This is a genomic window from Streptococcus himalayensis, assembly GCF_001708305.1.
GTDB lineage: Bacteria > Bacillota > Bacilli > Lactobacillales > Streptococcaceae > Streptococcus > Streptococcus himalayensis.
The window spans coordinates 577,501-635,171 of sequence record NZ_CP016953.1; the positions used below are offsets into that span (position 1 = coordinate 577,501).

Sequence of the window (57,671 nt, forward strand, 5' to 3'; positions counted from 1 at the left end):
ACTGTCTCCAGTTGTATGGAGCCTAGCGGGATCGAACCGCTGACCTCCTGCGTGCAAAGCAGGCGCTCTCCCAGCTGAGCTAAGGCCCCACAAGACCTCTCAAAACTAAACATGACGACCAATATGCAGTTCCTTTTCCTTAGAAAGGAGGTGATCCAGCCGCACCTTCCGATACGGCTACCTTGTTACGACTTCACCCCAATCATCTATCCCACCTTAGGCGGCTGGCTCCTTACGGTTACCTCACCGACTTCGGGTGTTACAAACTCTCGTGGTGTGACGGGCGGTGTGTACAAGGCCCGGGAACGTATTCACCGCGGCGTGCTGATCCGCGATTACTAGCGATTCCGACTTCATGTAGGCGAGTTGCAGCCTACAATCCGAACTGAGACTGGCTTTAAGAGATTAGCTTGCCGTCACCGACTTGCGACTCGTTGTACCAGCCATTGTAGCACGTGTGTAGCCCAGGTCATAAGGGGCATGATGATTTGACGTCATCCCCACCTTCCTCCGGTTTATTACCGGCAGTCTCGCTAGAGTGCCCAACTAAATGATGGCAACTAACAATAAGGGTTGCGCTCGTTGCGGGACTTAACCCAACATCTCACGACACGAGCTGACGACAACCATGCACCACCTGTCACCTCTGTCCCGAAGGAAAACTCTATCTCTAGAGCGGTCAGAGGGATGTCAAGACCTGGTAAGGTTCTTCGCGTTGCTTCGAATTAAACCACATGCTCCACCGCTTGTGCGGGCCCCCGTCAATTCCTTTGAGTTTCAACCTTGCGGTCGTACTCCCCAGGCGGAGTGCTTAATGCGTTAGCTGCGGCACTGAGTCCCGGAAAGGACCCAACACCTAGCACTCATCGTTTACGGCGTGGACTACCAGGGTATCTAATCCTGTTCGCTCCCCACGCTTTCGAGCCTCAGCGTCAGTTACAGACCAGAGAGCCGCTTTCGCCACCGGTGTTCCTCCATATATCTACGCATTTCACCGCTACACATGGAATTCCACTCTCCCCTTCTGCACTCAAGTTAAACAGTTTCCAAAGCGTACTATGGTTAAGCCACAGCCTTTAACTTCAGACTTATCTAACCGCCTGCGCTCGCTTTACGCCCAATAAATCCGGACAACGCTCGGGACCTACGTATTACCGCGGCTGCTGGCACGTAGTTAGCCGTCCCTTTCTGGTAAGATACCGTCATACAATGGATTTTCCACTCCCATCGCTGTTCTTCTCTTACAACAGAGCTTTACGATCCGAAAACCTTCTTCACTCACGCGGCGTTGCTCGGTCAGGGTTGCCCCCATTGCCGAAGATTCCCTACTGCTGCCTCCCGTAGGAGTCTGGGCCGTGTCTCAGTCCCAGTGTGGCCGATCACCCTCTCAGGTCGGCTATGTATCGTCGCCTTGGTGAGCCTTTACCTCACCAACTAGCTAATACAACGCAGGTCCATCTGGTAGTGATGCAATTGCATCTTTCAAATGCTTACCATGCAGTAAGCACTATTATGCGGTATTAGCTATCGTTTCCAATAGTTATCCCCCGCTACCAGGCAGGTTACCTACGCGTTACTCACCCGTTCGCAACTCCTCCGCTCGGTGCAAGCACCAAGCTTCAGCGTTCTACTTGCATGTATTAGGCACGCCGCCAGCGTTCGTCCTGAGCCAGGATCAAACTCTCATTTAAAAGTTTGAGCTCTTCACTCATTCTGTCCACCGACAGATTTATTGTTTCTTGTGTTTGACTGACTAAGCTTTCGCTCAGTCGCCCTGCACATTGGTTCGTCTTGTTCAGTTTTCAAAGGTCTTTGTCGCTCTCTCGCGACAACTATCTTAGTATATCACCTATCCATTCCTTTGTCAACACTTTTTTTCTTTTTTTTTGTTTTTTTTTGAACTTTTTTCATTCTTTTCTTCCATTAATTCTAATTCCCCCTCTAAAACAACTTCCCTATCACCCCCTTACCTTTCTTCTTCTTGGAGACTGATTTCAATAATCTTTTCAATATAGGATCGATAACTTCTATAATCCATCCGTAAATGTAAGCCGCTTTTGTAATAATAGCCTAAATAGCTCCCTGCGTGTTTGTCGTATCTTTTCATTTCTTCTCCTTTCATCTCTACTACCTACTCCCAATCCGATAGGTACTCCCGTAACTCTCGTAGGAGTTCCCGGCGCCCCTTGAAGCGTTCATCGGCTATGAGGCGATCGTATCTTTCTTGAGAGGCTTGACTGAGGCTGGAGCGATACCGAGTCAACTCTGCCTGTAATAGATACTGATCATCTGGTAGTAATCCTCCTTGGGTTAACTTATGTCCTATCTCGCTTACTTCTTCATAGGCCATTCTGTTTAATTTTCGTTTTTGGCTTTCTTGTTTGCGGATAACATCTAGCACATGGTTGCGAAACTTTGTTTTATAGTAAACATACAATTTCTCTTCCCCTAACTCAGGGTATTGCTTGAGTAATTGATACAACACGAGCATCCCTTCTTGTTCCCAATCTTCTTGTTCCCACAACTGGACATAGTAGTCTTTTCGGCATCGTAGGACTATTCCTCTGACTTTGGCATACATAGCTTCAAACTGTTCCATCATTTTCTGTCTCACTTTCTTATTCTGTGAAATCAGTATAGCATCCTATGGAGCGCTTTAGGGGGTTTGCCCTCTTCTGTTTCTTAAACTCCCCCTAATGACAAGCACGTAGACAAAGTTAGACACTTCAGGCACAGTTTGGAGCAGTTCAGAGAAATGGTCTAATACTCATGTAAGTTCAAAAATAGCCACCACCTTATATAAAAATTTATTTTTTACTATGAAATGGGCTAAGTCAATCAAATAGGATGCTTGTTCAGTAAATGAAAAGGACAATGATAAAAAGAAGTAGGAAACATCTAAGAAAGTCGCAAAATCGCTAATTTTGATTTTCATTGGGGATAAGGTCTGAAGGGGGAGTGTTGTCGAAGTCATAATATAATTAGAATTTTTATTTAAAAAACGCATAAAATCGGAGTTGTCAGAAATTCCGATTTTATGCGTTCTATTATGGCTCTATAATATCTGTAGTGGGTAAATCCACTGTAGAGATTATGGAGCCTTTTTCAGTGTAGAAAAAAAGTCCCATATGACCTATAATGAAAAGCGATAAAACCATCATTTAGAAAGACTCATATGGAACAACTAAATCTTATCACAAATTTTCTCAAAATGAAAGACAAAAATATCACGATCACTAATGAATGCGACATGAGAACACACTTAGAACTCCACGGTCACTTGGATTACACAGCCCCTAAATGGCCCTTCCTGCAAAGGACAAATGGCTAAGTACGACTTCCAGAAAGCCTCTAAAATCCCCTACTTAGAAACTGCTGGCTACCCGCTACTTATCCGCCTTCGAAAGCGTCGTTTCAAGTGCAAGGAATGTGGGAAAATAGCGGTCGCTGAAACTCCTATTGTTAAGAAGAACCATCAAATCTCTGTCGCTGTCAACCAGAAAATCGCACAATTACTCATCGAAAAGCAAGCAATGACACATATCGCACACAGACTTTCCATTTCAACATCTACAGTTATTCGAAAACTCAATGAGTTTAAGTTTGAAACGGATTGGGCTAAGCTTCCAGAAGTCATGTCCTGGGATGAGTATGCCTTCAAGAAAGGGAAAATGAGCTTTATCGCTCAAGATTTTGACACAAATAACATCATCGCTATCCTTGATGGAAGAACGCAGGCGGTCATCCGAAATCACTTCCTACGATACCCTAGACAGGTCAGAAACCGCGTTAAAATCATCACTATGGACATGTTTAGCCCCTATTATGCCCTCGCTAAGAAGCTTTTTCCTTACGCTAAAATTGTTCTTGATCGCTTCCACATTGTGCAACATCTCAGCCGTGCTATGAACCGTGTCCGCATACAAATCATGAATCAATTCGATAGAAAATCTCTTGAGTATCGAGCCTTGAAACGCTACTGGAAATTGATACAACAGGACAGTCGAAAACTCAGTGACAAGCGGTTTTACCGCCCTACATTTCGCATGCATTTGACCAATAAGGAAATCTTAGACAAGCTCCTATCCTACTCAGATGAGTTACGACAACATTATGAACTCTATCAACTTCTTTTATTCCATTTCCAAGAGAGGAACTCAGAGCATTTCTTTGACCTAATTGAGCAAGAAAGAGCCACTGTTAACCCTATTTTCCAGACGGTATTTAAGACCTTTCTAAAGGATAAGGACAAGGTTTTAAACGCTTTGGAATTGCCTTATTCCAACGCTAAATTGGAAGCTACCAATAATCTTATCAAAGTCATTAAACGAAATGCCTTTGGTTTCAGGAACTTTGAAAACTTCAAAAAGCGGATTTTGATTGCCTTAAACATCAAAAAAGAGAAGACCAAGTTGGTCCTCTCTAGGTGTTAGCTGACATCTACCCACTACAGTTGACAAAGAGCCCTAATTTGAAGAAATTGCCTCCAATTTCTTTTGTTATTTCGTCTCCATTTGTGTTTTGATTTCATCGTAAGATAGAGCTGAAGGGATATCTGATTCATCATTTGAATCAGGCATTTCACCTCGCTCATATAAAGATTTGATTTGGTGGCTATCCAATGTCTCATATTTGAGGAGAGCCTCTGCAATCAATTTATGGGTTTCACGATTTGATTGAATAATTTCCGCAGCTTTATTGCGAGCTTCATTCAATAGGTTTCGAACTTCTTCATCAATTTCATAAGCCGTTCGTTCTGAAATGGTTTTTTGCGGGCTAGCTGCACCAAACATGGCATGATTTCCTTCGTACTGAACTGGACCAAGTTTTTCGCTCATGCCATATTCTGTAATCATGGCACGCGCCATTTGGGTAGCTTGTTCAAAGTCATTCGAAGCTCCAGTGGTCTGAACATTGAAGATGATTTCTTCAGCAACACGTCCACCCATCAATCCTGCCAATTGCTCTTTCATATCTTCCTTTGAAAGGAGCATTTGATCTTCTTTTGGAAGAGCAATCATATACCCGCCTGCACGGCCACGAGGAACAATGGTTACTTTATGGACAACACGTGCATTTGACAAGACAAGTCCTACAATTGTATGTCCAGCTTCGTGATAAGCTACAATTTGACGCTCTCTCTCTGAAACAGTTTTATCTTTCTTAGATGGACCAGCAATGACACGATCTTCTGCTTCATCAATATCATCAGCATCAATGACTTTTTTATTTCGACGAGCAGCTACAAGAGCAGCTTCGTTCAAGACATTTTCCAAATCAGCTCCCACAAATCCTGGAGTTTGTTGAGCTACCAATTTCAAATCAACATCGTCCGCCAATGGTTTATTTTTCGCATGAACACGAAGAATTGCTTCACGCCCTTTGACATCCGGGCGACCAACTAAAACTTTGCGGTCAAAACGACCTGGACGAAGAAGAGCAGGATCAAGTACATCACTACGGTTAGTCGCCGCAACAACGATAATGCCTTCATTTCCTTCAAACCCATCCATTTCAATCAATAATTGATTGAGGGTTTGCTCACGCTCATCATTTCCACCACCGAGTCCAACTCCACGTTGACGTCCTACGGCATCAATTTCATCAATAAAGATGATTGCTGGAGCAGCTTTTTTGGCATCTTCAAAGAGCGAACGGACACGGCTAGCACCAACTCCGACGAACATCTCTACAAAATCAGAACCTGAAATGCTAAAGAATGGAACACCGGCCTCACCAGCCACTGCTTTTGCAAGAAGGGTTTTACCTGTTCCCGGAGGGCCCTCAAGTAGAACACCAGCTGGGATACGTGCACCTAGCTTGGTAAAGCGTTTCGGATCTTTTAAAAATTCAACTACTTCAACCAGTTCTTGTTTTTCTTCTTCTGCACCAGCAACATCTGAAAATCGAACTTTGATGTCTTCTTTATTGGTTGCACGTGCCTTATTGCGTCCAAAATTCATGGCACCACGTGCACCACCGCCGCCTTGATTCATCATTGAAAACAAGAAGAAAGTGAAAATGGCAAATGGAACAAGGGTCGTTAAGATTTGAATCCACAAACCGCTAGAACTTTCACGTTTCGTACTCACTGCCGTCCCTTTTTCGGAAGCTAATTTTTGTAATTCTGCAACTGTTAAATCAGACGGTAAAATAATGCTCGTAAAACGATTGACTGTCGTTGCAGCAGGAGTGAAAAACTGAATTCCCGTAGTATCTTCAACCTTCTTTTCCTTGTTATAGGTTCCCGAAATTTCAATGACACTACCATTGGGTTGATAAGTTAATTCTTTTACATTTCCATTTTGAATTTCCTTAACCAACTCGGTATAGTTGATTTGTTGGCTGCGACCAGCAGAAGAACCAGCTGTCAGATACTGAAATCCTGTCACCAAAATGACAACGATTAAAATATAGAGAAAGGGATTTTTAACAAATCCACTTGGTTTATTTTTATTCATATATACTCTTACTACCTATTTTCTAATTGGAATATACTTCTTCTTTTAGAACACCGACGTAAGGAAGATTTCGGTAATTTTCATCAAAATCAAGGCCATAGCCTACCACAAATTCATTTGGAATGGTAAAACAAGTATAGTCTGCTTCGATTTCTACCGTACGACCTTCTGGTTTATCTAACAAAGTAGCAATCTTAACAGAAGCTGCTTTACGTTCGATAAACATATCACGAAGGGTTTTTAGCGTTTGACCTGTGTCAATGATGTCTTCTACAAATAAAATATGACGACCTTCGACGTCCTTATCCAAGTCTTTGATAATATTGATAACTCCACTGCTAGCAGTGCCACCGTGGTAGCTAGATACCAGCATAAAATCTAGTTCAATATGCGTGTCAATGTGCTTAATCAACTCTGCCATAAAAGGAATCGAACCTTTTAAGATTCCGACCAAGATGGGATTTTTCCCTTCGTACTCTGCTGTCAATTGAGCTCCTAGCTGTTGAGCAGCTACAACAATCTCATCGTGTGATACTAACACTTTTTTGATATTTTGTTCTAACATGTTTCTACCTATTCTATTTTTTGGATATAAAGTTTCCCGTTTATTATATCACTTTTTCCCCTTTGACTCAAATCGCTGACTGCTATTCCCACAATAGTTCGGATTTCCTTGGCTTGTTCGACAATAATGGCTTCTTCTCTTTCTTTTAACGATAGTTTTTTATCAATAAAAAGACGGCGCACTTTTTTTCGATGCCCACGATACAGCAAGTAATCCCCTGCTTTTCGATGACGAAGTAAAAGAGGTGTTTCACGCGAAACCAGTATTTCCCAAGAAGCTCTAGTAGCTAACGGTTTCCCAAATGAAAAGAGGTATCCTCCATATTCCAAAGTATTTCCATATTCTAACAAAAAGGAACCTGCGTTTTCATCCGCCCTTAGACTGATTTTCTCTAATCGAAATGTCGCATAATCTTTGATGAGAACATAATCATTCTTTACATGATGACGATAATTTCCCGATTTTTGCAAAATATGAAGAATTTCTTTAAATTGTGCTTTTGAAATTGCTACATCTGGAAAATTAGCCAGATACTCCTGTAATAAAATGGTTTGGATAAAATCTGGGTAGGATTGAAATGTGGGTACACTAGTGAGGTCAATCTCTCGTATAAAGTAGCTAAGTGATTGATAAATGTTAGATACTTCGTCTGAGAGATCCACCAAATGTTGACTTACTTGCAGATTTTCCCTTTCCAAAGCAGGCAAATAAAGATTACGGATCCGATTTCTTAAATAGTGATTTTCGGCATTCGTTTTATCTACGAAATGCTCTATTTCAGGAAAATCTGATTTCCTAAAGGAAAGAAGGGGACGAATCAACTCCCCTTGACCAAAAACTTGTCGTTCTGGAATGCCCATCAAGTGTCGTAAACGACTGCCACGTAATAAACGCATAAAGATGGTCTCAGCTTGATCATCCTGATGATGAGCCGTAACTAAGGCTGTACAATGTTTTTCTTCCATGACTGTTTTGAAAAAATCGTAACGAAATTTTCGTGCTCTTTCCTCGGAAAAGACTCCTGAAAAACTTGATGTAGCCATTTCTACACCAAGTTTTTCCATTTTCGCTTTTAGCAAACGTTCTTCTGTATCTGACTCTGGTCGCTGTTTATGATTTACATGAGCTACCAGAACTTCAATATCTAGTTCTCTTTGATGACGGTAGAGTATTTCAAATAGGGTCATTGAATCTAACCCTCCCGATAAAGCTACTAACACACGTCTGTGGTCTTTAAAATACCCCTTTTTTTGGATACTTGCTAGGATTTTTTTTTCCATTATTTGAGAACTCCATAAACATCATTGGCAATTTTCGTGATGGTTTCATAGTCCGAATGCTCTGTAAAAATCGCCAAGATAAATGGAGAGTCTGCATAGACAATCGCTACATCATGACGAAAATCGTCTGCATCCCCAATTTTATGACTGACTTTGACTGGAATATCTTTTGAAATTCTCTGGTCATCAAAATTCGTCTGCGACAAGATGTCGATAATTCTTCCATTTTGATGGTAAATAGCCTCCATCATATTTCCAGCCATTTTCGATGAAGCCTCCCGTTCTTCCACATCCCAGACATTTCCAGAAATCTGATTGATTTTCTCACGATAAGATTTTTCAGACTGATTGGTAACGTAATAACCCAAAATATTGGTTGCTGCATTATCAGATTCTTTGGCAATTCGGTTGATTAAATCCTCGATGCTGTATTCTTGATTATCTGCAGTTTTGGAAATACTACCACTTCCTGCAGTATCATAAGCTCCTTTATAATCATTGACCGCTTCGATATATTTCAAGGGCGTTGCTAATTGATACTCTCCTTGATTAAGTTTTTCCTGCGTATAGTATAAAAGGGGCAACTTCATGACACTGGCCGAGTACATTTGCTTATCTGGATGAATGCCGGCTGTTTTCCCCGTCTCCAACTGCTTGACATAAATACTATACTGTTCTTGGTTATGATGTTTTGAAAGAATTTCTTGGACCTTATCCATCCGATTATCTGTTTCCGATAAAAATTCTTGGGAAATCCAGCCTTTATTGGCAACATACGCATACGTGCCACTTGGGGTCTCTGCAAATTTTGACACTAAAACAGGTCGATAGGCTTCCAAATCCGTCTTGACTTCTTTTACACCATTGATTCGAGCCTGTTCATAGACGGTAAAACCTGGTTGTAACCACAGAGTAGTCTGCTTTGTATCAACCATGGACAAGACCAAATCCTCATAAACCACCTGTTTATCAGCAGGGAGGTACTGACCATTTGCCAAGCGAAATAGCGGCACTCCTGCTTGATTCACCGTTAATTCCTTAATAGCAAGAGGAAGATTTGGTTTGACAGAACCTGCAACCTTCTCCAAATCCTCAGTCTCAAAGGTCATCGTTTCCTTGTAAACATTCGGATTCTGCGGAATAGCTGTAAAATAGGAGCCGTAAGGTGTCTGAGTTATTTCATATTTTTCCTCTTCGGTCAATTCAACGTCATTTTCCGTACTATCAACAATCGCATTGGTTAAAAGGGCAGGTAAAAGAAGTAAAAACAAGACCTTACGCATCCTTTTCCCCTTCCTTATGACCAAACTGCTCTTTCAGAGCTTGATTTTTTTGGGATAATTCTTCTAATTTTTCATCTGAGTAGGATAAAAATGTTTCAACTGTTTTTAAAATATCTTCCATAATCATTGTGGTAATAAGCCAGGAATCGTATAAAGTGTTTCTCCCTCTTTGGAGTAATAATACTTGGCTCTGGCATACTTGGCTGCGTAATCATCATCTTTCAACCGATCAGCCAACTCTCTCACCTCATCCTTTTGTTTACTTAATTCTTCAAACTCATCTTGCAACTGAACTAGCTGTTCTCTTCTATCTAAAAGAGTCTGGTAGCTCTCCACCAAATTATACATCGGCAGAATAAATAGCAGCATCACCAAAATCAGAATCCAGCCCATAAAACGATTTTTTCTCTTCCGCTCCTCAGCCAAGTATCTTCGATGCTGGTGTTCATCTTTGATATATTGGTTATTGAGCTGCACAATATTCTTAGGCATCGATTTCTATCCTTGTTTCGCTGATGATTTCATACATGTTTGCTGCATCTTCTTTTTTGGTGCTATCTTTCATCTCCAAGACGCGCACCGTCAAGAGTTTATTTCCAAAACGTACTTCTACTTCATCATTGATTTTCAAATCTGTCGAAGATTTGGCCAACACGCCGTTGACCTTAATCCGGCCTTTATCGGCCACCTCTTTAGCAACTGGACGACGTTTAATAATGCGGGATACTTTTAAATATTTATCTAATCTCATATTCTATACCTCAATCTACTATTCTATCATATCTGAGGGAACTTGTACGAAAAATAAGGAAACTTTACCAAATTGTAACCTTAGTCAAACTTACTTTCCTTGATAGCGACTAAACGCTCACCAAATTGCTGCAAACTCTCAAGGATTTCATATTCCTTTTTACCACGCACATCAAATATAATTTCCAACAGCCCCTTTTCTTCTGCCATGCGTGCCTTTAAATTCGTCTGAGATAAGGCTTCAAAATAATCCTGAGTCAAAAAGAATTGCTGGGCCATTTTTTCAAAGCGAATACGAATCGTATGATCCTTACGATCTGCCAAGAGGACAAAGGATTTATCAAAATATGACTTGAGTAAGCCAATTTCTAATAGGTAAGCTACAACATCTGGGTAGTCTCCGAAGCGGTCTATCAACTCATCCTGGAGTTGCTCATAGTTTACACGATTGTCAATCTCTCGAATACGTTTGTAAATTTCGATTTTTTGACGCTCATCAGAGATATACTCACTCGGCAAATAAGCATCGATTTGAAGAGAGAGCTCAGCATTACTTTTCTGACGCTTCTCTTCCTTCCCTTGCTTCCGCAAAATAGCCTCTTCCAGTAATTGGGAATACATTTCAAATCCGACTGAATCAATAAATCCTGATTGAGATTTTCCAAGGATATTTCCAGCTCCGCGAATTGACAAATCCCTCATGGCAATCTTAAAGCCAGAACCTAATTCTGTAAACCCTTTGATTGCTTCGAGACGTTTTTCAGAAACCTCGGTCAGAGATTTATCAGGACGATACATGAGATAGGCATAAGCGATACGATTGCTGCGTCCAACTCGACCACGTAGTTGATACAAGGTTGACAAGCCCATGTGATCTGCATTTTCGATAAACAGAGTATTAGCATTGGGAATATCCACCCCTGTTTCAATAATTGTAGTCGTTACTAAAATATCATATTCGCCATTGATAAAGTCAAGGAGGGTATTCTCCAAACGAATTTCCGTCATCTGCCCATGCACATAACCAATGGAGGCTTCTGGAATCAATTCTTTTAACTCAGAAACCTTTTGCTCAATTGTGTCAACCTTGTTGTAAAGATAGTAAACTTGTCCACCACGATCCATTTCACGAAGAACAGCATCCCGAATAACCGTTGGATTGGTTTCTAACACATAAGTCTGAACTGGGTATCGATTAGTAGGAGGGGTTTCAATCACCGATAAATCACGAATTCCCAACATGGACATATGCAGTGTACGCGGAATAGGAGTGGCCGTTAGCGTCAAAACATCAATTTTGGTTTTTAACTCTTTCAATTTCTCCTTATGTTTTACCCCAAATCGCTGCTCTTCATCAATAATCATAAGTCCTAAATCTGCAAATTCAACATCTTTTGATAACAGACGATGGGTTCCTATCAAAATATCGACCTGGCCTTTTTTTAATTTTTCAAGTGTTTCTTTCTGCTCGGACTTACTTCGAAAGCGACTCAAGACATCCACATTTACCGCAAAATTTTCAAATCGTTCCTTAAAATTTGAATAATGCTGCTGAGCCAAAACTGTCGTAGGAACCAAGATTGCCACCTGTTTATGATCATTGACAGCTTTGAAAGCTGCTCTCATTGCCACCTCGGTCTTCCCAAATCCTACATCTCCGACCAACAACCGATCCATGGGACTGCTACTTTCCATGTCCTTTTTGATCTCTTGAACACTACGAAGCTGATCCTCCGTTTCAACGTATGGAAAATCGTTGTCAAATGCTAATTGAGCATCGTCATCTTTTGAAAATTGGAATCCCTCTAATTGACTGCGCTCTGCATACAACTTAATCAAATCATCGGCAATATCCTCAACCTGCATCCGAACTTTTTGCTTAGTTTTTTGGAAACGCCCATCATTTAATTTATTGATTTTGGGAACTTTCCCATCGCTTGCTACATATTTGGATAAGGTATTAATCTGCTCAACAGGAATCGAAATCCGATCTGCATTTTGGTACTGAATGCTAACATAATCACGGTGAACTCCTGAGATTTCAATGGTTTCAATTCCTAAATACTGACCAATTCCATGGACTTGATGAACGACATAATCTCCTTTTTCCAGTTCGTTATAATCTTTTAGTCTCTCTGCATTTGAAATCTGTTGTCGACGAACACGACGTTTTATTTTCTTCTGAAATATCTCAAATTCTGTAATCAGAACAATCTTCTCATCAACAAATTGAAATCCTTGAACAAGACTTCCAGCAATTAACTGAACAGCATCTCGATAAATATTCTCCTCTTTTAGATAATCAAGATCAATTGCATACTCCTGTAAATGCTGCTGTAAACTTTGTAAACTTGAATCAGAACTTGCCTGCAGGATAACAGTATAGCCTGACTTCCGATACCTAGCAATCTCATCCTTTAGGAGAGAAAATTGACTGAAAAATTCCTGCATGGGATATTGATTAAACTGGTATAGAGTATCAAATTTCAGATTTCCTAATCCTTTATGAAAATTAGAAAAGAAAGTTGCTGGTTTATAGTTCCGATAATCTTTATAATTACTGGCAAAATAGATTTGAGTTGACAAGGCTCTACTCTTTTGTAAATCTTCTGTCAATAAATTTGCAACCTCCAACTCAAAACGAGCATGTTGGTCCATAATTTTTTGAAAATCATCTAAAAAAACAGGAGCATTTTTAGGAAGATAATCTTGAATCGTCCACTGCTTTTCATAAAAGAAGGAGAGAAATTTTCTCAAATCTGCGTGTGGTTTTCGATCACGACTACTGGTCAAAACTTCTTCTAAATAGGATTTTAAAGTTGGATCCACCTGCTTACTCAGCTCTTTTTCCAGTCTTTCGCTTCCCCTCTGGTAATCGTCTTCACCTAACAACAACTCCGTCATCGGATGAATTATAATCCTATCGATATTCTCCAAAGAACGCTGACTATCAGCATCAAATCGTCTAATTCCATCAATCTCATCACCAAAAAATTCAATACGATAAGGATACTCTTCTTCCAGTTCAAAAATATCAAGAATATCTCCTCGTAAACTAAATTCACCCTGACTCAACACTTGATTGACACGATTGTAACCCATACAGGATAATTGATTGACAATAGTGTCAACAGAAAATTCTAATCCCACTTCAAGGGATAAAAGAAATTCCTGCAAACGCTTCGGATTTGGAAGCAAAAGACGACTGGCTGATAAATTGGTAACTAGGATTCCTTTCTTTTGAGAATCTTGCAAAAAATGAAGAGCTGATAAACGAGCAACTTGTTTTTCTTTTGAGGAGAAAACAAACTCTGCTAAAGGAGTATCATCGGCTAAGAAAGGATAGACAAATTCTTCCCCTAATAAACTAAGCAAATCACTGACCAAGCGTTCCGCTTCATTTTGAGTTGACGTTAAGACCAATAGTTTATCATTTTCATCCAAACTCGCTGCCATCGTAATCGCTTTGGTAGAGGAAGCAAGACCTAAAATCAATTGACGACTGGCAGTCTGTAAATTCCTTTTCCAGTCGTTAATTTGTTGATTTTGTTGAAATAAATCTACTATGTTCATGTGTTTATCCATTGTAGCGTTGCATCAGCTTCTCAAATTGAGGATCTTGTAAATAATCATTGACACAATTGTCAACCTTATCTAAGGTCTGTAAAATCGTTATAACATCTTCTGAATCAAATTTTCCAAGTACATGATGGACAACGGTCATTCCTTGCTTAGGGCGACCAATCCCAATTTTGATTCGTTTGAAATCTTGAGTTCCGATGTGTTTAATAATACTCTTAATCCCATTGTGTCCGCCCGCTGAACCTTTAGCTCGCAAACGAATTTTGCCAACCTCCATATCTAGATCATCATAAATCACTAATAAATCTTCTACGTCCAGACCATAGTAAGAAAGCAGAGCGTGAACTGCCTTTCCAGATTCATTCATAAATGTCACTGGTTTGACAAAATAAATCTTTTCACCATTCATAAAGATAGTTGCAATCTCTGCTTGGAAAATTTTATCTGTTGTAAAACTACCATTTAATTTCTTTACAATCTTGTCAACCAACATAAATCCAACATTGTGCTTTGTTTCCACATATTTATCTCCAGGATTTCCTAGACCCACAATCATTTTTGTCATTTTTTCTCCTTTTACAATACCAAAACGAGGCTGGGATAATCTATCCCAACCTAGAAAACTATTCCTAGCATCCTGCTCATACTAGACAGGTAGTCGTCTCATCTATACATTGAAGCGGAATTCCATAATATCCCCATCCTGAACAAGGTATTCTTTGCCTTCTTCACGCAAACGTCCTGCTTCTTTGACGGATTTTTCACTGCCATACTTTACCAAATCATCATAAGACATGGTAACTGCTCGGATAAAACCTTTTTCAAAGTCAGAATGGATGATACCGGCAGCTTGTGGAGCTTTCATCCCACGTTTAAAGGTCCAAGCACGGACTTCCTTTTCTCCTGCTGTAAAATAGGTTCCTAGACCCAGCAAATGATAGGCAGCTCGTGTTAATTTATCAACACCTGACTCCGTTAAGCCCATTGCTTCTAAAAATTCTGCCTTATCTGCTTCATCAAGTTCAGAAATTTCTTCTTCTGCACGTGCTGAAATAACGACTACTTCTGCATTTTCTGTCGCTGCAAACTCACGAATTTGCTTCACGTAGTTAATATTATCTGGATCTGCCACATCCTCTTCGCTAACATTTGCCACATAAAGAACTGGTTTTGTCGTTAAAAGGAATAATCCTTTCACCACTTTTTGCTCTTCCTCATTAAATTCAATCGTACGAGCAGATAAGCCATCTTCTAAGACTGGTTTGATTTTTTGTAGAACAGTAAATTCTGCAACAGAATCCTTATCTTTTTGCGTACGAGCCATTTTTTCTACACGCGCATAGCGTTTGTTGACACTCTCTAAATCTGCCAAAATCAATTCTAAATTGATTGTTTCAATATCGGCCATTGGATCCACAAAAGCAGACTCACGCCCTTGTTCCCGCATGACATTTTCATCATCAAAGGCACGAACGACATGAACAATGGCATCAACTTCACGGATATTGGCCAAGAATTTATTTCCAAGACCTTCCCCTTTAGAAGCCCCTTTGACAATTCCAGCAATATCTGTAAATTCAAAGGTCGTTGGAACTTTCTTCTGCGGTTTGATCAACTCTGTTAGTTTATCCAATCGTGCATCTGGAACCTCTACTCGTCCAACATTGGGATCAATGGTCGCAAACGGGTAGTTTGCGGCTTCTGCTCCTGCTTTTGTAATTGCATTAAATAGGGTTGATTTCCCAACATTGGGCAACCCAACGATACCTGCTGTTAAAGCCATTTCTATTTCTCCATTCAAAAATTTCAATCAAACCTATTATAGCATAAAATCAAGTAAAAAAGCCTATCAAACGACAGACTTTTTTAGGAACTAATTAAGAGAAGTAGTTCCCCAAACTCCTATAAGATTTAGAAAACAATAAATCAAAAAAATAATCAATAGAGTAGCAAGGACATTGGCAACTATAATCCAGTAAAGTCTAATCAACTCCTTTATATCGACCTTCTTTTTTTCAAAAACTCTTTCAATTCTCACTTCTGGAGTTTTTGCTAAGACCAACTCATCCAGACTGACCTCTAAACATGTAGCTAATGTGATAAGATTTTCCATATCGGGTGTTGCATCGCCGTTTTCCCATTTGGAAATGGATTGACGTGAAATAAATAGTTTTTGAGCCAGCTCTTCTTGAGAAAGACTCTTAGCTACACGTAGTGCTTTTAGTTGCTCTGAGAATGTTTTCATAACAACGACCTCCTTTATTATTTGTACTTTTATGTTCATTATAAGCCAATCAGTGATATTTGAAAAGCACTTTTCTCCGCAACTGGAAGTTGCAAAGAGGGCTCATATTAGCTTCAGATAAGGCTTTACACAGTTGACAAAACAATGAGAGATAAGAATTTTTTTATACATATATCAATATTCTTGTAATAAAGGAGGTTTTGATGAAAAAAACACTTAGAACCAGCTATAGCTATGTACAAATAAAAAATGGATTACACACTCCATTGATTTTCAAGAGGAAACATTCGCTTCAAATCTAGTACTACTCTACTCAATCAAACTGAATTCAAGGAAGTCAAAAATGGCTCCTTCGAATCTCTAAAGAAACCATAAAGAGGAGATTGTTTGCATCCCCTCTTTTTCTATAGTATTTTTTTTAATTTTCGTTCAAAGTCATACCGGCTCATCATGATTAGATGGTCACAATTCGTGCAGCGGATTTTAATATCAGCACCAAGACGTTTAACTTCCCAACAATTGGCCTTTTTGCCTGTCGATTTTATTGTACAAGCATGAGGTTTTTTCATTTCGACTAAACTTCCAACTTCATACATTAGTTTGTTCTCACTGGCGTAATCAATTGAATAAAGCTATCCGTATCATCTTCCGGAACTAACGTAAACGGACGAACAGCTGAAATAAAGCTAATTGTTACTTCCTCACTGTCAATAGCCTTTAAGGCTTCGATTAAGTATGTTGGATTAAAGCTAATGGCTAACTCCTCTCCAGAAGAATGGACCGTATCAATTTCTTCATCCACTCGACCGACTTCAGGTGAATGAACATGGGCACGTACGACTCCTTTTGCAATTTCTAATTTGACAGTCCCATTTTGTGTCGCATTAGATAACAAACGAGCTCGTTCCATGGACTGACGGAGTTTATTGGTGGTAAAAGTCACCACATTGGTAAATTCAGTTGGAATCAAACGATCCGTATCAGGATAATTTCCTTCTAACAGGCGTGTGTAGAAGCTAATATTTTCACTTCTAAAGAGCAATTGGTTATTGGCGAAGAAAATCTCCACCGTTTCAATATCGTCCGTAAAAACGGCTGAAAATTCGCGTAGGGAGCGACTAGGAATCACAACATCAAAATTATCTCCTGTTTTCTCCAAGGTGATCTTCTTTTGACTCATTCGATGGGAGTCTGTTGCCACTGTTTTTAAGGATTGATTATCTGTTAAAACAAAATGAACCCCTGTTAAAATAGGACGACTTTCTTGCGTACTGGCTGCAAAAGCTGTTTCATTGATGATTTGTTTGAGAATCTTCGTTTCTAAAATCAGAGGATTACTTGCAGCAACCTCCTGAATCCGAGGATATTGATCAGGATCTTTTCCTTTTAGAGTAATTTCTGATTTTCCACTGACTAGAACGACCTGTTTTTGTTCAATTTCCTTAAAATCTAGGGTAATATCTGGAAGACTGGAAACAATATTGATAAAAAAGTTTGCTTCTAAAAGAATGGAACCTAGAGAATTAATCAATAACCCTGCATTTTCATTTTTAACAGAAATAAAGTTTTCAATAGAAATTTGTCCATTTGAACCAATTAAGGTAATTCCTTCATTGCTGACATCAATTTTGATGGTCGATAAGATTGGAATCGCATTTTTATGACTAATCGCTCGTTTAGTAGTTGTTAGAGCTTGCAAAAATAAATTTTTATTGATTGAAAAATGAATCATGAATTCTCCTTTATTTTATCTAGTATAATAAGGTTAATAGTAATAGTAGAGCGTGTGGAACCTGTGGAAAAGTATCCAGATGCTGAGTACATCAAGATTTTGCGCGTGTTTAAAAATTGTGGAAAAAGTAAGGTGGAATTCAAAAGTTATCCACAGTTAATTGATTTTCTTTTTGATGCTTTCAATTTCAAGACGCAAAGTATCATCAGTTTCCAGCCACTTTTTAATCTTATCGTAGGCATGCATGACCGTGGTATGGTCTTTTCCTCCAAATTCCCGTCCAATTTTAGGAAGACTGTTATCGGTCATCTCGCGGGCGAGATACATAGCTACTTGACGAGCCTGAACGATATTTTGAATTCGTCTGCTTCCCTTCATTTCTTTGACGCTAACTCCGTAGAAATTTCCAACTTCTGTTTGGATTTTCTCGATAGGAATAACAAGGATTTGACTGGCATCTTGTTTTCTAGCTCGAATCGCTTTTGCTGCGACATCAATCGTGATTTCCTTTATTTGATGAACTTTGGCAATCAAACTGATATCATTTAAAGCACCTTCTAAATCACGGACATTTGAATCAAACTGACCAGCCAAATATTCCAATGTATCATTGGGAAAATGATAGGGAAGTTTTTCAGTTTTGTTCAGTAGGATTGCAACACGTGTGTCAAAATCAGGAGGAGTGATGTTTTGGGTTAATCCCCATTTAAAGCGCGTCACCAGTCGTTCTTCCAAATTATCGAGGTGGTCTGGACTTCGGTCACTGGTCAAGACAATCTGTTTATTATCCCCATGCAGGCTATTAAAGGTATTGAAGAATTCTTCTTGGGTAGAGACTTTTTTTCCACCTAAAGATTGAATATCGTCAATCAAAAGGAGATCAAGATTACGGTAGGTTCTCTTGAATTTGTCCATTTCTCCCAGCCTTAAATGATCTAGAAAATCATTGATAAAGGTTTCAGCTGGGATGTATTTGACCCGTGCGTTAGGGATATTTTCTAATATTTGATTGCCAATAGCATGTAGTAAATGAGTTTTTCCAAGTCCTGGACCTCCATAGATAAAGAGAGGATTATAGGTGGTTGCAAGATCTTCTGATACAGCTAGTGCTGCAGCCTTAACCCATTCATTGCCAGGCCCTTGGACAAAATTATCAAAGGTATATTTTTCTTTGAGGCCTGTTTTTAGAGGAGGGAGCTGTTCGAGTTGATAGCTTGCACTTGGGCTAGAGCTCTCTGTCAGACTGTTTTCTTCGGGGTTAGAAACCTCTTCATCACTAAAGACATAGTGAGCACTAATTTCTTGGTTAAAAATTTCAAAGCCTGCTGTAATAATGACATCTGCCAGATTTTGAGTCCAAAATAGCTCCTTGACAGGAGTATCAAGGAAAATAGTTGCTTTACTCTCTCGAATACTTAGCAACTTTGCCTCAGCTATAAAATAGCTATATGTTGTAGACGTAATTTTTTCTTTGGCTAAGAGTAGAACCCTTTGCCAAAACTCTTCTTCTTTTGTCATCGGAACCTCCTTTGCTAATAGTGAGTTTTCTTATTGTATCATAAAATCTTTTAGTTTTCCACAGGATAATTATACCACAAACTTTTAAAGTTTTCCACAGCTTGTGGAAACAAATTCACAGTGTGTGCTTCTGTTTTCCACAGCTTGTGGAAATTAAAGAGAAAACTTGGTATAACGGTATTTTTCTCGTGTATAACTCTGTGCAGAGACGAAAAAAAATAACAGCCTTATTTGAAGCTGTTAATAATTCTTTGATATTCTTCAAGATTTGAAAATGAAATCGAGAGGGTTCCATTTTGCTCCTTTTGGCTACGAATCTTAATCTGAACCTCGACCCCCAATTTTTTCCGAAGTTTCTCTTCCTCTGCTTGGATAAATTGAGATTTTTGATTGGTCTTCTTGTTTAATGTTGAGGTCTGGATAGCCTTCTCTAGCCATCTGACAGAAGGGGCTTCTTTTTCGATAATTTGAAACCAGTGTTCCTGTTCCTCTTTTTTTAAGGGAATTAAGACACGCGCGTGTGCTTGGGATAACCGTCCATCTTTAACGGATTTTTGAATGTCATCAGGTAGGGCCAGTAAACGAAGAATATTGCTAATATAAGGACGAGACTTTCCTATGCTTTCTGCAATTTCTTGATGTGTCAATCCTCTGTCAATGAGATGTTGATAGGACTCGGCTTCTTCGATAGGATTGAGATTTTCTCTTTGTAAATTTTCAATGATTGCATGCTGGATCATGTCATCATCGCTCAACTCCTTGATAATAGCTGAAATTTTTGTCAATCCAGCCAGTTTGGCTGCTCGAAATCGTCTTTCTCCTGCTAGTAATTCATAGCCGATGATATTAGACTTTCGAACAATAATTGGTTGGATAATGCCATTTTCTCGGATAGATTGGGCTAATTCTTGTAATTTTTTAGGGTCAAATTCTTTACGAGGTTGATAAGGATTGACTTGAATATCGCTTAACGGGATTTGTTGATAATGTTCCATACGTAATTAGCATAACACACCTTTACGATTCTGTAAAGGTGTGTTGACATGATTGTAAAGGATTAAGATAAGTCCTGGGTTGATTTGGTTAATGTGATAGAAACTGTTTTTTCTTTTCCATTTCGGTAAAGGGTGATAGAAATCTCATCTCCAATACTATGCTTGTAAAGGGCGGATTGGAGGTCAGTGGTGGAAGAAATTTCTTGGTCGTCAATTTTGGTAATGACATCATATTTCTCTAATTTTCCTTCAGCCGGCATCCCTGTTTGAGCAGAGCGGACAATGACTCCATTTCTGATCTTATCAGGAAGATTGAGACGAGCTAAATCAGAGCTGGTAATATGGCTCATATCAATCATTTGGATTCCAAGTGCTGGACGGATGACGCTGCCATTTTCTTCTAACTGTTTGATGATATTTTGAACATCGTTGGCTGGGATTGCAAAACCAAGTCCTTCGACAGAATTTTGTCCATCTGTTGCAATCTTACTAGAATTGATTCCAATGACTTGTCCTTGGATGTTGATGAGAGGACCTCCAGAATTTCCTGGGTTGATTGCTGTATCGGTTTGAATGGCTTGTGTCGAGATGGCTTGTCCGTCTTCTGCTCTTAGGGATACGGTTCTATTTAAACTAGAGACAATGCCCTGTGTAACGGTATTGGCATAATCTGAGCCAAGGGGGCTTCCAATCGCAATAGCAGTTTCTCCGACAGTCAGATTGTCTGAATCACCGAATTCAGCGACAGTATCAACTTCCTCAGAGCTAATACGCACAACAGAAATATCTGAATAAACATCTGTTCCAACGATGTCACCTGCTACTTTCTTGCCATCTGCTAGACGAATATCTACTTTAGAAGCACCATTGATAACGTGCGTATTGGTCACTAAATAGGCATATTTTCCTTCTTTTTTATAAATAACGCCAGATCCCTCGCTAGCCACTTGTTGGGAAGAATCAGCATTGTCATTGCCAAATAGAAAACCTTGCTTGTTCGTTTCAGCATAAGTAATGACAGATACAACTGCATTTTTGACTTTATCCACAGCTTCTGACGTTGAGGTTGTATTCTTGTAACTAGTCGGAACAGTCTTTCCAGCAGTAGTCGTTGTTGTGGTGGACTGCTTAGGGGATGGATTCGTCAGATAGGTTCCTGCCACTCCTCCGACAAATCCGACCACAAGAACAGTGAGTAGTTGCATGATTTTTTTGAAGAAATTTGAAGAATGTTTCATATCTTCCTCCTGTGATTTTCAATTAATGAAAGTATAGTAAAGGTAACTTAATTATAACTTAAATCCCAAAACTTTTCCACAAATTGTGGATAACTTTCTTGAAGTGTGAATTTCTCCAATATTGCTTGGGATTTTTAAAACATTTTTTTCTTATCCACATGTGAATAAGATGTGAAATCAGTGTGGATATGCTACAATAGGAATATGAAAATAAAACTTGTAACCGTAGGAAAATTAAAAGAGAAGTATCTTAAGGATGGTCTTGCTGAGTATGTCAAAAGGATAGGAAGATTTGCCAAGGTTGACATAATAGAATTACCAGACGAAAAAACGCCAGACAAGGCCAGTCAGGCAGAAAAACAGCAGATTCTGGAAAAAGAGGGAGAACGTATCTTAGGAAAAATTCAAGATCGAGAATTTGTCATTGCCTTAGCGATTGAAGGGAAGAATTATTCGTCGGAAGAGTTTAGTCAGGTTTTAGCAGATACAGCGATTCGTGGCTTTTCAGATTTGACATTTGTGATTGGAGGAAGCTTAGGGCTAGATGAGCGGGTAAAAAAAAGAGCACAGCTTCTCCTCAGTTTTGGAAAGATGACACTTCCTCATCAGTTGATGCGATTGGTCTTAGTCGAGCAAATCTACCGTGCTTTTATGATAAATCAAGGAAGTCCGTATCATAAGTGATTGACGAAATGAACTTTTTTTGATAGAATAGAGAGGTATTGGTCTCATAGCTCAGCTGGATAGAGCATTCGCCTTCTAAGCGAACGGTCGCAGGTTCGAATCCTGCTGGGATCAGACTAAAGAGCTGGCTATCCGGCTCTTTTTTTGTTCTGCAACATGACCGTTGGGGGACAAAAAATGACTTTTGAGAGAATTTTCCCACAATTGTGACAGGGAGGTGTAGAATGATAGATGTAAGGCAGCTTACAAAATATCAAATAAGAATTTAAGGAGATTCACAAATGAAAACGATGGAAAAAACTTTTAAAGGATTAGCACAATTTGAGGCTTTAAAATCAGACGAATTGAAACAAACCATTGGTGGGGATATGCGAAAGATTAATCCTGTATTGACACCTTTTTTCAGAAAGAAATAAAATAATTAAGGAAAAATAAATATGAATATACTATATTTTGTCTTACTATTTATAGATATTTTATCATTTACATTAATTTATAAAAAAATTTGTAAAGAGAAGAAAGTAAATCTTCCCTTTACTTTTCTGTGCTTTGGATTTCTATTGCTAAAAGATATTATAGGATATATAGGGGTGCTAGCTTGGTATTCTTTTTATGTTATTGAACCTCTGTTTATTTACTTTTATTTACGGAAATATGAGAAAGATACGAAATTAATTGCTGCTTTTTTAACTATGCTAGTCTATCAGGCAGCATTAACCTCAGAAACCTTCTTGTCAGTAATCATATCATCAGTGACTGGAGATGATTTTGTAACAAATTATTCTGGCATTTACTTTATTGCAATTGATTTGTTATCATTGTTTATTATTTTAAAGTTAATTGATTATTTTGACATTAATATCTATAAATTTTTAGAACCGTACTTTAGGGAGTATTTGAGAACAGTAACCTCTTTTTTACTTGGAGTTCATCTTTTTTTGAACATTTCTCACTGGATTAGTAATTTTACAACTTTCAATAGTTTTGCAAGTATGATAACCACTATTTGCTTTTTGGCATTTATTGCTACACTCCTATACTTAAAGTCTATTCGTGAAAAATTTGAAAAAGAAGTGGAGTTGGAGCAAAAAAAGAAAGAGCAGCTACAATTGCAGCAATATACGGATGAAATTGTGGATTTGTATAATGAAATTAAAGGTTTTCGCCATGATTATGGAGGGATGCTGGTCAGTTTTCAAGCAGCTATTGACAGTCAAAATATGGCAGAGGTTGAGCGAATTTATCAAGATGTGTTGGTTCGTGCAAATGAAAAATTGAGTTCTGATAGATACACTTCGTTTGATTTGAATAATGTGGGAGATTCAGCTTTGCGAAGTATGCTTACTCAAACCTTGTTCAAGGCACGTGAGCATCAGATTGAGTTGACATTTGAAATCAAAGATTATGTTGGAAAATTGCCAATTCAACTTCTTGATTTGGTTCGGATGACGAGTATTTTGTTAAATAATGCGGTTGAAGGTGCGGCAGAAAGTATTGCCAAAACCCTAAATGTTTCCTTGGTTGATTTGGAGGGAGAAGTAATTTTAGTCATTCAAAATTCACGCAAGGATCAAAACTTACAATTAAACTCTGTCTATCAACGGAATTTTTCTACCAAAGGTGAAGGTCGTGGGACTGGTTTGACGACTGTTAAGGAAATGATTGACCAATACGAAGGATTGGTTTTAGATACAGAAATCACAAAAGAGCATTTTACACAAGTGTTAAGAATTAGAAAGGTTTATCGATTATGAAAGTTTTAGTATTGGAAGATGAATTGACTCATCAAATTCGAATGGAGAGCACTTTAGCAACTATTTCAGAGGAGATGGGATTTGCAATCAAAGTGACAACTACCGGGAAAATTAGTGAATTTAAGGAATATGTCGAAAATGAAGAAGTGAATCAGCTATATTTCTTAGATATTGATATAAAAGGGGAAGAGACAAAAGGATTAGAAATTGCTCGTTTTATTCGTCAGCACAATCCTTATGCCATTATTGTGTTTGTGACCACGAAATCAGAATTTGCAACCTTGACCTTTAAATATAAGGTGTCAGCACTTGATTTTATTGATAAAAATTTGGGGGATGATGCCTTTAAAGAACACATTCAAAGTGCTATCGAATATACTAAATCAACCTTGCTTGAAAATCAAGATATGGTCGATTATTTCGAATATAGCTACCGTGGTGGTGAGGTCAGAATTCCTTATCAGGATATTCTTTATATTGAGACAACAGGTGCTTCTCATAAACTACGGATTGTAGGGAAGAATTTCTTTAAGGAATTTTATGGAACCATTTCTGATATTCAAGAAAAAGATGAGAAAAGCAATCGTTTTTTCTCTTGTCATAAGTCTTATTTAGCAAATATTGGGAATATTCAAGGCTATGATAAGAAAAGCAAGGAAATTATTTTTTATGAAAATCATCGCTGTCCAATTACTCGAATGAAAGTTGGCAAATTAAAAACTTTGTTGGAAGAAAAATAAAATTTTTTTCAAAAAAGTATTGACAAAGTTTTTCAAACTGGTATAATAGTATATGTTCTGTTAACGAACATATGGTCCGTTGGTCAAGGGGTTAAGACACCGCCTTTTCACGGCGGTAACACGGGTTCGAATCCCGTACGGACTATATTATCCGCCATAGCTCAGTTGGTAGTAGCGCATGACTGTTAATCATGATGTCGTAGGTTCGAGTCCTACTGGCGGAGTTCATGGAACCAGATGAAACCTTGCTTAACAAGGTTTTTTTATATATTTTTAAGCAAATTTTTTATCAAACGAAACAATCTCAAGAAATAAATTTTTTTATCCTCTGTATAGGAGAGGTTGGAGATTGACAGCTTGTTGAGGAGCTGATGTATAGAATCTCTATTTCGATAATTTTATACTGACCAATTTTTTTGAAAGAACGTAAAAGACTTAAAACCAAGGTTTGGAATCTGTTGGTTTTAAGTCTTTTTGTATATTTGTTGTTTGCTATTTTTAGGATCTAGGAATGTCTGTTTGTCTGTCTGTTTTGCCATCGATGGTAGAAGATAAATAATAGAATGCCAGAAAAGAAGCAAATACTCCCTATTTTGAACCCTTGAGGGATAAAATGAAGAGTGACTATCCCATTTCCTTTTTTGACATCTACTTTCATCAATCCTTTTTGAACTTTCTGAATAGGTAATGGTTTGCCGTCTTGAGTGGCTGTCCATCCCTTATCGTAGGGAAGAGTAAAGATAAGAGAGGTATCTTTCTGAGCTTGGTAGTGAGCTGTTACGGTATTTTTGGAAGATATTACAGTTACATCTTGCTCTTTGATTGTATCAATTGCTTCTTGGAAATGTTCCGTATTGACACGATAAAATTCAGGAGTGTTGAAGGAAACATGCTTATTGTCTGGAAAGGAAATTCGAATGGTTGCCGTTGTTTTCTCTTTAAAATATCCTAAATTAAAGAAGGGGAAGACATTGTTGAGAGAATAGTGCATTGTTTGATCATTGACAGTGATGTCGACTGCTTCTTTGTCACTATTTGAAAAAGTCAGATGTGCAAGTGTGAGATAGACTTGGCTGTTTGCTGGGATATCTATTGTGTAGCTGGCACTGGCTATATGCTCATCGTTAGAGGCATCAGCATTGACAGTGATTCGGCCGTTAATCTCTTGTGTAGCTTGTGAATCTTTAGGGGTTAGTCGATAGTAATACTGCAAATCCAGACCGGATAATTGATTGAGAAACTTACTTTGATTGTCTAAGGTTAGGTTATCGAACTTGACATCTTTGTAACGATTGTTTGACAGTATTGCAAGGGGGAGGGAATTTTTATTTTCAAATAAGGTCAAGTGCTCTGCTGTTTCAAGCGGTGTAAATCCGTATTTGTTAGGATTTGATTCAGAAATGTTATACTTAATAGCCATTAAGCTATCCATGAGAATACTGTTATTTTGATAGCGGAGATTGAGATTGGTCCCAGAAGATTTGAATCCTAATTTGTCCATTGTAGAACTTGCCGCAGTATTTCGGACAGAGGAAAATTGTGAAATGCCATTGTAGTTGTATTTCATACTGTCATTTCCAGTTTGGGCTACTAGTTTTTCAGTTCGGAAAAATTCGTCATTCTCTTGTTTGGCAAAATTTACGAGTTTGTTCATTTCTTGGCTATCTTTCGCATAGGAATCTCGACTGGAAAATACCCATTCAGAGGCGATACCATCGATTTGATAAAAAGTGTTAAGTCCCAATTCAAATACTGCAAAGAAGAGACTGGCTAGCAGAAAGATGTGTTTTGGAAGAGATTTTTTAAAAAAGGTTGTAAAGATAAGGAGATAGGCAACGAGGAATTCGACCGTAAGAGTGTACTGAACCATTCCTAGAAAATCATAGTGTTGCCGATAGATAAAGGTTGCTAGAAAGCCGATGAACAATAAGAAAAATGAAAGGAGAAAATGCCACAGGTGAATGTCTTTTAAGCGTTCTAAACTTTCAGCTGCCATATAAAGAATGACCACTGAAAGGAGCCAAGAATAGCGATGGAGAAACATATTTGGCGCGTGCATACCCTGCCAGAATAAATCTAAAGGAGAGAGATAAAAACTTGCAATGAGAATGCCAAGGAGCAATCCATATAAAAGTTTCACGTGAAACTGGATCTGTTTTAGGAAGAAAAATAGAACAGCAAAGATGAGTGGAATCAATCCAACATAAATCATAGGAATGGATCCGTATTTTGTGGTGTCAAAAGAGCCGATGAAATTTTTAGCGAAGAAATCAAGATACCAACTATCTTCTGTCCATAATGTTGACACCTTTGTCAACTTCTCACCGTGGGTTCTCAAATCTAAAAATGTGGGAAGAAGCATAATCATGCTGGTCAATCCAGCTAAAAGGGAGACAAAGAAAAAATCTCCAAAGCTTTTTATTCGCTGTTTAAAATCCCAAGATAGTTGAACTAGATACCAGAGAGTTAAGAAAATAGCGACCATGTATCCAAAATAATAATTTTGGATAAATAAGATTGACAGACTTGTAAAGTAGAGAACGCGTTTTCTTTGAGTAATCAATCGGTGTAAACCAAGTAGGATAATAGGAAAAAGGATAAAGACATCTAACCAAGTTTTAATTTCTAATTGGCTAGTTGCAAAACTCATCAGTGCATAGGATGTTGACAGTAAGAGTAAATGTGGATGAGAGATGTGTTTAAAAATTCCCTTTAAGCTCATAAAACTGGTCAATCCCATAAGTCCAAATTTAAGAATTGTCAATAAATAGACTGCATCTGGCATACTATGAACATCGAAAAAATAAACCAAAGGAGATAGAAAACTGCCTAAATAGTAGCTGGATAAAGCATAGAAATTAAGACCTAGTCCACTGGTGAAGGTATAAAAAAGGCTATCAGAACCATGGAGGATATTTCGAAGTGTGGTATCGAAAATCACGTATTGATGAAAACCATCGCCAAGTAAGGGAGAGGTCGAACTGCCCCAATAAATTCCTTGACTAGCATAGGAAACGGTCATAATGAGTGCAGGAATGAGAAAAGCTGCAGGATAATGCCCATGTTTTTTGAGAATGTTGTAACTATTTTTCATGTGGAATGTCAAATTCTTTCTTGGCTATTTTTCTTTATTATACCATAAAAAAGGAGTGGATGATTGGGTAGCACTTGAGGCCTCTCAGGCCCTCATGTAAAGAATAATCAATCAGCTACACTATCTTCTATCGTTAACGACTCTGTCAAGTTAGTTGAGGGATAAAAGCAGAGGTTGGGACACTTCGTCTCAACCTCTGTTCGTTTATTCTTTCCAAAGTTCTTTGACTTTGGCTTGTACTTCATCATTTTCTAGGAATTCATCGTAAGTTTCGTCAATTCGGTCAATGACCCCATTTTTTGAAAGTACGATAATGTGGTTGGCAAGGGTTTGGATAAACTCATGGTCATGGCTCGCAAAGATAATGGATTCTTTGAAATTTTTAAGCCCGTCGTTGAGACTGGAAATAGATTCCAAATCCAAGTGATTGGTAGGATCGTCCAAAACAAGGACATTGGATTTCAGCAACATGAGTTTTGAGAGCATCACGCGCACTTTTTCCCCCCCTGAGAGAACATTGACAGATTTGTTTACTTCATCACCAGAAAAGAGCATGCGGCCCAAAAATCCACGCAAGAAGGTATTGTCATCTTCTTCCTTACTAGCAAATTGGCGGAGCCAATCAAGGATAGAATCGCCGCTTGCAAAATCACGGCTATTGTCTTTTGGAAGGTAGGATTGACTTGTGGTCACTCCCCATTTCACGGTTCCTTCGTAGTCAATGTCTCCCATAATGGCACGAATCAATGCTGTAGTCTGGATGTCATTTTGTCCGATGAGAGCTGTTTTGTCTCCTGGACGAAGGATAAAGCTGATGTTGTCTAAGATTGTTTCGCCATCAATCTTAACAGAGAGATTTTCAACGGTTAGAAGGTCATTTCCGATTTCTCGCTCAGCTTTGAAATTGATGAAGGGGTATTTACGGCTTGATGGTACAATTTCCTCTAATTCAATCTTATCAAGCATTTTCTTCCGTGAGGTTGCTTGTTTTGACTTAGAAGCATTGGCAGAGAAACGAGCGACGAATTCTTGTAATTGCTTGATTTTTTCTTCTGCTTTGGCATTGCGGTCAGTGAGGAGTTTCGCTGCAAGTTCGCTTGATTCTTTCCAGAAATCGTAGTTTCCGACATAAAGCTTGATTTTTCCAAAATCAAGGTCTGCCATGTGGGTGCAGACTTTATTCAAAAAGTGGCGGTCATGGGATACAACGATGACAGTATTGTCAAAGTCAATCAGGAAATCCTCTAGCCAGGTGATAGATTGAATATCTAGACCATTGGTCGGCTCGTCCAGAAGAAGCACATCTGGTTTCCCAAAGAGAGCTTTAGCAAGAAGAACCTTGACCTTATCACCGTTTGCTAACTCACTCATATTTTGATAGTGAAGTTCTTCAGGGATATTTAAGTTTTGAAGGAGCTGTGAAGCTTCACTTTCAGCTTCCCAACCACCAAGTTCAGCAAATTCTCCCTCCAGTTCGGCAGCACGGACACCATCTTCATCAGAAAAATCAGGCTTCATGTAAATCGCATCTTTTTCTTTCATGATGTTATAAAGGTGCTCATTTCCCATAATGACAACATCAATAGCCCGTTCTTCCTCGTAGTCAAAATGATTTTGACGAAGGACGGATAAGCGTTCATCTGGCCCAAGAGAGATATGTCCTGTTGTGGGTTCGATATCTCCAGCCAAGATTTTTAGGAAGGTAGATTTTCCAGCACCGTTTGCACCGATTAAACCGTAGGTATTTCCTTCTGTAAATTTAATATTGACATCGTCAAATAATTTTCGATCGCTAAAACGTAGCGACACATCTGATACTGTAAGCAAAATAATTCTCCTATTTCTTATGTTTCTCCTCAATTTTACTAGAAAATCTGACTTTTTTCAAATGATTGGAGAATTATTTCAGGATCAGAAATATCTTCCTCATTTTTTATGAACATGGTATAATGGAAAGGAAAGTATTCAAGGAGTAAGAAAATGACCAAACCAATTATTTTAACAGGAGACCGCCCGACTGGCAAATTGCATATTGGCCACTATGTCGGTAGTTTACAGAATCGTGTTCGTCTACAAAATGAAGAACAGTATGAAATGTTTGTCTTTTTAGCAGATCAGCAGGCTTTGACAGATCATGCTAAGGAGCCACAAAAGATTGTTGAGTCGGTTGGGCAAGTTGCCTTAGATTATCTAGCAGCAGGATTAGATCCTGAAAAATCTACCATCTTCATTCAAAGTCAAATTCCAGAATTGGCTGAGTTATCGATGTATTATATGAACTTGGTTTCATTAGGGCGTTTAGAGCGGAATCCGACGGTTAAGACTGAGATTGCTCAAAAAGGGTTTGGAGAAAGTATTCCAACTGGATTTTTAGTCTATCCGATCGCTCAAGCGGCAGATATTACAGCCTTTAAAGCAAACTATGTACCAGTTGGTGTCGATCAAAAACCGATGATTGAGCAGACACGTGAAATTGTCCGTAGTTTTAATCATGCCTATCAGACAGATGTACTAGTTGAGCCAGAGGGGATTTATCCGACACATGAAGGGGCTGGTCGATTACCAGGATTGGATGGCAATGCTAAGATGTCTAAGTCGCTCAATAATGGGATTTATCTGGCGGATGATATGGATACTCTGAAGAAAAAAGTGATGAGTATGTATACAGATCCTGATCATATTAAGGTTGAAGATCCAGGAAAGATTGAAGGCAATATGGTTTTCCATTACCTAGATGTCTTTGGCCGTGAGGAAGATAAAGCGGAAATAGAAGCTATGAAGGAGCACTATCAACGGGGTGGTTTAGGAGATGTAAAGACCAAACGCTATCTATTAGAAATCTTAGAACGAGAACTAGGTCCTATTCGTGAACGTCGCCTAGAATTTGCGAAAGACATGGGTGAAGTTTATAACATGCTTCAAAAAGGAAGTGAAAAGGCACGGCAAACAGCTGCTCAAACTTTATCGGAAGTAAAAGCAGCCATGGGGTTGCATTATTTTAACTAAGGAATTTCAAAAACTATCGTGTATTTCAATAAATACGATAGTTTTTTATTTTTCATTGGATAATGATTGACAAATACAGATAGAATGGTATGATATTAACAATAAAGTCGAGCCCAGCTCAAAAAAGAAAGAAAAGAGGAATCTGTGGATGTCTAATTGGGACACAAAATTTTTGAAAAAAGGTTTTACCTTTGATGATGTATTGCTTATTCCAGCGGAAAGTCATGTTTTGCCAAATGATGCCAATCTTCAAACAAAACTGGCTAAGAATTTAACCCTCAATATCCCAATCATTACAGCGGCCATGGATACTGTAACAGAGAGTAAAATGGCGATTGCCATTGCGCGTGCCGGTGGTCTTGGGGTGATTCACAAAAACATGTCGATTGAACAACAAGCCGATGAAGTTCGCAAGGTAAAACGCTCTGAAAATGGCGTTATCATCGATCCATTCTTTCTCACCCCCAACCATACGATTAAAGAGGCAGATGAGCTTATGGGTCGCTACCGCATCAGCGGTGTGCCAATTGTTGAGACCATGGAAAATCGGAAATTGGTCGGGATTATCACCAACCGTGACATGCGTTTTATCTCGGATTATGACCAGCCAATTTCAACAAACATGACCAGCGAAAATCTAGTGACAGCACCAGTTGGGACGGATTTAGAGACAGCTGAAAGTATTCTTCAAGAACATCGCATCGAAAAGCTGCCTCTTGTAGATGAAAATGGTTGCTTGTCTGGCCTCATTACGATTAAAGACATTGAAAAAGTTATTGAGTTTCCAAATGCTGCGAAAGATGAATTTGGCCGACTACTTGTTGCAGGTGCAGTTGGAGTTACTTCAGATACCTTTGAACGTGCAGAGGCTCTTTTTGAAGCAGGTGCAGACGCTATTGTGATTGATACTGCTCATGGACATTCTGCCGGTGTGCTTCGTAAAATTGCTGAAATTCGTGCTCATTTCCCAAATCGTACTTTAATTGCTGGAAATATTGCAACAGCAGAGGGAGCGCGTGCTCTTTACGATGCAGGTGTTGATGTGGTGAAAGTTGGTATTGGACCAGGTTCAATCTGTACAACTCGTGTGATTGCAGGTGTTGGGGTGCCACAAGTGACAGCTATTTATGATGCAGCTCAAGTAGCACGTGAATATGGAAAAACAATCATCGCTGACGGTGGAATCAAGTATTCTGGAGATATTGTCAAGGCTCTGGCAGCAGGTGGACATGCAGTCATGCTTGGTTCTATGTTTGCAGGAACAGATGAAGCACCTGGAGAAACAGAAATCTTCCAAGGACGTAAATTTAAAACTTATCGTGGAATGGGTTCCATTGCAGCGATGAAAAAAGGCTCAAGCGATCGTTACTTCCAAGGTTCTGTCAATGAAGCGAATAAATTGGTTCCAGAAGGAATTGAAGGTCGTGTAGCCTACAAAGGTGCTGCAGCTGATATTGTTTTCCAAATGCTTGGTGGTATCCGTTCTGGTATGGGCTATGTAGGTGCAGCTAATATCCAAGAATTACATGACAATGCCCAATTTATTGAAATGAGCGGTGCTGGTTTGAAAGAAAGTCATCCGCATGACGTCCAAATCACCAACGAAGCACCAAACTACTCTGTACAATAATACCTACCCAAACAGAACCTCTGATCTTCTCAGAGGTTCTGTCTTTTCTTTACAAAAGAAAGGTATTGTGTTAGAATATAGAACTGTATTTTTAAATTTAGAAGAGTAAACTATATTTACATATTTGTAAATATAGTTTACGAAGTTGTAAATATAATTGTAAAGGAGAAAGAATGCAAGGCATTTTATTTGCACTAGTTCCCATGGTTGCTTGGGGCAGTATTGGTTTTGTTAGTAATAAGATTGGTGGTAGACCAAATCAGCAAACGTTTGGAATGACAGTAGGGGCTCTCTTGTTTGCTTCAGTGGTTTGGAGTTTAGTAAGGCCAGAAATGTCAACTGATCTTTGGATTTTTGGAATAATCGGTGGTATGCTCTGGTCCATGGGGCAATATGGACAATTTCAAGCGATGCAGTACATGGGTGTATCTGTTGCAAATCCTCTATCTAGTGGAGCACAGCTGGTTTTTGGTAGTTTAATTGGGGCGATTGCTTTTGGAGAATGGACGAAATCCATTCAATTTTTCTTAGGATTTATTGCTCTATCCCTCTTAGTGATAGGATTTTACTTCACGAGTAAACAAGACTCAGATACGAGAACTGTAGAAAATCGTTCTGATTTTAAAAAAGGATTTTCTGCCTTAACCTATTCAACGATTGGTTACTTATCCTATGCAATTTTATTTAACAATATCATGCATTTTGATGCTTTGGCAGTTATTCTACCAATGGCTGTCGGAATGGTGCTAGGTGCAATGCTGTCTATGAAATTTCACATTCGATTAGAAGTCGTTGTTTTAAAAAATGCTTTGGTAGGCATCATGTGGGGCATTGGAAATATCTTTATGCTACTTGCGGCGGCAAAGGCTGGTCTAGCGATTGCCTTTAGTTTTTCTCAATTAGGCGTGATTATCTCCATTATTGGTGGTATTCTCTTTTTGGGTGAGACGAAGACAGCAAAAGAAAAACGTTGGTTAAGTATTGGAATTGCTTGTTTTGTGATTGGAGCTGTTCTATTAGGAATTGTGAAATCTTCCTAACTGAAAACTTATCCTGAAAAGAAGTCCATTCAAAGATGGTTGATAGATTTCATGGAGAATGAAAGATTGTTGATTAAAATTCACCTTTCATCGTTTACAAGATATTGAAAAAAGATTGACAGTGATTGTCAATCTTTTTCTTCAATATTACCGGCTTTAATAGTAAAAATCTTCAAATCTTCTGGGAGATTTTTTAAGTGTTCCAGGGTTGTTGTAGTAATAAACGTTTGGATATTTTGAGAGATTGTCTTTAGTAAACTTAGTTGACGACTATTGTCAAGCTCACTCATGACATCGTCAAGTAGCAGAATTGGTTTTTCTCTAGTGATACTTTCCATCAATTCAATCTCAGCTAACTTTAAAGATAGGACAACACTGCGATGTTGACCTTGACTTCCAAAGTTTACATCCATGTCATTGATGTAAAAAGCGATGTCATCTCGATGAGGTCCAACCCCTGTATTTTTTTTAAATAAATCACGTTTTCGACTCTGTTTCAAAGCCGTTTGAAAGGTTTCTTCTAAGTTGACAGGTTCGTGAGAAACAGAAGAAAGGTAGCGGATGGTGAGTAATTCAAGGTGGTTAGAAATATCACGATGTTTTGCTTGGGCAAAGTGCTCTAACTTTTTTAGAAAATCGATACGATGCCGCATGACTCGACAACCAAATTCGGTTAACTGTTGATCAAGCACTTCTAAAAAAGTTTCATCAATCTTCTCAGTTGATTTTAGATAGGCATTTCTTTGTTTTAGGATATGGTTGTATTGGGATAAATCAGATAAATAAAGTGGCTTAATCTGCCCCAGTTCCATATCTATAAATTTTCGCCGGAGTGCAGGAGCACCTTTTACAAGCTGTAAATCTTCTGGTGCAAAGAGAACTACGTTCATATGACCAATATAGTTGGATAATTTGGTCTGTTTTAGATGATTAACCTTTGTTATTCGTCCTTTTTGAGTTAATTCAATGTCAAGAGGCAGAGTAGTTGTTTGTTTGGCTAATTCTCCGGAAACCTTGACTGTTTGGCTGGTAAAATGGATGAGATCCTTATCTGAACGTGTTCGATGGCTTCGGGTGAGGGCTAAAAAATAGATAGATTCTAAAATATTGGTCTTACCTTGAGCATTTTGTCCTAAAAAGACATTGAGTCCATCATGAAAGGAGACAGCAATGTCCTCGTAATTTCGAAAATTTTTGAGTGTAAGAGATTTTAGCCACATGATTAGGTACCAGGGAAACGAACAGGGGCATTTTTCCCTTTATTTTCTTTGGCAGATTTTGGTTTTTGACTAGATTTTTTCAAATCTTTATTCATTTTTTTAACCAATTGAGCCACTCGTTCTTTTTCAATTTTCTCTTCTTGGTACTGCTTCATTTCTGACTCACTAGGCTCCAGAATCACAATCGTAATTCCTTGGCTTGGGATGCGAATCTCATCTCCAATTCTAATTTTTTTACGTCGGCGTTCTTCTTTTTCGCCATTTAGAAAGACGGGAGTTTCTTGTAAGAAAGATTTAATGGCTCCGCCACTTTGAATGACTCCTATTTCCTTTAGGAGCGCTTGTAGGACAATGTATTCTTCAAATAATGTATATTCCATAATTCACCTCAATCTTCGCTATTATAACATATTTCTAGCGAATAGGGTGATTTAATCTAGTTTTCCTGTTAGTCTTTTAGCGGTGACAAATAGAAATGAGTATCCGTAAAAGATAAAGCAATCTGAAAAAGAATCTTATCATAATTCCCAAAAGAGCTCCATTTCGTGATATAATAGAAGTCTATATCAGAAAGCATGAGGAGTACTATGGAATTAGTCACAGGGGTTCATCTCCATTTCATTTCTTCAGATAAGTATAAGACCAATCGTATCAAAATGAGATTTGCAGCACCGCTGTCTTCAAAAACGGTTGCTGGTCGTGTTTTGGCAGCAAGCATGCTTGAAACAGCAAATCTCCTGTATCCGACTTCCCAAACCTTTCGTGAGCGTTTGGCCACTCTTTACGGAGCTACCTATTCGACTTCCGTAGCAAAAAGGGGAATGGTTCACTATGTGGATATTAATCTTTCTTTTGTTCGTGATTCTTTTTTAAGTCGGAAAAATACCTTGACCGAAGAGATGTTAGAGTTTTTGAAGGCAAGTTTGCTACAGCCCCTAGTTGTAGAAAATGCTTTTGAAGAGTCAGCTTTTGCTATTGAAAAAAGAAATGTCTTGCTAGATTTAGAAGCGGAAATTGAAAATCATTTTTACCATGCTCATCGGGAGCTAAATCAGGTTTTTTATGAGCAGGAAGAGATGCAAATTCCACGTATCGGAACGATTGATTTAATCAGCAAAGAGAATGCTCAAACGAGTTTTGAACAACTGCAATCCATGCTCAATCATGATCGGATTGATGTCTTTTTTATTGGAGATTTTAACGAAATCCAAGTGGTTGAATCGATGAAATCCTTTAACTTTACACCGAGAACACAAGCTTTACAGCTACAATATAGCCAGCCGACGTCAAATATTGTCAGAGAAGGTTTGGAACAAAAAGACACAAATCAATCGATTATTGAGTTAGGTTATCATTTTTCTACGCAATATGGAGAGGACCAACACCTTGCTCTAATTGTGTTAAACGGTCTCTTGGGTGGCTTTTCTCATTCTAAGCTATTTGTCAATATTCGGGAGAAAGAAGGATTGGCTTATACGATTTCTAGCCAGATTGATATTTTTTCAGGTTTACTACGGGTTTACGCAGGAATTGACAGACTTAGTCGAACAAAAACGGTGAGTTTAATCCATCGTCAGATTTCAGATTTGAAAAAAGGAATATTCACGGATGAAGACCTGTCAACGACCAAGGAAATGCTAAAAAATACGTTGCTGATATCACTAGATAGGCAAAATACGTTGATAGAGCGTGCCTATTTAAAAGCGGTCTTTGGGAGAAAATCCTTGTCAGCAACTGATTGGTTGACAAGTTTACAAGAAGTGTCAAGAGAAGATGTGATGGAAATTGCAAGTCAACTAAACTTGCAAGCAGTTTACTTCATGGAAGGAAAATAATGGACGACATTCAGTTGAACAAACGAGAATATGCAGGTGTCGGAGAGACTCTTTACAGAACAATTTTGCCAAATGGTTTACGACTTTTTTTAGTTCCAAAAGCGGATTTTCATGAGACTTACGGAATGATGACGACGCGATTTGGATCAATAGATACAGAGGTTATTGGCCAGGATGGAGAAGTAGTGACTTATCCGAATGGTATGGCACATTTTTTGGAACATAAATTATTTGAGGATGAAAACGGCCAAGATTTACTAAATGAGTTTGTAAAGCTAGGAGCAGAAAGTAATGCTTTTACAAGTTTTACAAAGACAAGCTATCTATTTTCAGCAACTAATCGTGTCAAGGAAAGTGTAAACTTACTGCAAACTCTTGTGTCAACGGGTCATTTTACATCTGATTCTGTGGAGAGAGAAAAGGGAATTATTGGTCAAGAGATTGAAATGTACCAAGATGATCCAGATTACCGTTTATTTTCTCAAACCTTAGCAAATCTTTATCCTAACAGTCCCCTATCAGCAGATATTGCAGGTAGCCTAGATTCTATTCAGCAGATTCAAGTGGATGATTTACAAGAGAATTTTTCTCTTTTTTATCACCCGTCTAATATGAGCCTCTTTCTTGTAGGAAATATAAATGTGCAAGAAGTTCTTGAATGGGTGCAAGAGACACAAGAATCCATTCACTATCCTCACAAGTATTCTTTTTCTCGTGCAGCAATACCTTTGAATCCGATTGTTGCAACAGAAACGATGCGTATGGACGTTGCGACCCCTAAGCTGGCTATTGGATTACGGGGCAAGGATAAGATTGAAGATTATGAATTGTATCGCTATAAAATTGCTTTGAAATTATTATTTGCTATGATGTTTGGCTGGACTTCAAAACGATTTCAGCACTATTATGAAACGGGAAAATTGGACACATCTTTGACTTTGGAAGTAGAGGTTGAAAAAGAATTTCATTTTGTAATGCTTACAATGGATACCATGGAACCTCTATCGATTTCTCACCAAATGCGTTCGGCTATTCGTCAGTTTGCCAAGGATCAAGATGTTTCAGAAGAGCACCTAGATATTATTAAGAGTGAAATGTTTGGTGATTTTCTACATGGGTTGAATTCCTTGGATTATATTGCTACCCAGTATGAAACGCATGTAGACGGAGAAAATCTGTTTGATATGCCTAAAATTTTGCAGAGTATGAGTTTGACAGATGTATTAGAAATTGGGAAACGGTTTATAGAGCAGGCAGATGTTGTTGATTTTACCATTTTTCCTAAATGATAACATTTATTTGACGAGAGAGAAGGATAGAACGTATGAGAAAAAAAACAATTGGCGAGGTGTTACGGTTAGCGAGGATTAACCAAGAGCTTTCCCTAGAGGATTTACAGGAAAAGACAGATATTCAGCTGGCTTTTTTAGAGGCGATGGAAGCGGATGAATTTGATACGCTTCCCAGTACTTTTTATGCCCGCTCTTTTTTGAGAAAATATGCATGGGCGGTTGATTTGGATGAACGAATTATCTTGGATGCTTATGAAGATGGTAGTATGATTGTTTACGATGAGATTGACATCAATATGGATGAAGATTTTCGCAGCCGAAAACGTCGAAAAAAAAGAAATTCTTTTTTGCCACTCTTTTATTTTTCCTTAGTTGCCATGGCAATTCTTGCCTTTGTGACAATCTATGTTTGGAATTATACCCAAAGACCCTCCAATCAAAACCGTGAACAAAGCTATCAAATCGTCAGTCAAGAAGAGCAATCGAGTATGAGTTCGACTAGTTCTAGTCAGTCAGAAGCTAGCTCTAGTTCTGAACCTAAGGCTAGTCTAGAAGTTACAGGAGAGGGGAGTAACTTGACAGCAAGATTGACAGGAGTGTCAACACAAGCTAAACTAGAGCTCTCTGTGAAAGAGGTGACTAGCTGGGTGAGTGTAGCTGGAACAAGCTTGGAAAATGGGGTTACTCTTTCCCCAGAGAGTAAATCGGCAGCAACAGAATTGACATCTGGTGGAACGTACCTTGTCACTTTGGGCGTTGTCAGAGGGGTAGAAGTGTTAGTTGATGGCCAACAGCTAGATACCTCAGCCTTGACAGACTATGCTGGGACGATTACAATAACAGTAGAAAATAAAGGAAGTGAATCATGAAAAAAGAAAATATCCCAAATGCTCTTACGCTGATACGTATTGGCTTTATTCCCTTATTTGTGTTGCTTCTTTCCTTGAAACACTCAGATTTGCATGTCTGGGCAGGAATCATTTTTATGGTGGCAAGTATAACAGATTATCTAGATGGTTACCTAGCTAGAAAATGGGAAGTAGTAACCAATTTTGGAAAATTCGCCGACCCTATGGCTGATAAATTATTAGTGATGTCTGCTTTAATTCTCTTGATTGAGTTGGGCTATGCGCCAGCCTGGGTAGTGGTTGTCATTATTTGTCGAGAACTAGCTGTGACTGGTTTACGCCTACTTTTAGTGGAAAATGATGGTGAGGTTTTAGCTGCTGCTCTACCAGGTAAAATCAAAACCTTTACCCAAATGTTAGCAATTATCTTTTTGCTCTTTCATTGGACATTCGTGGGACAGATATTCCTCTATATTTCTTTGATTGCGACGGTTTATTCTGGTTATGATTATTTCAAGGGGGCAGCTTTCCTCTTTAAGGATACGTTTAAGTAGATGAAAAATATAATTGAAGTTCGTGAATTGAGCTATCGCTATGATAAAACGAGTGATTATTTAACTCTTGATAACCTAACGTTTCACGTGAAACGTGGCGAATGGCTGTCTATTATCGGGCACAATGGTAGTGGAAAATCGACTCTTGTACGTCTATTGGATGGCTTATTAGAGCCACTTAGTGGAGAGATTATGATTGCTGGTGATCTTCTCACACCTGAAAATATTTGGGACAAACGTCGCCATATCGGAATGGTTTTTCAAAATCCGGATAATCAATTTGTTGGTGCTACTGTCGAAGATGATGTAGCCTTTGGCCTTGAAAATCAGGGAGTGCCTTATGAGACAATGCTAGAGCGAATTGAAGAGGTTCTTCAGATTGTGGGGATGTCTGATTTTAAGGATAGGGAACCGTCTCGTTTATCTGGCGGCCAAAAACAACGAGTAGCAATCGCTGGAATTTTAGCCCTGCGACCTGATATTCTCATCTTGGATGAAGCAACGAGTATGTTAGACCCCAGAGGACGTTTAGAGTTGATTCGGATGGTGCAAAAAATTAAGCTGGAAACAGGAATGACTGTCATTTCTATCACGCATGATTTGGATGAAATCAGTCTCAGTGATCGTGTCCTAGTTTTGAAGCAAGGCCGCATTGAATCAAGTAGTCATCCAAAAGAGCTGTTTTCTCGAACAGATTTAGCAGACTTGGGGCTGGATGAGCCTTTTGCCAATCAAATTCGTAGTGTTTTAGGTCATAAGGGGTACCAGTTACCAGCGAGTTACCTAACAGAAGAAGAATTACAGGATTATTTATGGGAATTACGCTAAAAAATGTAAGTTATACCTATCAAGCAGGGACACCTTTTGAGGGCCCTGCCCTTTTTGGAGTTAATTTAGACATCAAAGATGGCTCTTACACGGCTTTAATTGGTCATACAGGAAGTGGAAAGTCGACTATTCTGCAACTCCTCAATGGTCTTTTGGTGCCTTCTGATGGGACAGTAACCGTGGATCAGCTAGAGATTACCTCTGCCTCTCTTCCTAAGAATATCAAGCACGTTAGAAAGCAGGTAGGGCTAGTCTTTCAATTTGCAGAAAATCAGGTCTTTGAGGAAACGGTCCTGAAAGATGTCGCTTTTGGACCCCAGAATTTTGGAGTGTCTCAAGAAGAGGCAGAACGTTTAGCACGTGAGAAGTTAGCCTTAGTTGGGATTTCAGAGGACTTGTTTGAACGAAGCCCCTTTGAGCTGTCTGGAGGCCAGATGCGTCGTGTAGCGATTGCTGGGATTTTAGCTATGGAGCCTACAATTTTGGTTTTGGATGAGCCAACGGCGGGCCTAGACCCTGCAGGGCGTAAGGAGTTGATGGAATTGTTCCACTCCCTTCATCAAAGGGGAATGACCATTGTCCTTGTAACCCACGTCATGGATGATGTGGCGAATTTTGCAGATTACGTTTATGCGATGGAAAACGGTAGAGTTCGTATGAATGGCACCCCTAGCGAGCTCTTTCAGGAAGTTCAGTTGATGGAAGAAATGCAGCTAGGCGTTCCTAAAATTACAAAATTCGCCTATGAATTGAGAGAGCGGGGGATGAACGTCTCTCGATTGCCGATTACCTTAGAAGAGTTTGAGGAGATGCTTCATGAATAGCATGATTTTGGGACGCTATGTTCCAGGAAATTCAATCTTGCACCGTCTAGATCCTAGAAGTAAGCTGTTGGCCATGATTGCCTTTATTATGATTATCTTTTGGGCGAATAACATGGTGACCAATCTGTTGTTATTTTTCTTTGTGTTTGTTCTGATTTTCCTTTCGAGAATTCCCCTAGGATTTTTTGTGAAGGGATTGCAGTCTATGATCTTTTTGATTGCTTTTACGACCCTATTTCAGCTTTTCTTTATCTCTGGCGGAAAGATTGTGTTTCAATTTGGAGTTATTACCGTAACAGAGGTTGGTCTAGAGCAAGCAGGGATTATTTTTAGTCGTTTTGTCCTCTTGATTTGTTTTTCAACCCTTCTAACCTTAACGACAATGCCCTTGAGTTTAGCAGATGCTGTGGAATCCTTACTTAAACCTTTGGTAGTTTTCAACGTTCCGGTGCATGAGATTGGCCTGATGTTATCCATGAGTTTACGGTTTGTGCCGACTTTGATGGATGATACGGTAAGAATTATGAATGCCCAGAAAGCGCGGGGAGTTGATTTTGGGGAAGGCTCGATTTTTCAGAAAGTCAAGTCTGTCATTCCTATTTTGATACCTTTATTTGCTTCTAGTTTCAAGCGAGCAGATGCCCTTGCAACAGCAATGGAAGCGCGGGGATACCGAGGCGGTCATGGGCGTAGTCGATACCGTCAACTGAAGTGGACACTAAAGGATACAGCTGCACTGATTAGTATTTTTGGACTAGGACTTGCTCTATTTTTATTAAAAAGCTAAAAAAGGCGTTTTTTACGCGTAAAATCAACATTTCCGTAATTTTTGTAACATGTTTTAAAGCTTCTAGTAATATTTTATGTGTAATATGGATACTGTAAGAAAAAGGAGAAATCTCATATTACCATGAAAATTATGAAGTATACATTATCAGGAATTTTAGCAGTAGCATCTCTATTTACAGCAAATTCTGTTGCAGAAGCGGTTACTTATACTGTAAAAGCTGGAGATACTCTATCAGAAATTGCACAAGAACAAAATACAACTGTTGAAAAAATTATGGAGTTGAACAAACTTCAGGATGCGAATTTTATTACGATTGGTCAGATTTTGGAGTTAGATGAGCAACAAGTTGCTAAAGTAGGTGAAGCTAGCCAATCGGCCAACGTGCAAACACCAAGTGCACAAGCTGCAGTTACCTATGAAGCACCTGCAGTAGCTCCTACGTCCTATGCTGGAGGAGTCGTTCTTGCAAATGGAAATACAGCTGGAGAAACAGGGCGTTATGCAGCAGCTCGTATGGCTGAATTGACAGGAGTGCCAGCAGCGACATGGGAACATATCATTGCACGTGAATCAAATGGAAATCCAAATGTTGCTAATGCTTCAGGAGCTAGCGGTCTTTTCCAAACCATGCCAGGATGGGGAGCAACCGCAACCGTTGAAGATCAAATTGCAGCAGCACAACGAGCTTACAATGCACAAGGCTTGTCTGCTTGGGGTTACTAAAAAATATAAAAGAGATTGAGAATATGCCCTCGACCTCTTTTTTTATTGTTTTAGTTATTTTGATTTATGTTTAAATTGGTCAGAAATGTAAGTAAATCTTCAGGAGCTTCAAAGATTTCATCTGCTTGACAATTCTGTAAATCTTCTCTAGTTCCAAAACCCCATAGTACACCTAATGTCTGAATGCCAACGTTTTTTCCGCCAATCATGTCAAATTTAGTGTCTCCGATAATGGCACATTCCTCCAAGGGAAGTTGATGTTCCGTAATTGCACGTTTGATAACATCAGTTTTATGGTAAGCAGTTGGAAGTGCTCCATAGATGGCTGTAAAGTAACTGTCAATGTTTAAATAGTCCAACATTTTGTGGGCCATGGGTTCATTTTTACTAGTTGTGATGTACAGATGATAGCCCAATTTTTTTAAAGAGGACAATAAATTTGTCAATCCTTTGTAAACCTCTACTTGATAAACTCCGTGTTTCTTATAGTAGATTCGAAAAGCATGGATAGCTTCTTGGATCCAATTCGCATCTCCAAAGGTTGAAAAGCTAACTTCCAAAGGAGGACCGATAAAGGTTTCAAGAATGGTGTCAGAAGGAATTGCTGTATCCATCCTTTCAAAAGCAGCTCTAAACCCAGCTTTGATGCCTGCGGAGCTATCGACGACTGTTCCGTCTAAGTCAAAAAAGAGATGTTTCATCAGTGATCACCTTTTATTAGTATGTGTTCTGTAATGGATAGACAATCGAATTGATTAAATTCAAAGCAAATGATATGTGGCATTAGCGGCTTAATGCGTAGAAAATCTGTCAATCCGAAATCTTTCTTATAATAATGGAGTATGGTGGAAAGAGCTGTCCCATGACTGCCAATGACTATATTTTTTCCTTTATAATCTTGTAAACATTTTTGTAAAGCAGTAATGTTTCGAGTTTGTACCTCTTGGAGACTTTCTCCATTTGCTAATTTATAGGAGAAGTCTTTCCACTGTTTTGCTGTAAAGCTATTAAAATCTTCAATCCATACATCATCAATCTTTCGTTCTCGAAAGTCTGAAATGGTTTGAAGGGGAAGGTTTTGAGATTCGGCAAAGGGCTTAACGGTGTCTACTGCTCGTTTTAAAGGGCTTGATAAAACAAGGTCAATTTGTTTATCGGCTAGAAAATCTGTTACAAGTTGACAATCTTGTAAACCTTTTGAGGAGAGTTCCCGAGTCCAATCATCATGGTTATCATAGTTTGGTTCGCAATGGCGAACAAAGTAGACAGTGGTCATTGGCCAAAAATCTCCTTGCTTAATGTTAGTCCAGTTGGAGTAGTGGCTAGTCCTCCTTCAGCGGTTTCGCGGAAGGCAGAAGGCATACTAGAGCCGACTTGGTACATAGCATCAATCACTTCGTCCACTGGGATTTTGGATTCTATCCCTGCTAAAGCCATATCAGCAGCGATGAAGGCAAAGCTCGCACCCATAGCATTACGTTTGACACAAGGAACTTCAACTAATCCTGCCACAGGATCACAGATAAGACCGAGCATATTTTTGATGACAAAACAAATGGCTTGACTAGCTTGGTATGGACTTCCTCCAGCCGCTAAAACCAAGGCAGCAGCACTCATAGCACTGGCTGAGCCAACTTCTGCTTGACAACCTCCTTCAGCTCCTGATATGGAAGCATTATTGGCAATAACTAATCCAAAGGCTCCAGCAGCGAGGAGAAAGTCTAGTTGTTGTTCGTGAGTGAGATTTAATTTTTCAATGGCTGAGGTGAGAACAGCAGGGAGACACCCTGCACTTCCAGCAGTAGGAGTTGCACAGACAACCCCCATCTTGGCATTGTGTTCATTGACAGCCATAGCATTTTTAGCTGCGGTGAGAACAGTGTAGTCAGATAGGGAACGTCCAGAATCCATATAGCGCTGTAACTTGATGGCATCCCCTCCAGTAAGACCACTGTGAGATTTACGTTCATCTAATCCCAGTTCGACGGAGGCTTTCATGACTTCTAGGTTTCGGGTCATAAGTCGAAGAACTTCCTCTTTTTTTCGACCGGTCAATTCATACTCTGTTGCAATCATTAAGGCTGCAACGTTCCCTTGGTAATCAAGCTCAGCTTGTTCGACTAATTCTTTTATGGAATAAAACATATTTGCTCCTATTCAAAGAAATTTACATTGTGCAAGTGAGGAATGGTTCGAATATCCTCTAAGGCCTCGTGACAATCTCTACTATCGACTTCAATAATCATAATCGCTTTTTCTCCTGCCTTTTCTCGTGTAACATTCATCTGAGCGATATTAATTTGATAACGAGATAGGGCTTCGGTCACATGGGCAATCATACCGGGGACATCTTGATGGACGATAATAAAGGTTGGGGTATTCATGCTAAGTGAAACCGAAAAGCCATTTAATTCGGTCACTTGAATATTGCCTCCACCGATGGAAATTCCTGTGACACTGATTGTTTTTTGGTCATTCTTAATCGTAATTTTGGCTGTATTTGGATGGGGAGCGTTACTTTCCTTTTGGATCGTCCAAACGACCTTAATTCCACGTTTATGAGCAATTTCTAGACTATTGGGAATCTCTGGGTCATCTGTTTCCATTCCTAAAATGCCAGCCACCAGAGCTAAATCAGTTCCATGTCCGCGGTAGGTTTTGGCAAAGGAATTAAAGAGCTGGAATTCTACCTCTGTCGGCTCGTCATTAAAAATAGAAGCAACGATTTTTCCAATACGAACGGCACCTGCTGTATGGCTGCTTGACGGACCAATCATGACGGGCCCTATAATATCAAAAACTGATTGGAAACGTAGTGATTTCATAAAATCTCCTTTTCGCATAATACATCACTTTATTATATACTTGTTTGGGAAATTTTACTATGAAAAAACTTATAGAATCCTAAAACCAAGGATTTGAAGGCTGTTTTTTAGTCTGCCCTCAATCTACCTGTAATATTCTTAATCAAACAACAAGCTGAGAGTAATAAAGAGACGGTAAGATAGAATAGTTGCAAAAAGGGATAATTCCCTTCAGGAAAAGCGACACAGAAAAGGAGCATCAAAAACATGAAGCAAATACAGACAAAGAAGAAAATATGGACAGTTGGAATACTGAATTTAGCAGTTATCTTAGCATTGATTTCTTCAAGGTCAGTCAGTGCTGATAGCTATACCGTAAAATCTGGGGATACGCTTTCTGCTATTGCCAAAATGCATCAGACGAGTGTAGAAAAATTAGCTCACAAAAACAATATCCAGAATATCCATCTCATTCAAGTAGGACAGGTTTTGGAGTTGGATGATGAAACCAAGCAGGAAGAGACTACTAAAGGAGCTGAGGCCAGCCAGGAGCTATCAACGTCTAGCCTAAGTGCTGAGGAGCAAGAAGCTAAGGAATGGATTGCTCAAAAGGAATCAAGTGGTAGTTATACAGCTCAAAACGGTCAGTATTACGGTCGTTACCAGCTGACGTTGTCTTACCTTAATGGTGACTTATCGCCTGAAAATCAGGAAAAAGTAGCGGATAGCTATGTAACTAGTCGTTATGGTTCGTGGGTTGCTGCCAAAGGTTTTTGGTTAGTGAATGGCTGGTATTAGAGTAAGAGAAGACTTGTTAGGAATTTTTCTAACAAGTTTTTTGATGTTTCATCTCTTGTCTAAGGCTGGACATAGGTATATTAGTTTTTGAAAAGTGTTCTAATTGACACAGCTAGTATTTTGTAAACATAGTGTAAACCTCTATCCTACGTACAAAGAAAAAAGGTCATTCGGTGAATACTGTTCAACCTATTCCAGATAAGCAAGTGATGAAATTATAGGGCTGATAATTATCTAGCTGATAGAAAAAATCGAGGGAGGATTAGCTGGGTGTTATAGAAAGTTGACAGTTTTGTCAACAAACAGCAAAGGTAGCAAAATCTTGTCCTCTGTTCCTATTCATGCTATAATAGACCATGCTTAAACGACCTTCAAATCGTTTTTTACTCTATAAAAAATTTATGGAGTAGAATATTTGGTAAATCTTTTTTATCAAATAAGCATCTTTACACGACCTTCAATCGTGAAAAAACGAAAAGATGGGAGAAACTTATGAGTGAACACTCAAAAACGCGTGTTGTTGTTGGTATGAGTGGTGGAGTTGATTCGTCCGTCACAGCCTTGCTTCTCAAAGAGCAAGGGTACGATGTCATTGGCATTTTTATGAAAAACTGGGACGACACAGATGAATTCGGGGTCTGCACAGCAACGGAAGATTACAAAGATGTTGCAGCTGTCGCAGATCAGATTGGCATTCCCTACTACTCTGTCAACTTTGAAAAAGAGTATTGGGATCGTGTCTTCGAATACTTCCTTGCGGAATATCGAGCAGGACGGACACCAAATCCTGATGTTATGTGTAATAAGGAAATTAAATTTAAGGCTTTCTTAGATTATGCGATGACCTTGGGGGCAGATTATGTTGCAACTGGTCATTATGCTCAGGTCAAAAGAGATGAGGACGGCACAGTCCACATGCTAAGAGGAAAAGATACGAACAAAGACCAGACCTATTTCCTCAGCCAGTTGTCACAGGAACAATTGCAGAAGACCATGTTCCCACTGGGCCATTTGGAAAAGTCTGAGGTGCGGGCGATTGCTGAGCGAGCAGGGCTTGCTACAGCTAAAAAGAAAGATTCTACAGGAATTTGTTTCATAGGTGAGAAAAACTTTAAGGAATTTCTTAGCCAGTACCTTCCTGCTCAACCGGGTCGGATGATGACCATGGATGGGCGAGACATGGGAGAGCATGCAGGTTTGATGTACTATACGATTGGCCAACGGGGTGGACTTGGTATTGGAGGCCAGCATGGGGGAGATAATGCCCCATGGTTTGTAGTGGGGAAAGACTTAAAGCAGAACATTTTATATGTAGGACAAGGTTTTTATCATGACAACCTCATGTCAACAAGTCTTGACGCTAGTCAAGTTCATTTTACACGTTCTATGCCAGAAGAATTCACACTAGAGTGTACTGCAAAATTCCGCTATCGCCAGCCAGATGCTAAGGTAAGAATTGTTGTCAAGGGAGATACAGCAGTTGTCAACTTTGAGGAGCCACAACGGGCCATCACACCAGGTCAAGCTGTCGTTTTTTATGATGGTGAAGAGTGCCTCGGAGGTGGCTTGATTGACAATGCTTATCAAGATGGTGAAGTTCGTCAGTATATTTAATACTTGTCAACTAAGTTTACAAAAAGAAAAATAGCTTTGGTGTTTTTGATACCCAAAGCTATCTTATTGTGTGAATGTGTACTTAAATTAACAGAGTGCGGTAATAGAGGTGTAGATGGTTATCTTACATAGTCATTACCCTTAACAAGCTCTTTTCTTGAAAGGTAGCCGTTAAATTATCCCTGTCCACGTTCCTATAATTTTTTAATAGATTTATAGCTTGTTAGTTTATCTGTCTTTTTGACAAATACTCCTCCTCTAACATTAGGTGAGAAATAGACACAGGACCATAACCTAAATGGGGAGAAGTGGAGCTGACGCCCCCTGTTTCAAGAACAAGGTGAACACTGCCTCTGTTTCTAAATAAATAGCCACCGGATGGCTTACTGTAATTCATATTTTTTTCGAGGAAATGCTCACTTTACTTCTCAGAGTATAGTAGGAAATAAGGTACAAGACATTATAGATAAAGTGAATTTATAGCCATTATTTTCCTTTCTTTTTGGAATACAAACTAACCAAAATAAAATATAGAAGTAGAAAAATAATATAAATGTATCTAAGCTCATTATGTTGAGCTTCTATGTAAAGAATTACAGTTAATGTGCAAACTAATGAAGTTAAAATAAATAAACCATTGCTCATAGTCTGTCTCCAATCATTCTCCTTTATTTGGATAGATACATATTAGGTATAATCTAAAGATATTATAGCATCTATATTTATTTTTTGCAACGCTTACCGTTGTATTTTCCTTGATTTTTTTGAAAATTCTGCTAGAATAATAATAGCAATCACTATGATGGTCAAAGCTCATAGGAATTGGACGTTTTTTGCGTGCAGTTTCTGAGGGTTTTGGCTCTTTTTGTGTAGAAAAGGAGACGTCTGTGGATTTTAGGTCAAGAAGCCAAAATCAGATTTTTGGAGTTCGAGCGACAGCACTCATTATGAGAGGCAATCGTCTATTCCTGTCTTATCGGAAAGAGACAGAAACATACTATACAATTGGTGGTGCAATTGAAGTGGGCGAATCAACAGAGGAGGCTGTTAGCCGAGAAGTGAAAGAAGAGCTTGGAATTGATGTTACCGTCAAGCAACTGGCTTTTATTGTTGAAAATGAGTTTACAGTGCTTGACAACAGAAAACCTCTTCATTTTCATAACATTGAGTTTCATTATATTGTAGAATTCTCTGGAGAAATGCCTTCTCATATGATTGAAGAAAAATGGGCCTATCCTTGTTATTGGATAGATGTTGACAACCTTGTCAACGTAAATGTAGTTCCATCTTTCTTGAAAAACCATCTACCAAACTGGTCAGGAACAATGGAACATATTAGATTAAAGGAGAAAAAATGACACATACATTTACAGAGGAATATGACATTATTGTCATAGGAGCAGGACATGCAGGTGTTGAGGCTTCCTTGGCTGCCTCTCGCATGGGTTGTAAGGTTTTGCTAGCGACGATTAACATTGAAATGTTGGCGTTTATGCCGTGCAATCCCTCAATTGGCGGTTCGGCAAAAGGAATTGTCGTCCGTGAAGTAGATGCCTTAGGCGGGGAAATGGCCAAGAATATTGACAAGACCTATATTCAGATGAAGATGCTAAATACAGGAAAAGGTCCTGCGGTTCGTGCCCTTCGTGCGCAAGCAGATAAGGAATTGTATTCCAAAGAAATGCGGAAAACAGTTGAAAATCAAAAAAATCTAACGCTTCGTCAGACCATGATTGATGAGATTTTAGTCGAAGATGGTAAAGTGATTGGGGTCAAAACGGCTACTCAGCAAAAATATGCAGCACAGGCAGTGATTGTGACCACAGGTACAGCCCTTCGCGGTGAGATTATTATTGGAGATTTGAAATACTCATCTGGACCAAATCATAGTCTAGCTTCGATTAATTTGGCGGATAATTTGCGTGATTTAGGCTTGGAAATTGGCCGATTTAAGACAGGAACGCCTCCTCGGGTCAAGGCTTCTTCGATCAATTATGAGGTAACAGAAATTCAACCGGGCGATGAAAAGGCTAATCACTTCTCTTACACATCGCGAGATGAAGATTATGTGAAGGACCAGGTTCCTTGTTGGTTGACTTACACAAATGAAACAAGTCATGATATTATCCAAAAAAATCTTCATCGGGCTCCTATGTTTTCTGGAGTAGTGAAAGGTGTTGGACCGCGTTATTGTCCGTCTATTGAAGATAAGATTGTGCGTTTTGCGGATAAGGAACGCCATCAGCTCTTTCTTGAACCAGAAGGTCGCAATACTGAGGAAGTTTATGTTCAAGGCTTGTCAACGAGCCTGCCAGAAGATGTCCAACGTGATCTAGTTCATTCGATTAAAGGTCTTGAGAATGCAGAAATGATGCGAACGGGTTATGCGATTGAATACGATATGATTATGCCCCATCAATTGCGGGCGACACTTGAAACGAAGAAGATTTCAGGTCTATTTACAGCAGGTCAAACCAATGGAACATCTGGCTATGAAGAAGCGGCTGGGCAAGGCATTATTGCGGGAATCAATGCAGCTCTTAAAATTCAAGAACAGCCAGAGTTTATCTTGAAACGCAGTGATGGCTATATAGGCGTGATGATTGATGATTTGGTGACCAAGGGGACGGTAGAGCCTTATCGGTTATTGACCAGCCGAGCAGAGTATCGCTTGATTTTACGCCATGACAATGCAGACATGCGTTTAACAGAAATGGGGCGTGCGATTGGATTGGTTGATGATGAACGTTGGGCACATTTTGAAACAAAAAAATATCAGTATGAGACAGAGATGAAACGCCTAGAGTCTATCAAGCTAAAACCAGTTAAGGAAACGAATGCCAAGGTAGAAGAACTTGGCTTTAAGCCCTTGACAGACGCCGTGACTGCTAAGGAATTCATGCGTCGTCCAGAAGTTAGCTATGCTGATGTTGTAGCTTTTATCGGACCTGCTGCAGAAGAATTGGATGAAAAAATCATTGACTTGATTGAAACAGAGATTAAGTACGAGGGTTATATTTCAAAGGCCATGGATCAGGTAGAAAAGATGAAGCGGATGGAAGAGAAACGCATTCCAGCTACAATTGATTGGGATGATATTGATTCCATTGCGACCGAAGCTCGTCAAAAATTTAAGAAAATCAATCCAGAGACCATCGGACAGGCAAGTCGGATTTCTGGTGTCAATCCAGCTGATATCTCGATCCTAATGGTTTATTTGGAAGGGAAATCGCGTAGTATTTCAAAACATCAGAAGCAATAAAGAAAAGACAGAAAAAAGGTTATAAATCATAAAAAGCTGCAGGAGATCGCTTTCCCTGCAGTTTTTATAGTTGTTATCGTTAGGTATGATAAATATATAGGATTTGAAGGAAGTTCTTGGGATTCTCTCAAGAAATTATCAAGTAGAACTGGCAAGATGCCTGCAAAACGGCTGATGTTAGTCAAATCACTGTTGTTTACAATTAAGTTTACAAATTTGTAAATCATGTAAATTTAATTGTAAACTAGAATAGAAATCAAATAAACTGTTGAGATAAAAAATGATTGAAAAAGTTAAAAGCTTTGAAAATAAAGAATGAATATTCTTGAAATTGAACATTATTTTTGTAAACAGAATTTACAATAGTGTAAACGAAGGTTGTAAATGTGTAGGAGTTTGTTTTCCAAAATAGGGATTTACGAACTACTATGGTATGAGACTAGCTATAAATTCGCATTTTAAGGCTATTTATGGTATAATATCTCGAATAAGAGGTTTATGATGAAAAGATTTCGTTTTGCGCCCATCCATTTTATCATGGTAGGCATCATTTCTTTTGGAATTTTAGCTCTATTTTTACGAGTATTTGGAGATACAACATCAACGTTGCTAGCTATTTTGTTCATTTTATCCTTTTTTGTGTTCCTCTTGATTTATCAGGAAAAATACCATGAAGTGGATGAGTTAGAGCAGATTCAGTATGTCAATGATCAGGCTGAAAATAGCCTTACATCTCTTCTTGATAAAATGCCAGTTGGGGTTGTTAAAATTGATGAGAAAACTGGTAGTGTAGAGTGGTTTAACCCCTATGCTGAGCTTATTTTGACCAATGAAGATGGAGAATTTGATTTAGAATTGGTCCAGCAAATCACGCAGACTCCATTTCAGGAAGTTGGCTCTTATGCTGTCATTGGCTCCACTCGTTATTCTGTATCCATCGATCATGGGTCAAATGTGTTTTATTTTTTTGATGCATCAAGTGAGTATCAGGCAGCAGCAGAGTTGGTAACGACTCGGCCGGTTATCGGGATTATCTCTGTGGATAATTATGATGATTTGGAGGATACTGTTTCAGATTCGGATATTAGTCAGATTAACAGTTTTATTGCTAATTTTGTAGCAGGATTTGCAGAGCAGCATGCCATGTTTTATCGTCGTGTGGGGATGGATCGTTTTTATTTATTCACGGATTACACCATGCTAGATCGTCTCATGCAGGATAAATTTAGTGTGATTGATCAATTTCGTACGGAGGCTAAAGAACGGCATTTGCCACTGACTTTGAGTATGGGATTTTCGTACGGTGATGGAAATCATGACCAGATTGGGAAAGTAGCTCTTTTGAATCTCAACTTGGCGGAAGTCCGTGGGGGCGATCAAGCTGTGGTCAAAGAAAACGATGAGAACAAGAATCCTGTGTACTTTGGCGGTGGAACGGCTTCGACGGTTAAGCGCACGCGAACGCGAACACGTGCGATGATGGCTGCAATTTCGGATAAAATCACAAGTGTCGATCAGGTTTTTGTTGTAGGACATAAAAATCTTGATATGGATGCCTTGGGAGCTTCTGTTGGGATGCAGTTATTTTCAAGCAATATCATTGAGCATACTTATGCGGTTTATGATCCACACCAGATGGCACCGGATATTGAGCGTGCAGTGGAGCGATTGCAGTCAGAGGGGATGACCCAGTTAATTCCTGTATCAGAGGCCATGACGATGGTCACAAAACGTTCCCTTCTCATCATGGTGGACCATTCCAAGACGGTTTTGACCTTATCTAAGGATTTTTATGATTTGTTCCAGCAGACGATTGTGATTGATCATCATCGTAGGGATCAGGATTTCCCAGAAAATGCGGTGATTACTTATATCGAAAGTGGAGCAAGTAGTGCCAGTGAGTTGGTAACAGAACTCATTCAGTTCCAAAATTCGAAGAAAAATCGCTTGGGTAAAATGCAAGCTAGTTGTTTGATGGCTGGAATGATGCTGGATACTAAGAATTTCACATCCCGTGTTACCAGTCGAACTTTCGATGTGGCTAGTTACCTGCGTACGAGGGGAAGCGATAGTGTGACGATTCAAGATATTTCAGCGACTGATTTTGAAGACTACCGTGCAGAGCATGAATTAATCTTAAATGGTCGAAAACTTTTGCCTAACGTTTTATTAGCAATAGGGCTTGAGGATGTCCGCTATAGCACCGTTGTCATCAGTAAAGCTGCAGATGCGATGCTTGCCATGTCTGGGATTGAAGCGAGCTTTACTGTGGCACTGAATAAAAAAGGATATGTGTCTATTTCAGCCAGAAGTCGTAGTAAAATCAATGTACAGCGTATTATGGAAGAAATGGGTGGTGGCGGCCATTTTAACTTGGCAGCCGCTCAAATCACTGACAAGAGCCTATCGGCTGTATCTCAGCGATTACAGGAAATCATTATCAATGAACTTATGAAAGACAAGGAGACAGAAGAATGAAAGTTATTTTCTTAGCAGATGTAAAAGGTAAGGGGAAAAAAGGCGAAATCAAGGAAGTTCCAACAGGTTATGCTCAAAATTTCTTGATTAAGAAGAATCTAGCCAAGGAAGCAAATGCACAAGCCATTGGGGAATTGCGTGGAAAGCAAAAATCTGAAGAAAAAGCGCACGCTGAAATGGTGGCTGAAGCAAAAGCTATTAAGGCGAAATTGGAAGAAGAAGCAACGATTGTTGAATTTACTGAAAAAGTAGGACCAGACGGTCGGACTTTCGGTTCTATTACAAGTAAAAAGATTGCTGAAGAATTGCAAAAGCAGTTTGGGATTAAGATTGACAAACGTCATATTCAAGTGGCTAGTCCAATTCGAGCTGTGGGTTTGATTGATGTGCCTGTAAAGATTTATCAAGATGTGACGAGTGTGATTAATTTGCGCGTGAAAGAGGGATAATCCTTGAACGATTGATGGGAAGGAGGTTTTATGGCAGAAATTGATGAATTGCGTGCGCAGCCTCAGGATATTTTAGCTGAGCAGTCTGTGTTAGGGGCAATTTTCATTGACGAGAGCAAACTGGTATTTGTCCGTGAATACATCGAGCCGACTGACTTCTTTAAATATGCCCATCGACTGATTTTTAAGGCCATGATTGATTTGGCTGATCGTGGAGATGCTATTGATGCAGCGACGGTTCGTAATATTTTGGATAGTCAAGATGATTTGCAAAATATCGGAGGGCTGTCCTACATTGCCGATTTGGTCAATGCCGTTCCGACGTCAGCTAATGCTGAATATTATGCCAAAATTGTCGCAGAAAAAGCTATCTTACGGCGTTTAATCAGCCGTTTGACAGAAAGTATCAATCAGGCCTACGACGCAGCCAGTCCAGCAGATGAGATTATCGCTGGTGCAGAAAAAGCCTTGATTGATGTCAGCGAAAATGCTAGTCGCAGCGGTTTTAAAAATATCCGTGAAGTTCTAAATCTGAATTTTGAAAGCTTGGAGCAGCGTTCGCAGCAGACTTCTGATATTACAGGGATTGCGACAGGTTACAAGGACTTGGATCACATGACGACAGGCTTGCATGAGGAAGAGTTGATTATCTTAGCGGCTCGTCCTGCGGTCGGAAAAACGGCCTTTGCCCTCAATATTGCCCAGAATATCGGGACAAAGCTAGACAAGACGGTCGCTATCTTTTCTCTTGAAATGGGGGCAGAAAGCTTAGTCGATCGGATGTTGGCAGCAGAAGGTTTGATTGAATCGCACTCGATTCGTACAGGTCAGCTAACGGATGAGGAATGGCGAAAATATACGATTGCACAGGGCAATCTTGCCAATGCCAGTATCTATATTGATGATACTCCAGGAATTCGGATTACAGAAATTCGCTCTCGTTCGCGGAAATTAGCCCAAGAAACTGGAAATCTAGGCTTGATTTTAATCGACTACTTGCAGCTGATAACAGGTACTGGACGTGAAAATCGTCAACAGGAAGTCTCAGAAATTTCTCGGCAGTTGAAAATCTTAGCCAAGGAATTAAAAGTTCCCGTTATTGCACTTAGTCAGCTTTCGCGGAGTGTGGAGCAACGGCAGGACAAGCGTCCCGTTTTATCTGATATTCGGGAGTCTGGATCTATCGAGCAGGATGCGGATATTGTTGCCTTCTTGTACCGTGATGACTACTACGAACGCGGAGGCGAGGAAGAAGAGAGCATTCCGAATAATAAAGTCGAAGTGATTATTGAGAAAAACCGGAGCGGTGCACGCGGTACGGTAGAATTGATTTTTCAAAAGGAATACAATAAATTTTCAAGTATTTCTAAAAGAGAGGAGTAAATCATGAGTGATGCATTTGCAGATGTTGCGAAGATGAAGAAGATTAAGGAAGACATCAAGGCCCATGAAGGGAAATTGGTGGCTATGACCTTGGAAAATGGGCGGAAACGTCAGAAGGATAAGATTGGTCGCTTGATTGAGGTCTATCCTTCTCTCTTTATCGTCGAATATAGTAACGATGGGAGCAATCCAGGCGAGATTGAAAATACCTACGTTGAGTCTTATACGTATTCAGATATCTTAACGGAAAAGAATTTGATTCGTTATATACATGAAGATGAGGCGCAGTGAGGGTTGCTTCAATGATAAAAAATCACAAAGGGTTGTTGTTTGACAACTCTTTCTTTTACTGTTTATCCTTGGCAACTGTTTATCCTTAGCAACGGGGCATGGAGTCGTGCGATAGAGGTGGGGGATATGGATAATCGGGATGTGTTAATACTCATTTAATTTTAAAAATAGCCTTTTCATCTGAACATTTTTATTTTGGTTCTAAAATGTAGAGAACTAAATGAGTTAAACAGGATACTCTTTCAGTACATGGAATAGCCAGTAATAAAAAAATAGGTGGTTTATGTCTGAACCATACAAGAAAGTAGTAAAAATACTAACTATGATTTTCATTGAGTATCATCAAATATTCGGCTCTCTATATGTATAACCATTATGAACATGTCCAGTCGATGGAGTATGACCATTTTCGAGTGGGAAGATATGAGTTGGGTGCTCGTGTGTATTCGTTGGATATTACGGTTAGTGGGAAACATAGATTTTAACTGGAGGAACCCAGATTTGTTTCTAACCGATTGGATCCTGAAGCGGAAGTGACAGTTTCTGAAGTGAGCGATTCTCCTGAGGAACAGTTGAAAGAACAAGAAGTTCCAACGGAGATGACTGTATTGCCTCCTTATGTGAAAATAGTCGATAATACAGCGAAAAATTGATTTTTGCTAATCGTTAAAAAATAGCCGAAGCATATTTCTCCTAGGCATTCTTCTTGACTTTTGGAACTGCTTTCGCTATCATTAGAGATAGATATGGGAGTCTGTGTACAGTCTGAGAGGAAGTGTAAGCTTCGACCGCACCTGATCTGGGTAATGCCAGCGTAGGGAATTCAGTAGATGTAGAAGAAAGCCGCTTATCCATTTTGGGTAGGAGGTACTGCAATATGAAGACGCGAAAACACCTTATTCCTATATGGATAGGGTGTTTTTCATTTGCAAATGTAGAGGGATAGAAAGGAGATGACATGAATCAAATCCAGAACCGATTGCGGGAGTCTGTGAGTGTACTCAGTTTGTTGCTTGTCTTATGTTTCTGGCAGATAGCAGGTTTTCTAGGTATTTTGCCAAAATTTATCCTACCCACTCCTTTTGAGATTTTAGGTGCCATGATTCGAGATTATGACATGCTGTTCTTTCACAGCTTGGCAACAATCAAGGTCGCACTTTTGGGGCTTGGCTTGGGGGTTCTTTTGGCTTTTATCACTGCGATTGTGATGGATCAGTTGCCGATTTTCTATGATATTTTATATCCTTTATTGGTTGTGATTCAAACCATTCCGACCATTGCGTTGGCACCGATTTTGGTGTTGTGGCTGGGATATGGGATTTTACCGAAATTGGTGCTCATTTTGTTAACCACAACTTTTCCCATTATCATTAGTTTGTTGGATGGTTTTAAACAGTGCGATTCTGATACGCTGATTCTTTTTCAGCTCATGCGGGCTAAGTGGTGGCAGATTCTCTGGCATTTTAAGGTGCCGGCTAGTCTTCCCTACTTCTTTGCAGGTTTGCGAGTCAGTGTGTCTTATGCGTTTATTACCACTGTTGTATCGGAGTGGTTAGGTGGTTTTGAAGGCTTAGGAGTTTATATGATTCAGTCCAAAAAGCTTTTCCAGTACGATACCATGTTTACAATTATCATTTTAATATCCTTGATTAGTTTGCTGGGAATGCAGTTGGTCAAGGTATTAGAGCAGCGTCTTTTGCGTTGGCAATAGAGAATAGGAGATTTGAATGAAACGAAAATGGATGATAGCTGCAGTAGCTTGCCTCTTTTTAGCAGCTTGTGGAAATGGAAAGCAAGCGAGCGGAGCAAAAAAAGTAGATTTTATCTTGGATTGGACGCCTAATACCAATCACACAGGCTTGTATGTTGCCAAAGAAAAAGGGTATTTTACAGCCGCTGGTGTGGATGTAGACATCAAATTGCCCCCAGAGGATAGTTCGTCTGATTTGGTCATCAATGGCAAGGCGCCATTTGCAATTTCTTTCCAGGATTCTATGGCTAAGAAATTGGAAAAAGGGGCGGAAATGACGGCTGTCGCAGCGATTGTTGAGCATAATACGTCAGGTATTATCTCGAAAAGT

At 39.3% G+C, this 57,671-nt stretch carries 52 protein-coding genes, 4 tRNA genes, 1 rRNA gene, 1 pseudogene and 1 riboswitch (1 of these 59 running past the window's edge); of the genes and pseudogenes, 30 read left to right on the plus strand and 28 right to left on the minus strand.

Annotation, left to right across the window (positions count from 1 at the left end):
* Nucleotides 1–16: 16 nt before the first annotated feature.
* From BFM96_RS02870 to BFM96_RS02880, 4 genes are all read right to left on the minus strand, one after another.
* A tRNA-Ala gene (locus BFM96_RS02870) sits at nucleotides 17–89 on the minus strand.
* Nucleotides 90–143: 54 nt separating this feature from the next.
* A 16S ribosomal RNA gene (locus tag BFM96_RS02875) occupies nucleotides 144–1,691 on the minus strand.
* Between the two features lie 275 nt (nucleotides 1,692–1,966).
* Entirely contained in the window at nucleotides 1,967–2,107 is a 141-nt protein-coding gene (locus BFM96_RS11200) for a hypothetical protein (protein ID WP_188595337.1), read from the minus strand.
* A 24-nt stretch (nucleotides 2,108–2,131) separates the two neighbouring features.
* Nucleotides 2,132–2,602: a sigma-70 RNA polymerase sigma factor region 4 domain-containing protein gene (locus BFM96_RS02880; RefSeq protein WP_223245866.1), complete on the minus strand. Its 471-nt coding sequence runs from the start codon at nucleotides 2,600–2,602 to the stop codon at nucleotides 2,132–2,134.
* 573 nt (nucleotides 2,603–3,175) lie between these two features.
* Between BFM96_RS02880 and BFM96_RS02890 the strand changes: the two genes are divergently transcribed.
* Nucleotides 3,176–4,433 (plus strand): ISL3 family transposase gene (locus BFM96_RS02890; RefSeq protein ID WP_145939703.1). Its coding sequence is split into 2 segments (ribosomal slippage): nucleotides 3,176–3,304 and nucleotides 3,306–4,433, totalling 1,257 coding nucleotides; the frame shifts between segments, so codons are not numbered across the junction.
* Between the two features lie 66 nt (nucleotides 4,434–4,499).
* Here BFM96_RS02890 and ftsH read toward each other — a convergent pair.
* The 16 genes from ftsH to BFM96_RS02970 form a co-directional block, all read right to left on the minus strand.
* On the minus strand, nucleotides 4,500–6,461 hold the full coding sequence (gene ftsH, locus BFM96_RS02895; protein ID WP_068990046.1) for an ATP-dependent zinc metalloprotease FtsH: 1,962 nt from the start codon (nucleotides 6,459–6,461) through the stop codon (nucleotides 4,500–4,502).
* A 22-nt stretch (nucleotides 6,462–6,483) separates the two neighbouring features.
* Entirely contained in the window at nucleotides 6,484–7,026 is a 543-nt protein-coding gene (gene hpt / locus BFM96_RS02900) for a hypoxanthine phosphoribosyltransferase (RefSeq protein ID WP_068990050.1), read from the minus strand.
* Nucleotides 7,027–7,034: 8 nt separating this feature from the next.
* Entirely contained in the window at nucleotides 7,035–8,309 is a 1,275-nt protein-coding gene (gene tilS / locus BFM96_RS02905; RefSeq protein WP_068990053.1) for a tRNA lysidine(34) synthetase TilS, read from the minus strand.
* Nucleotides 8,306–9,589, minus strand: a complete 1,284-nt coding sequence (locus BFM96_RS02910; protein ID WP_068990056.1) for a serine hydrolase — start codon at nucleotides 9,587–9,589, stop codon at nucleotides 8,306–8,308. Before BFM96_RS02910 ends, tilS begins: the two co-directional genes overlap by 4 nt.
* Nucleotides 9,582–9,710: an SP_0009 family protein gene (locus BFM96_RS02915; RefSeq protein ID WP_068994132.1), complete on the minus strand. Its 129-nt coding sequence runs from the start codon at nucleotides 9,708–9,710 to the stop codon at nucleotides 9,582–9,584. The genes BFM96_RS02910 and BFM96_RS02915 overlap by 8 nt, the downstream gene beginning before the upstream one ends.
* A 2-nt stretch (nucleotides 9,711–9,712) precedes the next feature.
* The gene (locus BFM96_RS02920) at nucleotides 9,713–10,081 is read right to left on the minus strand and encodes an FtsB family cell division protein (protein ID WP_068990063.1); all 369 of its coding nucleotides are present in this window, start codon (nucleotides 10,079–10,081) and stop codon (nucleotides 9,713–9,715) included.
* Entirely contained in the window at nucleotides 10,074–10,340 is a 267-nt protein-coding gene (locus BFM96_RS02925) for an RNA-binding S4 domain-containing protein (RefSeq protein WP_068990066.1), read from the minus strand. The genes BFM96_RS02920 and BFM96_RS02925 overlap by 8 nt, the downstream gene beginning before the upstream one ends.
* Before the next feature lie 80 nt (nucleotides 10,341–10,420).
* Nucleotides 10,421–13,924, minus strand: coding sequence for a transcription-repair coupling factor (mfd, locus tag BFM96_RS02930; RefSeq protein ID WP_068990068.1), 3,504 nt, complete (start codon nucleotides 13,922–13,924; stop codon nucleotides 10,421–10,423).
* Nucleotides 13,917–14,486: an aminoacyl-tRNA hydrolase gene (gene pth, locus BFM96_RS02935; protein WP_068990070.1), complete on the minus strand. Its 570-nt coding sequence runs from the start codon at nucleotides 14,484–14,486 to the stop codon at nucleotides 13,917–13,919. Before pth ends, mfd begins: the two co-directional genes overlap by 8 nt.
* 102 nt (nucleotides 14,487–14,588) lie before the next feature.
* A complete protein-coding gene (ychF, locus tag BFM96_RS02940; protein ID WP_068990073.1) occupies nucleotides 14,589–15,704 on the minus strand; it encodes a redox-regulated ATPase YchF in 1,116 nt (371 codons plus the stop codon).
* Between the two features lie 90 nt (nucleotides 15,705–15,794).
* The gene (locus BFM96_RS02945) at nucleotides 15,795–16,166 is read right to left on the minus strand and encodes a helix-turn-helix domain-containing protein (protein WP_068990076.1); all 372 of its coding nucleotides are present in this window, start codon (nucleotides 16,164–16,166) and stop codon (nucleotides 15,795–15,797) included.
* A gap of 404 nt (nucleotides 16,167–16,570) precedes the next feature.
* Nucleotides 16,571–16,762 (minus strand): DUF951 domain-containing protein, encoded by a 192-nt coding sequence (locus tag BFM96_RS02950; RefSeq protein ID WP_068990079.1) that lies wholly within the window; start codon nucleotides 16,760–16,762, stop codon nucleotides 16,571–16,573.
* Complete coding sequence (gene dnaN, locus BFM96_RS02955) at nucleotides 16,762–17,898, minus strand: DNA polymerase III subunit beta (RefSeq protein WP_068990081.1); 1,137 nt, start codon at nucleotides 17,896–17,898, stop codon at nucleotides 16,762–16,764. The genes BFM96_RS02950 and dnaN overlap by 1 nt, the downstream gene beginning before the upstream one ends.
* A gap of 156 nt (nucleotides 17,899–18,054) precedes the next feature.
* On the minus strand, nucleotides 18,055–19,416 hold the full coding sequence (gene dnaA, locus BFM96_RS02960; RefSeq protein WP_068990083.1) for a chromosomal replication initiator protein DnaA: 1,362 nt from the start codon (nucleotides 19,414–19,416) through the stop codon (nucleotides 18,055–18,057).
* Between the two features lie 227 nt (nucleotides 19,417–19,643).
* On the minus strand, nucleotides 19,644–20,411 hold the full coding sequence (locus BFM96_RS02965) for a ParB/RepB/Spo0J family partition protein (RefSeq protein WP_068990086.1): 768 nt from the start codon (nucleotides 20,409–20,411) through the stop codon (nucleotides 19,644–19,646).
* A gap of 62 nt (nucleotides 20,412–20,473) precedes the next feature.
* On the minus strand, nucleotides 20,474–21,649 hold the full coding sequence (locus BFM96_RS02970) for a S1C family serine protease (RefSeq protein WP_068990089.1): 1,176 nt from the start codon (nucleotides 21,647–21,649) through the stop codon (nucleotides 20,474–20,476).
* Nucleotides 21,650–21,853: 204 nt separating this feature from the next.
* Here BFM96_RS02970 and rlmH point away from each other — a divergent pair, with 204 nt between their 5' ends.
* From rlmH to BFM96_RS11430, 8 genes are all read left to right on the plus strand, one after another.
* Nucleotides 21,854–22,333, plus strand: coding sequence for a 23S rRNA (pseudouridine(1915)-N(3))-methyltransferase RlmH (rlmH, locus tag BFM96_RS02975; RefSeq protein WP_068990092.1), 480 nt, complete (start codon nucleotides 21,854–21,856; stop codon nucleotides 22,331–22,333).
* Nucleotides 22,334–22,373: 40 nt separating this feature from the next.
* Nucleotides 22,374–22,447 (plus strand) — tRNA-Arg (locus tag BFM96_RS02980).
* A gap of 167 nt (nucleotides 22,448–22,614) precedes the next feature.
* Entirely contained in the window at nucleotides 22,615–22,749 is a 135-nt protein-coding gene (locus BFM96_RS10785; protein ID WP_083201733.1) for a ComC/BlpC family leader-containing pheromone/bacteriocin, read from the plus strand.
* A gap of 15 nt (nucleotides 22,750–22,764) precedes the next feature.
* Entirely contained in the window at nucleotides 22,765–24,087 is a 1,323-nt protein-coding gene (locus BFM96_RS02985; RefSeq protein ID WP_068990095.1) for a GHKL domain-containing protein, read from the plus strand.
* On the plus strand, nucleotides 24,084–24,827 hold the full coding sequence (comE, locus tag BFM96_RS02990; RefSeq protein ID WP_068990101.1) for a competence system response regulator transcription factor ComE: 744 nt from the start codon (nucleotides 24,084–24,086) through the stop codon (nucleotides 24,825–24,827). The genes BFM96_RS02985 and comE overlap by 4 nt, the downstream gene beginning before the upstream one ends.
* 73 nt (nucleotides 24,828–24,900) lie before the next feature.
* Nucleotides 24,901–24,972, plus strand: a tRNA-Glu gene (locus tag BFM96_RS02995).
* Nucleotides 24,973–24,977: 5 nt separating this feature from the next.
* A tRNA-Asn gene (locus BFM96_RS03000) sits at nucleotides 24,978–25,051 on the plus strand.
* A 3-nt stretch (nucleotides 25,052–25,054) separates the two neighbouring features.
* Nucleotides 25,055–25,180, plus strand: coding sequence for a hypothetical protein (locus tag BFM96_RS11430; protein ID WP_262981929.1), 126 nt, complete (start codon nucleotides 25,055–25,057; stop codon nucleotides 25,178–25,180).
* 152 nt (nucleotides 25,181–25,332) lie between these two features.
* Here BFM96_RS11430 and BFM96_RS03005 read toward each other — a convergent pair whose 3' ends face one another.
* Both BFM96_RS03005 and BFM96_RS03010 read right to left on the minus strand, forming a co-directional pair.
* Nucleotides 25,333–27,921, minus strand: coding sequence for a YfhO family protein (locus BFM96_RS03005; RefSeq protein WP_068990103.1), 2,589 nt, complete (start codon nucleotides 27,919–27,921; stop codon nucleotides 25,333–25,335).
* A gap of 204 nt (nucleotides 27,922–28,125) precedes the next feature.
* Entirely contained in the window at nucleotides 28,126–29,748 is a 1,623-nt protein-coding gene (locus tag BFM96_RS03010; RefSeq protein ID WP_068990105.1) for an ATP-binding cassette domain-containing protein, read from the minus strand.
* Between the two features lie 153 nt (nucleotides 29,749–29,901).
* Between BFM96_RS03010 and trpS the strand changes: the two genes are divergently transcribed.
* From trpS to BFM96_RS03025, 3 genes are all read left to right on the plus strand, one after another.
* Nucleotides 29,902–30,927, plus strand: coding sequence for a tryptophan--tRNA ligase (gene trpS / locus BFM96_RS03015; RefSeq protein ID WP_068990108.1), 1,026 nt, complete (start codon nucleotides 29,902–29,904; stop codon nucleotides 30,925–30,927).
* Nucleotides 30,928–31,075: 148 nt separating this feature from the next.
* Complete coding sequence (gene guaB / locus BFM96_RS03020) at nucleotides 31,076–32,557, plus strand: IMP dehydrogenase (RefSeq protein ID WP_068990111.1); 1,482 nt, start codon at nucleotides 31,076–31,078, stop codon at nucleotides 32,555–32,557.
* Between the two features lie 173 nt (nucleotides 32,558–32,730).
* A complete protein-coding gene (locus BFM96_RS03025) occupies nucleotides 32,731–33,597 on the plus strand; it encodes a GRP family sugar transporter (protein WP_068990116.1) in 867 nt (288 codons plus the stop codon).
* 128 nt (nucleotides 33,598–33,725) lie between these two features.
* Here BFM96_RS03025 and recF read toward each other — a convergent pair whose 3' ends face one another.
* Both recF and BFM96_RS03035 read right to left on the minus strand, forming a co-directional pair.
* Complete coding sequence (gene recF / locus BFM96_RS03030) at nucleotides 33,726–34,817, minus strand: DNA replication/repair protein RecF (protein ID WP_068990119.1); 1,092 nt, start codon at nucleotides 34,815–34,817, stop codon at nucleotides 33,726–33,728.
* A gap of 2 nt (nucleotides 34,818–34,819) precedes the next feature.
* The gene (locus tag BFM96_RS03035) at nucleotides 34,820–35,197 is read right to left on the minus strand and encodes an RNA-binding S4 domain-containing protein (RefSeq protein WP_068990126.1); all 378 of its coding nucleotides are present in this window, start codon (nucleotides 35,195–35,197) and stop codon (nucleotides 34,820–34,822) included.
* A 207-nt stretch (nucleotides 35,198–35,404) separates the two neighbouring features.
* Here BFM96_RS03035 and yfmF point away from each other — a divergent pair, with 207 nt between their 5' ends.
* From yfmF to BFM96_RS03075, 8 genes are all read left to right on the plus strand, one after another.
* Nucleotides 35,405–36,652, plus strand: coding sequence for an EF-P 5-aminopentanol modification-associated protein YfmF (yfmF, locus tag BFM96_RS03040; protein WP_068990132.1), 1,248 nt, complete (start codon nucleotides 35,405–35,407; stop codon nucleotides 36,650–36,652).
* A complete protein-coding gene (gene yfmH / locus BFM96_RS03045) occupies nucleotides 36,652–37,941 on the plus strand; it encodes an EF-P 5-aminopentanol modification-associated protein YfmH (protein ID WP_068990134.1) in 1,290 nt (429 codons plus the stop codon). Before yfmF ends, yfmH begins: the two co-directional genes overlap by 1 nt.
* Nucleotides 37,942–37,976: 35 nt before the next feature.
* Nucleotides 37,977–38,813: a cytoskeleton protein RodZ gene (gene rodZ, locus BFM96_RS03050; RefSeq protein ID WP_068990136.1), complete on the plus strand. Its 837-nt coding sequence runs from the start codon at nucleotides 37,977–37,979 to the stop codon at nucleotides 38,811–38,813.
* Complete coding sequence (pgsA, locus tag BFM96_RS03055; RefSeq protein WP_068990139.1) at nucleotides 38,810–39,346, plus strand: CDP-diacylglycerol--glycerol-3-phosphate 3-phosphatidyltransferase; 537 nt, start codon at nucleotides 38,810–38,812, stop codon at nucleotides 39,344–39,346. Before rodZ ends, pgsA begins: the two co-directional genes overlap by 4 nt.
* On the plus strand, nucleotides 39,347–40,174 hold the full coding sequence (locus BFM96_RS03060; protein ID WP_068990142.1) for an energy-coupling factor transporter ATPase: 828 nt from the start codon (nucleotides 39,347–39,349) through the stop codon (nucleotides 40,172–40,174).
* Entirely contained in the window at nucleotides 40,159–40,998 is an 840-nt protein-coding gene (locus BFM96_RS03065; RefSeq protein ID WP_068990145.1) for an energy-coupling factor transporter ATPase, read from the plus strand. Before BFM96_RS03060 ends, BFM96_RS03065 begins: the two co-directional genes overlap by 16 nt.
* Nucleotides 40,991–41,785, plus strand: a complete 795-nt coding sequence (locus tag BFM96_RS03070) for an energy-coupling factor transporter transmembrane component T family protein (RefSeq protein ID WP_068990148.1) — start codon at nucleotides 40,991–40,993, stop codon at nucleotides 41,783–41,785. Before BFM96_RS03065 ends, BFM96_RS03070 begins: the two co-directional genes overlap by 8 nt.
* A 117-nt stretch (nucleotides 41,786–41,902) precedes the next feature.
* Nucleotides 41,903–42,511 carry a LysM peptidoglycan-binding domain-containing protein gene (locus tag BFM96_RS03075; protein WP_373283957.1) on the plus strand — a complete coding sequence of 203 codons (609 nt, stop codon included), beginning with the start codon at nucleotides 41,903–41,905 and terminating at the stop codon, nucleotides 42,509–42,511.
* Nucleotides 42,512–42,561: 50 nt separating this feature from the next.
* On the opposite strand, the gene BFM96_RS03080 is transcribed toward BFM96_RS03075, so the two are convergent.
* The 4 genes from BFM96_RS03080 to sdaAB are packed head-to-tail and all read right to left on the minus strand — an operon-like array spanning nucleotide 42,562 to nucleotide 45,336.
* Complete coding sequence (locus BFM96_RS03080) at nucleotides 42,562–43,212, minus strand: HAD-IA family hydrolase (protein ID WP_068990156.1); 651 nt, start codon at nucleotides 43,210–43,212, stop codon at nucleotides 42,562–42,564.
* Complete coding sequence (locus BFM96_RS03085; protein ID WP_068990158.1) at nucleotides 43,212–43,787, minus strand: histidine phosphatase family protein; 576 nt, start codon at nucleotides 43,785–43,787, stop codon at nucleotides 43,212–43,214. The genes BFM96_RS03080 and BFM96_RS03085 overlap by 1 nt, the downstream gene beginning before the upstream one ends.
* A complete protein-coding gene (sdaAA, locus tag BFM96_RS03090) occupies nucleotides 43,784–44,656 on the minus strand; it encodes an L-serine ammonia-lyase, iron-sulfur-dependent, subunit alpha (RefSeq protein ID WP_068990161.1) in 873 nt (290 codons plus the stop codon). The genes BFM96_RS03085 and sdaAA overlap by 4 nt, the downstream gene beginning before the upstream one ends.
* Before the next feature lie 8 nt (nucleotides 44,657–44,664).
* Nucleotides 44,665–45,336 carry an L-serine ammonia-lyase, iron-sulfur-dependent subunit beta gene (gene sdaAB / locus BFM96_RS03095; RefSeq protein WP_068990166.1) on the minus strand — a complete coding sequence of 224 codons (672 nt, stop codon included), beginning with the start codon at nucleotides 45,334–45,336 and terminating at the stop codon, nucleotides 44,665–44,667.
* A 246-nt stretch (nucleotides 45,337–45,582) separates the two neighbouring features.
* On the opposite strand from sdaAB, the gene apf reads away from it, so the two are divergent.
* The 10 genes and pseudogenes from apf to BFM96_RS03145 all read left to right on the plus strand — a co-directional run.
* Nucleotides 45,583–46,113, plus strand: coding sequence for an aggregation-promoting factor (gene apf / locus BFM96_RS03100; RefSeq protein ID WP_068990167.1), 531 nt, complete (start codon nucleotides 45,583–45,585; stop codon nucleotides 46,111–46,113).
* 492 nt (nucleotides 46,114–46,605) lie between these two features.
* Nucleotides 46,606–47,727, plus strand: a complete 1,122-nt coding sequence (gene mnmA / locus BFM96_RS03105; RefSeq protein ID WP_068990168.1) for a tRNA 2-thiouridine(34) synthase MnmA — start codon at nucleotides 46,606–46,608, stop codon at nucleotides 47,725–47,727.
* Between the two features lie 887 nt (nucleotides 47,728–48,614).
* Nucleotides 48,615–49,085, plus strand: coding sequence for an NUDIX hydrolase (locus BFM96_RS03110; protein ID WP_068990171.1), 471 nt, complete (start codon nucleotides 48,615–48,617; stop codon nucleotides 49,083–49,085).
* The gene (gene mnmG / locus BFM96_RS03115; protein ID WP_068990173.1) at nucleotides 49,082–50,989 is read left to right on the plus strand and encodes a tRNA uridine-5-carboxymethylaminomethyl(34) synthesis enzyme MnmG; all 1,908 of its coding nucleotides are present in this window, start codon (nucleotides 49,082–49,084) and stop codon (nucleotides 50,987–50,989) included. Before BFM96_RS03110 ends, mnmG begins: the two co-directional genes overlap by 4 nt.
* Before the next feature lie 501 nt (nucleotides 50,990–51,490).
* A pseudogene (locus BFM96_RS03120) lies at nucleotides 51,491–53,384 on the plus strand (DHH family phosphoesterase); the annotation flags it as partial.
* A gap of 79 nt (nucleotides 53,385–53,463) precedes the next feature.
* Nucleotides 53,464–53,916 carry a 50S ribosomal protein L9 gene (gene rplI / locus BFM96_RS03125; protein ID WP_068990178.1) on the plus strand — a complete coding sequence of 151 codons (453 nt, stop codon included), beginning with the start codon at nucleotides 53,464–53,466 and terminating at the stop codon, nucleotides 53,914–53,916.
* A gap of 30 nt (nucleotides 53,917–53,946) precedes the next feature.
* The gene (gene dnaB / locus BFM96_RS03130; protein WP_068990180.1) at nucleotides 53,947–55,299 is read left to right on the plus strand and encodes a replicative DNA helicase; all 1,353 of its coding nucleotides are present in this window, start codon (nucleotides 53,947–53,949) and stop codon (nucleotides 55,297–55,299) included.
* A 3-nt stretch (nucleotides 55,300–55,302) separates the two neighbouring features.
* Nucleotides 55,303–55,590, plus strand: coding sequence for a Veg family protein (locus BFM96_RS03135; protein ID WP_068990184.1), 288 nt, complete (start codon nucleotides 55,303–55,305; stop codon nucleotides 55,588–55,590).
* A 736-nt stretch (nucleotides 55,591–56,326) separates the two neighbouring features.
* A riboswitch (TPP riboswitch) is annotated at nucleotides 56,327–56,428 on the plus strand.
* Between the two features lie 120 nt (nucleotides 56,429–56,548).
* The gene (locus BFM96_RS03140; RefSeq protein ID WP_068990188.1) at nucleotides 56,549–57,301 is read left to right on the plus strand and encodes an ABC transporter permease; all 753 of its coding nucleotides are present in this window, start codon (nucleotides 56,549–56,551) and stop codon (nucleotides 57,299–57,301) included.
* Nucleotides 57,302–57,317: 16 nt separating this feature from the next.
* On the plus strand, nucleotides 57,318–57,671 hold the beginning of the coding sequence (locus BFM96_RS03145; RefSeq protein ID WP_068990191.1) for an ABC transporter substrate-binding protein. It continues 624 nt past the right edge of the window; 354 of the gene's 978 nt are visible here — the first part of the coding sequence; it begins with the start codon at nucleotides 57,318–57,320; its stop codon lies off the right edge, out of view.

Excerpts from the sequence above, each read along its gene's own strand:
- BFM96_RS02915 (WP_068994132.1), bottom strand. The coding sequence starts at position 9,710 with ATGGAAGATATTTTAAAAACAGTTGAAACATTTTTATCCTACTCAGAT.
- BFM96_RS03135 (WP_068990184.1), top strand. The coding sequence starts at position 55,303 with ATGAGTGATGCATTTGCAGATGTTGCGAAGATGAAGAAGATTAAGGAA.
- sdaAB (WP_068990166.1), bottom strand. The coding sequence starts at position 45,336 with ATGAAATCACTACGTTTCCAATCAGTTTTTGATATTATAGGGCCCGTC.
- BFM96_RS02880 (WP_223245866.1), bottom strand. The coding sequence starts at position 2,602 with ATGATGGAACAGTTTGAAGCTATGTATGCCAAAGTCAGAGGAATAGTC.
- dnaA (WP_068990083.1), bottom strand. The coding sequence starts at position 19,416 with ATGACAAAAGAAGAAGAGTTTTGGCAAAGGGTTCTACTCTTAGCCAAA.
- yfmH (WP_068990134.1), top strand. The coding sequence starts at position 36,652 with ATGGACGACATTCAGTTGAACAAACGAGAATATGCAGGTGTCGGAGAG.
- BFM96_RS03060 (WP_068990142.1), top strand. The coding sequence starts at position 39,347 with ATGAAAAATATAATTGAAGTTCGTGAATTGAGCTATCGCTATGATAAA.
- dnaN (WP_068990081.1), bottom strand. The coding sequence starts at position 17,898 with ATGATTCATTTTTCAATCAATAAAAATTTATTTTTGCAAGCTCTAACA.
- rplI (WP_068990178.1), top strand. The coding sequence starts at position 53,464 with ATGAAAGTTATTTTCTTAGCAGATGTAAAAGGTAAGGGGAAAAAAGGC.
- rodZ (WP_068990136.1), top strand. The coding sequence starts at position 37,977 with ATGAGAAAAAAAACAATTGGCGAGGTGTTACGGTTAGCGAGGATTAAC.
- yfmF (WP_068990132.1), top strand. The coding sequence starts at position 35,405 with ATGGAATTAGTCACAGGGGTTCATCTCCATTTCATTTCTTCAGATAAG.
- trpS (WP_068990108.1), top strand. The coding sequence starts at position 29,902 with ATGACCAAACCAATTATTTTAACAGGAGACCGCCCGACTGGCAAATTG.
- ftsH (WP_068990046.1), bottom strand. The coding sequence starts at position 6,461 with ATGAATAAAAATAAACCAAGTGGATTTGTTAAAAATCCCTTTCTCTAT.
- BFM96_RS11430 (WP_262981929.1), top strand. The coding sequence starts at position 25,055 with ATGGAACCAGATGAAACCTTGCTTAACAAGGTTTTTTTATATATTTTT.
- BFM96_RS02950 (WP_068990079.1), bottom strand. The coding sequence starts at position 16,762 with ATGTATGAAGTTGGAAGTTTAGTCGAAATGAAAAAACCTCATGCTTGT.
- pth (WP_068990070.1), bottom strand. The coding sequence starts at position 14,486 with ATGACAAAAATGATTGTGGGTCTAGGAAATCCTGGAGATAAATATGTG.
- recF (WP_068990119.1), bottom strand. The coding sequence starts at position 34,817 with ATGTGGCTAAAATCTCTTACACTCAAAAATTTTCGAAATTACGAGGAC.
- BFM96_RS03140 (WP_068990188.1), top strand. The coding sequence starts at position 56,549 with ATGAATCAAATCCAGAACCGATTGCGGGAGTCTGTGAGTGTACTCAGT.
- BFM96_RS02925 (WP_068990066.1), bottom strand. The coding sequence starts at position 10,340 with ATGAGATTAGATAAATATTTAAAAGTATCCCGCATTATTAAACGTCGT.
- mnmA (WP_068990168.1), top strand. The coding sequence starts at position 46,606 with ATGAGTGAACACTCAAAAACGCGTGTTGTTGTTGGTATGAGTGGTGGA.
- BFM96_RS02965 (WP_068990086.1), bottom strand. The coding sequence starts at position 20,411 with ATGGAACATTATCAACAAATCCCGTTAAGCGATATTCAAGTCAATCCT.
- BFM96_RS03085 (WP_068990158.1), bottom strand. The coding sequence starts at position 43,787 with ATGACCACTGTCTACTTTGTTCGCCATTGCGAACCAAACTATGATAAC.
- rlmH (WP_068990092.1), top strand. The coding sequence starts at position 21,854 with ATGAAAATAAAACTTGTAACCGTAGGAAAATTAAAAGAGAAGTATCTT.
- BFM96_RS11200 (WP_188595337.1), bottom strand. The coding sequence starts at position 2,107 with ATGAAAAGATACGACAAACACGCAGGGAGCTATTTAGGCTATTATTAC.
- comE (WP_068990101.1), top strand. The coding sequence starts at position 24,084 with ATGAAAGTTTTAGTATTGGAAGATGAATTGACTCATCAAATTCGAATG.
- pgsA (WP_068990139.1), top strand. The coding sequence starts at position 38,810 with ATGAAAAAAGAAAATATCCCAAATGCTCTTACGCTGATACGTATTGGC.
- BFM96_RS03065 (WP_068990145.1), top strand. The coding sequence starts at position 40,159 with ATGGGAATTACGCTAAAAAATGTAAGTTATACCTATCAAGCAGGGACA.
- mnmG (WP_068990173.1), top strand. The coding sequence starts at position 49,082 with ATGACACATACATTTACAGAGGAATATGACATTATTGTCATAGGAGCA.
- apf (WP_068990167.1), top strand. The coding sequence starts at position 45,583 with ATGAAGCAAATACAGACAAAGAAGAAAATATGGACAGTTGGAATACTG.
- BFM96_RS03025 (WP_068990116.1), top strand. The coding sequence starts at position 32,731 with ATGCAAGGCATTTTATTTGCACTAGTTCCCATGGTTGCTTGGGGCAGT.
- guaB (WP_068990111.1), top strand. The coding sequence starts at position 31,076 with ATGTCTAATTGGGACACAAAATTTTTGAAAAAAGGTTTTACCTTTGAT.
- BFM96_RS02945 (WP_068990076.1), bottom strand. The coding sequence starts at position 16,166 with ATGAAAACATTCTCAGAGCAACTAAAAGCACTACGTGTAGCTAAGAGT.
- BFM96_RS03035 (WP_068990126.1), bottom strand. The coding sequence starts at position 35,197 with ATGGAATATACATTATTTGAAGAATACATTGTCCTACAAGCGCTCCTA.
- BFM96_RS03080 (WP_068990156.1), bottom strand. The coding sequence starts at position 43,212 with ATGAAACATCTCTTTTTTGACTTAGACGGAACAGTCGTCGATAGCTCC.
- ychF (WP_068990073.1), bottom strand. The coding sequence starts at position 15,704 with ATGGCTTTAACAGCAGGTATCGTTGGGTTGCCCAATGTTGGGAAATCA.
- mfd (WP_068990068.1), bottom strand. The coding sequence starts at position 13,924 with ATGGATAAACACATGAACATAGTAGATTTATTTCAACAAAATCAACAA.
- BFM96_RS03005 (WP_068990103.1), bottom strand. The coding sequence starts at position 27,921 with ATGAAAAATAGTTACAACATTCTCAAAAAACATGGGCATTATCCTGCA.
- BFM96_RS03070 (WP_068990148.1), top strand. The coding sequence starts at position 40,991 with ATGAATAGCATGATTTTGGGACGCTATGTTCCAGGAAATTCAATCTTG.
- BFM96_RS02970 (WP_068990089.1), bottom strand. The coding sequence starts at position 21,649 with ATGAAACATTCTTCAAATTTCTTCAAAAAAATCATGCAACTACTCACT.
- dnaB (WP_068990180.1), top strand. The coding sequence starts at position 53,947 with ATGGCAGAAATTGATGAATTGCGTGCGCAGCCTCAGGATATTTTAGCT.
- sdaAA (WP_068990161.1), bottom strand. The coding sequence starts at position 44,656 with ATGTTTTATTCCATAAAAGAATTAGTCGAACAAGCTGAGCTTGATTAC.
- BFM96_RS02910 (WP_068990056.1), bottom strand. The coding sequence starts at position 9,589 with ATGCGTAAGGTCTTGTTTTTACTTCTTTTACCTGCCCTTTTAACCAAT.
- BFM96_RS02920 (WP_068990063.1), bottom strand. The coding sequence starts at position 10,081 with ATGCCTAAGAATATTGTGCAGCTCAATAACCAATATATCAAAGATGAA.
- hpt (WP_068990050.1), bottom strand. The coding sequence starts at position 7,026 with ATGTTAGAACAAAATATCAAAAAAGTGTTAGTATCACACGATGAGATT.
- BFM96_RS10785 (WP_083201733.1), top strand. The coding sequence starts at position 22,615 with ATGAAAACGATGGAAAAAACTTTTAAAGGATTAGCACAATTTGAGGCT.